General features: G+C 47.8%; 54 protein-coding genes and 1 riboswitch (2 of these 55 cut by a window edge). Of the genes, 34 read left to right on the forward strand and 20 right to left on the reverse strand.

Annotation, left to right across the window (positions count from 1 at the left end; all coding sequences use genetic code 11):
* Nucleotides 1-89, forward strand: partial view of a DUF1330 domain-containing protein gene (locus F9L33_RS06535; RefSeq protein WP_152141968.1) — the final stretch only. 193 nt of this gene lie to the left of the window's left edge; 89 of the gene's 282 nt are visible here — the last part of the coding sequence; its start codon lies beyond the left edge, outside the window; its stop codon occupies nucleotides 87-89.
* A 179-nt stretch (nucleotides 90-268) separates the two neighbouring features.
* On the opposite strand, the gene fdhF is transcribed toward F9L33_RS06535, so the two are convergent.
* The 3 genes from fdhF to F9L33_RS06550 all read right to left on the reverse strand — a co-directional run bounded on the left by fdhF (nucleotide 269) and on the right by F9L33_RS06550 (nucleotide 5,115).
* Nucleotides 269-3,046 carry a formate dehydrogenase subunit alpha gene (gene fdhF, locus F9L33_RS06540; RefSeq protein WP_152141969.1) on the reverse strand — a complete coding sequence of 926 codons (2,778 nt, stop codon included), beginning with the start codon at nucleotides 3,044-3,046 and terminating at the stop codon, nucleotides 269-271.
* 155 nt (nucleotides 3,047-3,201) lie between these two features.
* Nucleotides 3,202-4,482 (reverse strand): DUF3422 family protein, encoded by a 1,281-nt coding sequence (locus tag F9L33_RS06545; protein ID WP_152141970.1) that lies wholly within the window; start codon nucleotides 4,480-4,482, stop codon nucleotides 3,202-3,204.
* 102 nt (nucleotides 4,483-4,584) lie between these two features.
* Nucleotides 4,585-5,115 carry an Lrp/AsnC family transcriptional regulator gene (locus F9L33_RS06550; protein WP_152141971.1) on the reverse strand — a complete coding sequence of 177 codons (531 nt, stop codon included), beginning with the start codon at nucleotides 5,113-5,115 and terminating at the stop codon, nucleotides 4,585-4,587.
* Nucleotides 5,116-5,183: 68 nt separating this feature from the next.
* Between F9L33_RS06550 and F9L33_RS06555 the strand changes: the two genes are divergently transcribed.
* Nucleotides 5,184-5,570: a RidA family protein gene (locus tag F9L33_RS06555; RefSeq protein WP_152141972.1), complete on the forward strand. Its 387-nt coding sequence runs from the start codon at nucleotides 5,184-5,186 to the stop codon at nucleotides 5,568-5,570.
* A 10-nt stretch (nucleotides 5,571-5,580) separates the two neighbouring features.
* The gene (locus F9L33_RS06560) at nucleotides 5,581-6,207 is read left to right on the forward strand and encodes a LysE family translocator (protein WP_152141973.1); all 627 of its coding nucleotides are present in this window, start codon (nucleotides 5,581-5,583) and stop codon (nucleotides 6,205-6,207) included.
* Nucleotides 6,208-6,212: 5 nt separating this feature from the next.
* Here F9L33_RS06560 and F9L33_RS06565 read toward each other — a convergent pair whose 3' ends face one another.
* The 9 genes from F9L33_RS06565 to F9L33_RS06605 form a co-directional block, all read right to left on the reverse strand.
* Complete coding sequence (locus F9L33_RS06565) at nucleotides 6,213-7,451, reverse strand: DNA recombination protein RmuC (RefSeq protein WP_152141974.1); 1,239 nt, start codon at nucleotides 7,449-7,451, stop codon at nucleotides 6,213-6,215.
* Nucleotides 7,448-9,283, reverse strand: a complete 1,836-nt coding sequence (gene mutL / locus F9L33_RS06570) for a DNA mismatch repair endonuclease MutL (protein WP_152141975.1) — start codon at nucleotides 9,281-9,283, stop codon at nucleotides 7,448-7,450. The genes F9L33_RS06565 and mutL overlap by 4 nt, the downstream gene beginning before the upstream one ends.
* A gap of 48 nt (nucleotides 9,284-9,331) precedes the next feature.
* Nucleotides 9,332-10,642 (reverse strand): pitrilysin family protein, encoded by a 1,311-nt coding sequence (locus F9L33_RS06575; RefSeq protein ID WP_152141976.1) that lies wholly within the window; start codon nucleotides 10,640-10,642, stop codon nucleotides 9,332-9,334.
* A 3-nt stretch (nucleotides 10,643-10,645) separates the two neighbouring features.
* A complete protein-coding gene (locus F9L33_RS06580; protein ID WP_152141977.1) occupies nucleotides 10,646-11,977 on the reverse strand; it encodes a pitrilysin family protein in 1,332 nt (443 codons plus the stop codon).
* Between the two features lie 105 nt (nucleotides 11,978-12,082).
* Nucleotides 12,083-12,616 carry a DUF3035 domain-containing protein gene (locus tag F9L33_RS06585; RefSeq protein WP_152141978.1) on the reverse strand — a complete coding sequence of 178 codons (534 nt, stop codon included), beginning with the start codon at nucleotides 12,614-12,616 and terminating at the stop codon, nucleotides 12,083-12,085.
* Nucleotides 12,617-12,675: 59 nt separating this feature from the next.
* The gene (gene lspA / locus F9L33_RS06590; protein ID WP_152141979.1) at nucleotides 12,676-13,146 is read right to left on the reverse strand and encodes a signal peptidase II; all 471 of its coding nucleotides are present in this window, start codon (nucleotides 13,144-13,146) and stop codon (nucleotides 12,676-12,678) included.
* A gap of 11 nt (nucleotides 13,147-13,157) precedes the next feature.
* Nucleotides 13,158-14,747 carry a bifunctional phosphoribosylaminoimidazolecarboxamide formyltransferase/IMP cyclohydrolase gene (purH, locus tag F9L33_RS06595; RefSeq protein ID WP_152141980.1) on the reverse strand — a complete coding sequence of 530 codons (1,590 nt, stop codon included), beginning with the start codon at nucleotides 14,745-14,747 and terminating at the stop codon, nucleotides 13,158-13,160.
* A 64-nt stretch (nucleotides 14,748-14,811) separates the two neighbouring features.
* On the reverse strand, nucleotides 14,812-16,491 hold the full coding sequence (locus F9L33_RS06600; RefSeq protein ID WP_152141981.1) for a heparinase II/III family protein: 1,680 nt from the start codon (nucleotides 16,489-16,491) through the stop codon (nucleotides 14,812-14,814).
* 12 nt (nucleotides 16,492-16,503) lie between these two features.
* Nucleotides 16,504-17,799, reverse strand: coding sequence for an RsmB/NOP family class I SAM-dependent RNA methyltransferase (locus F9L33_RS06605; protein ID WP_152141982.1), 1,296 nt, complete (start codon nucleotides 17,797-17,799; stop codon nucleotides 16,504-16,506).
* A 133-nt stretch (nucleotides 17,800-17,932) separates the two neighbouring features.
* Here F9L33_RS06605 and F9L33_RS06610 point away from each other — a divergent pair, with 133 nt between their 5' ends.
* Both F9L33_RS06610 and F9L33_RS06615 read left to right on the forward strand, forming a co-directional pair.
* Nucleotides 17,933-18,121 carry a DUF1674 domain-containing protein gene (locus F9L33_RS06610; RefSeq protein WP_152141983.1) on the forward strand — a complete coding sequence of 63 codons (189 nt, stop codon included), beginning with the start codon at nucleotides 17,933-17,935 and terminating at the stop codon, nucleotides 18,119-18,121.
* 82 nt (nucleotides 18,122-18,203) lie between these two features.
* Complete coding sequence (locus F9L33_RS06615) at nucleotides 18,204-18,971, forward strand: hypothetical protein (protein ID WP_152141984.1); 768 nt, start codon at nucleotides 18,204-18,206, stop codon at nucleotides 18,969-18,971.
* On the opposite strand, the gene dapB is transcribed toward F9L33_RS06615, so the two are convergent.
* The gene (dapB, locus tag F9L33_RS06620; RefSeq protein ID WP_152141985.1) at nucleotides 18,968-19,777 is read right to left on the reverse strand and encodes a 4-hydroxy-tetrahydrodipicolinate reductase; all 810 of its coding nucleotides are present in this window, start codon (nucleotides 19,775-19,777) and stop codon (nucleotides 18,968-18,970) included. The genes F9L33_RS06615 and dapB overlap by 4 nt on opposite strands.
* Before the next feature lie 123 nt (nucleotides 19,778-19,900).
* On the opposite strand from dapB, the gene rbfA reads away from it, so the two are divergent.
* The 5 genes from rbfA to F9L33_RS06645 are packed head-to-tail and all read left to right on the forward strand — an operon-like array spanning nucleotide 19,901 to nucleotide 23,378.
* Entirely contained in the window at nucleotides 19,901-20,293 is a 393-nt protein-coding gene (gene rbfA, locus F9L33_RS06625; RefSeq protein ID WP_152141986.1) for a 30S ribosome-binding factor RbfA, read from the forward strand.
* 22 nt (nucleotides 20,294-20,315) lie between these two features.
* Nucleotides 20,316-21,092 carry a sulfotransferase family 2 domain-containing protein gene (locus tag F9L33_RS06630; RefSeq protein ID WP_152141987.1) on the forward strand — a complete coding sequence of 259 codons (777 nt, stop codon included), beginning with the start codon at nucleotides 20,316-20,318 and terminating at the stop codon, nucleotides 21,090-21,092.
* A gap of 9 nt (nucleotides 21,093-21,101) precedes the next feature.
* Nucleotides 21,102-22,016 (forward strand): tRNA pseudouridine(55) synthase TruB, encoded by a 915-nt coding sequence (gene truB / locus F9L33_RS06635; protein ID WP_152141988.1) that lies wholly within the window; start codon nucleotides 21,102-21,104, stop codon nucleotides 22,014-22,016.
* Entirely contained in the window at nucleotides 22,013-22,522 is a 510-nt protein-coding gene (locus F9L33_RS06640) for a DUF1643 domain-containing protein (RefSeq protein ID WP_152141989.1), read from the forward strand. The genes truB and F9L33_RS06640 overlap by 4 nt, the downstream gene beginning before the upstream one ends.
* Nucleotides 22,515-23,378, forward strand: coding sequence for a DMT family transporter (locus F9L33_RS06645; RefSeq protein ID WP_152141990.1), 864 nt, complete (start codon nucleotides 22,515-22,517; stop codon nucleotides 23,376-23,378). Before F9L33_RS06640 ends, F9L33_RS06645 begins: the two co-directional genes overlap by 8 nt.
* Nucleotides 23,379-23,402: 24 nt before the next feature.
* On the opposite strand, the gene F9L33_RS06650 is transcribed toward F9L33_RS06645, so the two are convergent.
* Nucleotides 23,403-23,927 (reverse strand): NADPH-dependent FMN reductase, encoded by a 525-nt coding sequence (locus F9L33_RS06650; RefSeq protein ID WP_152141991.1) that lies wholly within the window; start codon nucleotides 23,925-23,927, stop codon nucleotides 23,403-23,405.
* 101 nt (nucleotides 23,928-24,028) lie between these two features.
* Here F9L33_RS06650 and F9L33_RS06655 point away from each other — a divergent pair, with 101 nt between their 5' ends.
* The 4 genes from F9L33_RS06655 (at nucleotide 24,029) to pnp (ending at nucleotide 29,146) form a co-directional block, all read left to right on the forward strand.
* On the forward strand, nucleotides 24,029-24,883 hold the full coding sequence (locus F9L33_RS06655) for a LysR family transcriptional regulator (protein WP_152141992.1): 855 nt from the start codon (nucleotides 24,029-24,031) through the stop codon (nucleotides 24,881-24,883).
* Nucleotides 24,884-25,107: 224 nt separating this feature from the next.
* Nucleotides 25,108-26,394, forward strand: coding sequence for a DUF3179 domain-containing (seleno)protein (locus F9L33_RS06660; RefSeq protein ID WP_226804008.1), 1,287 nt, complete (start codon nucleotides 25,108-25,110; stop codon nucleotides 26,392-26,394).
* 168 nt (nucleotides 26,395-26,562) lie between these two features.
* Nucleotides 26,563-26,832 carry a 30S ribosomal protein S15 gene (rpsO, locus tag F9L33_RS06665; protein WP_152141994.1) on the forward strand — a complete coding sequence of 90 codons (270 nt, stop codon included), beginning with the start codon at nucleotides 26,563-26,565 and terminating at the stop codon, nucleotides 26,830-26,832.
* Nucleotides 26,833-27,016: 184 nt separating this feature from the next.
* Entirely contained in the window at nucleotides 27,017-29,146 is a 2,130-nt protein-coding gene (gene pnp, locus F9L33_RS06670; protein ID WP_152141995.1) for a polyribonucleotide nucleotidyltransferase, read from the forward strand.
* An 81-nt stretch (nucleotides 29,147-29,227) separates the two neighbouring features.
* Here pnp and bla read toward each other — a convergent pair whose 3' ends face one another.
* The gene (gene bla, locus F9L33_RS06675) at nucleotides 29,228-30,115 is read right to left on the reverse strand and encodes a class A beta-lactamase (RefSeq protein ID WP_152141996.1); all 888 of its coding nucleotides are present in this window, start codon (nucleotides 30,113-30,115) and stop codon (nucleotides 29,228-29,230) included.
* A gap of 347 nt (nucleotides 30,116-30,462) precedes the next feature.
* On the opposite strand from bla, the gene F9L33_RS06680 reads away from it, so the two are divergent.
* The 4 genes from F9L33_RS06680 to F9L33_RS06695 all read left to right on the forward strand — a co-directional run bounded on the left by F9L33_RS06680 (nucleotide 30,463) and on the right by F9L33_RS06695 (nucleotide 32,849).
* Nucleotides 30,463-30,726, forward strand: coding sequence for a hypothetical protein (locus tag F9L33_RS06680; protein ID WP_152141997.1), 264 nt, complete (start codon nucleotides 30,463-30,465; stop codon nucleotides 30,724-30,726).
* 103 nt (nucleotides 30,727-30,829) lie between these two features.
* A complete protein-coding gene (locus tag F9L33_RS06685; protein ID WP_226804010.1) occupies nucleotides 30,830-31,336 on the forward strand; it encodes a LuxR C-terminal-related transcriptional regulator in 507 nt (168 codons plus the stop codon).
* 286 nt (nucleotides 31,337-31,622) lie between these two features.
* On the forward strand, nucleotides 31,623-31,979 hold the full coding sequence (locus F9L33_RS06690) for a RidA family protein (protein ID WP_152141998.1): 357 nt from the start codon (nucleotides 31,623-31,625) through the stop codon (nucleotides 31,977-31,979).
* A 195-nt stretch (nucleotides 31,980-32,174) separates the two neighbouring features.
* Entirely contained in the window at nucleotides 32,175-32,849 is a 675-nt protein-coding gene (locus F9L33_RS06695) for an outer membrane protein (RefSeq protein ID WP_152141999.1), read from the forward strand.
* 158 nt (nucleotides 32,850-33,007) lie between these two features.
* Here the strand turns inward: F9L33_RS06695 and F9L33_RS06700 are convergent, their stop codons facing one another.
* Both F9L33_RS06700 and F9L33_RS06705 read right to left on the reverse strand, forming a co-directional pair.
* On the reverse strand, nucleotides 33,008-33,661 hold the full coding sequence (locus tag F9L33_RS06700) for a peroxiredoxin (protein WP_152142000.1): 654 nt from the start codon (nucleotides 33,659-33,661) through the stop codon (nucleotides 33,008-33,010).
* A gap of 75 nt (nucleotides 33,662-33,736) precedes the next feature.
* Nucleotides 33,737-34,483 carry a sulfite exporter TauE/SafE family protein gene (locus F9L33_RS06705; RefSeq protein WP_152142001.1) on the reverse strand — a complete coding sequence of 249 codons (747 nt, stop codon included), beginning with the start codon at nucleotides 34,481-34,483 and terminating at the stop codon, nucleotides 33,737-33,739.
* A 105-nt stretch (nucleotides 34,484-34,588) separates the two neighbouring features.
* Between F9L33_RS06705 and F9L33_RS06710 the strand changes: the two genes are divergently transcribed.
* Together F9L33_RS06710 and F9L33_RS06715 are read left to right on the forward strand one after the other, a co-directional pair.
* Nucleotides 34,589-36,022 (forward strand): aldehyde dehydrogenase family protein, encoded by a 1,434-nt coding sequence (locus tag F9L33_RS06710; RefSeq protein WP_152142002.1) that lies wholly within the window; start codon nucleotides 34,589-34,591, stop codon nucleotides 36,020-36,022.
* Between the two features lie 27 nt (nucleotides 36,023-36,049).
* Nucleotides 36,050-37,231, forward strand: coding sequence for a lytic murein transglycosylase (locus tag F9L33_RS06715; protein ID WP_152142003.1), 1,182 nt, complete (start codon nucleotides 36,050-36,052; stop codon nucleotides 37,229-37,231).
* On the opposite strand, the gene smc is transcribed toward F9L33_RS06715, so the two are convergent.
* Nucleotides 37,228-40,689, reverse strand: a complete 3,462-nt coding sequence (gene smc, locus F9L33_RS06720; protein WP_152142004.1) for a chromosome segregation protein SMC — start codon at nucleotides 40,687-40,689, stop codon at nucleotides 37,228-37,230. The genes F9L33_RS06715 and smc overlap by 4 nt on opposite strands.
* Nucleotides 40,690-40,908: 219 nt before the next feature.
* Nucleotides 40,909-41,131, forward strand: a riboswitch (cobalamin riboswitch).
* 236 nt (nucleotides 41,132-41,367) lie between these two features.
* On the opposite strand from smc, the gene cobW reads away from it, so the two are divergent.
* Genes cobW through F9L33_RS06750 form a run of 6 tightly spaced genes read left to right on the forward strand, consistent with a single transcriptional unit; the run spans nucleotide 41,368 to nucleotide 47,888 of the window.
* On the forward strand, nucleotides 41,368-42,462 hold the full coding sequence (gene cobW / locus F9L33_RS06725; protein WP_152142005.1) for a cobalamin biosynthesis protein CobW: 1,095 nt from the start codon (nucleotides 41,368-41,370) through the stop codon (nucleotides 42,460-42,462).
* Nucleotides 42,462-42,914, forward strand: a complete 453-nt coding sequence (locus tag F9L33_RS06730) for a GNAT family N-acetyltransferase (RefSeq protein ID WP_152142006.1) — start codon at nucleotides 42,462-42,464, stop codon at nucleotides 42,912-42,914. Before cobW ends, F9L33_RS06730 begins: the two co-directional genes overlap by 1 nt.
* Nucleotides 42,915-46,604 (forward strand): cobaltochelatase subunit CobN, encoded by a 3,690-nt coding sequence (gene cobN, locus F9L33_RS06735; RefSeq protein ID WP_152142007.1) that lies wholly within the window; start codon nucleotides 42,915-42,917, stop codon nucleotides 46,602-46,604.
* Nucleotides 46,601-46,993 carry a GFA family protein gene (locus F9L33_RS06740; RefSeq protein ID WP_226804011.1) on the forward strand — a complete coding sequence of 131 codons (393 nt, stop codon included), beginning with the start codon at nucleotides 46,601-46,603 and terminating at the stop codon, nucleotides 46,991-46,993. The genes cobN and F9L33_RS06740 overlap by 4 nt, the downstream gene beginning before the upstream one ends.
* A gap of 11 nt (nucleotides 46,994-47,004) precedes the next feature.
* Complete coding sequence (cobO, locus tag F9L33_RS06745) at nucleotides 47,005-47,613, forward strand: cob(I)yrinic acid a,c-diamide adenosyltransferase (RefSeq protein WP_152142009.1); 609 nt, start codon at nucleotides 47,005-47,007, stop codon at nucleotides 47,611-47,613.
* Nucleotides 47,610-47,888, forward strand: coding sequence for a DUF5665 domain-containing protein (locus F9L33_RS06750; protein WP_226804013.1), 279 nt, complete (start codon nucleotides 47,610-47,612; stop codon nucleotides 47,886-47,888). The genes cobO and F9L33_RS06750 overlap by 4 nt, the downstream gene beginning before the upstream one ends.
* Nucleotides 47,889-48,166: 278 nt before the next feature.
* On the opposite strand, the gene F9L33_RS06755 is transcribed toward F9L33_RS06750, so the two are convergent.
* On the reverse strand, nucleotides 48,167-49,255 hold the full coding sequence (locus F9L33_RS06755) for an FAD-binding oxidoreductase (protein ID WP_152142010.1): 1,089 nt from the start codon (nucleotides 49,253-49,255) through the stop codon (nucleotides 48,167-48,169).
* A 48-nt stretch (nucleotides 49,256-49,303) separates the two neighbouring features.
* Between F9L33_RS06755 and mnmD the strand changes: the two genes are divergently transcribed.
* Nucleotides 49,304-49,978, forward strand: coding sequence for a tRNA (5-methylaminomethyl-2-thiouridine)(34)-methyltransferase MnmD (gene mnmD / locus F9L33_RS06760; RefSeq protein WP_152142011.1), 675 nt, complete (start codon nucleotides 49,304-49,306; stop codon nucleotides 49,976-49,978).
* 12 nt (nucleotides 49,979-49,990) lie between these two features.
* Entirely contained in the window at nucleotides 49,991-50,872 is an 882-nt protein-coding gene (locus F9L33_RS06765; RefSeq protein WP_152142012.1) for a DMT family transporter, read from the forward strand.
* Here F9L33_RS06765 and F9L33_RS06770 read toward each other — a convergent pair.
* Nucleotides 50,858-52,810: a lytic transglycosylase domain-containing protein gene (locus tag F9L33_RS06770; RefSeq protein ID WP_152142013.1), complete on the reverse strand. Its 1,953-nt coding sequence runs from the start codon at nucleotides 52,808-52,810 to the stop codon at nucleotides 50,858-50,860. The two genes, F9L33_RS06765 and F9L33_RS06770, sit on opposite strands and share 15 nt — an antisense overlap.
* Nucleotides 52,811-52,961: 151 nt before the next feature.
* Between F9L33_RS06770 and dapA the strand changes: the two genes are divergently transcribed.
* The 6 genes from dapA to F9L33_RS06800 all read left to right on the forward strand — a co-directional run.
* Complete coding sequence (gene dapA, locus F9L33_RS06775) at nucleotides 52,962-53,834, forward strand: 4-hydroxy-tetrahydrodipicolinate synthase (protein WP_152142014.1); 873 nt, start codon at nucleotides 52,962-52,964, stop codon at nucleotides 53,832-53,834.
* 4 nt (nucleotides 53,835-53,838) lie between these two features.
* Entirely contained in the window at nucleotides 53,839-54,321 is a 483-nt protein-coding gene (gene smpB / locus F9L33_RS06780; protein ID WP_152142015.1) for an SsrA-binding protein SmpB, read from the forward strand.
* Between the two features lie 103 nt (nucleotides 54,322-54,424).
* The gene (locus F9L33_RS06785) at nucleotides 54,425-54,682 is read left to right on the forward strand and encodes a hypothetical protein (protein ID WP_152142016.1); all 258 of its coding nucleotides are present in this window, start codon (nucleotides 54,425-54,427) and stop codon (nucleotides 54,680-54,682) included.
* 121 nt (nucleotides 54,683-54,803) lie between these two features.
* Nucleotides 54,804-55,655, forward strand: a complete 852-nt coding sequence (gene sseA / locus F9L33_RS06790; protein ID WP_152142017.1) for a 3-mercaptopyruvate sulfurtransferase — start codon at nucleotides 54,804-54,806, stop codon at nucleotides 55,653-55,655.
* Nucleotides 55,656-55,673: 18 nt separating this feature from the next.
* The gene (locus F9L33_RS06795; protein WP_152142018.1) at nucleotides 55,674-56,855 is read left to right on the forward strand and encodes an amino acid aminotransferase; all 1,182 of its coding nucleotides are present in this window, start codon (nucleotides 55,674-55,676) and stop codon (nucleotides 56,853-56,855) included.
* A gap of 356 nt (nucleotides 56,856-57,211) precedes the next feature.
* Nucleotides 57,212-57,671: the 5' portion of a LacI family DNA-binding transcriptional regulator gene (locus F9L33_RS06800; protein ID WP_152142019.1), read on the forward strand. Its footprint extends 545 nt past the window's final position; the window shows 460 of its 1,005 coding nt (coding positions 1-460); the start codon lies at nucleotides 57,212-57,214; its stop codon lies off the right edge, out of view.

Genomic DNA, 57,671 nt, shown 5'->3' on the forward strand with positions numbered 1-57,671 from the left:
TCACAGCTTGGATGGAAGACCCATCACTTCAAGAAACTCATCGTTTACGTCGAAATTCAGGCGATTTATCCATGATGATAATAGGTTAGAAGAAGGGGCTTATCCGGATCTGGATGAAGCCGTAAATGACGCTGACGTCGTTGGGGGTGACCACATTAGTGACTTCATCATTGGGACTGGGATCAGAATAACATTTTAATTCTGATCACTTACTTTTATGAAATGTATAATTTGGCTGCATAAAATCTGCAGCCAAATATTCCAATACCTATTCCGCTGCGATCGCGTCTGATACTTTCTCTACCTTCACAGCCGAGAATTTAAACTCTGGGATTTTACCAAACGGATCAAGCGCAGAGTTTGTCAGAACATTCGCAGCTGCTTCCACATATGCAAACGGTAAAAATACCATATCTTCTGCAATTGCACGGTCCGCACGCGCCATCACGGTTATAGAGCCTCGTTTTGTCGTCAATCGGATCATGCCACCCGGCTCAACACCCAATGCGCGTAAGGTTTTCGGGTGCAATGAACAGTTCGCTTCTGGTTCAACCGCATCCAATACCGTTGAACGACGTGTCATCGATCCTGTGTGCCAATGCTCCAACTGGCGACCCGTAGTCAGGATCATTGGATATTCAGCATCTGGCACATCATCAGGTGCAATAATGCTAGCAGGTGTAAACTTCGCACGACCTTCTGGACGTGGGAAACCGTCGCCAAACACAATCGCCTGACCAGGGTCTTCTGGGGATAATGACGGATATGTCACCGCTTCATTTTCCAATCTATCCCATGTGATGTTATCCAATGACGCCATGTTCATCTTCATCTCAGCAAAGATTTGCGATGGATGTGTGTAATCCCAATCCAAGCCCAAACGTCGTGCCAATTCCGTTGTAATCGCCCAATCTTCACGCGCCTCACCCGGAGGTGTCACAGCTTGGCGGCCCATTTGAACCTGACGGTTTGTGTTTGTCACTGTGCCATTTTTCTCTGCGAATGCAGAAGCAGGCAAAATAACATCAGCATAGTTTGCTGTTTCCGTCACAAAGATATCTTGCACAACTAAATGCTCTAGTTTTGCAAGTGCATCACGCGCGTGTTCTACATCAGGGTCAGACATCGCAGGATTTTCACCAAGGATGTACATGCCTTTGATTTTATCATCATGAACAGCGTCCATGATTTCCACAACAGTCAGACCTTTTTCAGCGCCGAAATCAACATCACTGTTCCAAACTTCATTAAAGGCAGACCGCACACCATCGTCCGTAACTGTTTGGTAATCGGGTAAAAACATCGGGATCAAGCCCGCATCAGATGCACCTTGTACATTGTTTTGACCTCGCAATGGGTGCAAACCAGCACCTGGACGGCCGATTTGACCTGTCATCAAAGCTAACGAGATCAAGCAACGTGAATTATCTGTGCCGTGGATGTGTTGGGAAACACCCATCCCCCAGAAAATCATGCCCGCATTTGCATTGGCAAAGAGACGTGCAACTTCTTTCAGTTCTTCGGCTTCGATACCACAAAGTGGTGCCATTTTTTCGGGGCTGAAATCTTTTAAGTGTTTCTTCTGAGCTTCCCAATTTTCTGTGTAAGCTTCGATATATTGCTTATCATATAGTTCTTCTTCCACAATCGTATGCATGATCGCATTCAACATTGAAACGTCCGTACCTGGGCGGAACTTAAGACGGTGTGTCGCATGCTTACCCAAACCAACACCGCGTGGATCCATAACAATCAGCTTACCACCACGTTTGGTGAATTGCTTAAAGTATGTCGCCGCAACTGGATGGTTTTCAATTGGATTACACCCAATCGCAATCGCCACATCTGCGTTTTCAATTTCGTTAAATGTTGCAGTAACAGCACCAGAACCCACATTTTCCAACAACGCAGCAACGGATGATGCGTGACACAAACGGGTACAGTGATCTACGTTGTTATGCCCAAAACCTTGACGGATCAATTTTTGGAACAAATATGCTTCTTCGTTTGTACATTTCGCAGACCCGAAACCAGCAACAGATTTGCCGCCCTCAGTATCGCGCAGCTTTGCCAAACCACCAGCTGCAGCTTCCATTGCTTCTTCCCATGATGCTTCACGGAAGTGCGTCAATGGGTTACCTGGATCAACATTCAGACCTTTTGGCACGCCTTCTTTACGGATCAGCGGCTTCGTTACACGGTGTGAGTGGTCGATATAGTCAAAACCAAAACGACCTTTCACGCACAAACGGTTTTCGTTCGCAGGACCATCAATGCCATCGACCCATGCCACTTTATCGTCTTTGATTTTCAGGCTGATCTGACAGCCAACACCGCAGAACGGACAAACAGATTTCACTTCGCGGTCGAAATCTTTGCTATCGCCCACTTGGTTTTCATCAACAGCTTTCGCTGGCATCAACGCTCCTGTTGGACACGCTTGCACACATTCACCACAGGCCACACAGCTGGATGTTCCCATTGGGTCATCCATATCAAATACAATCTTTGCATCAGCACCCCGACCAGCCATACCGATCACATCGTTTACCTGTACTTCACGACAGGCGCGCACACACAAGTTACACTGAATACAAGCATCCAAATTCACAGACATCGCAACGTGACTGTCATCCAACAGTGGCACACGCGGTTGCTCAATTTGCGGAAAGCGACTTTCTGACACGCCTTGCATCTCCGCCATATCCCATAGATGTGAAGACTTATCATGCGCTTCTTCTTGGGCTGGCTGGTCTGCAACCAATAATTCCATAACCATCTTACGCGCTGTTTCTGCGCGATTAGATTCGCTTTTTACAACCATGCCTTCGGATGGTGTGCGGATACAGGACGCGGCCAATGTGCGTTCGCCATCGATTTCCACCATACAAGCGCGACAGTTCCCATCAGAGCGATACCCCTTTTTACCAGAATGGCACAGGTGCGGAATGGTCGTCCCTTCACGCTTCGCAACTTCCCAGATTGTTTCGTCTTTCTGAGCGGAAACTTCTTTTCCGTCTAATGTAAATTTGATGATATCAGACACGTGGCATGCTCCTATTGGCAAAGGCTAACGATATTTATGCAATTTATATGCGAAAACGCAATTCGGATTCCCGACGTAGCATAGCTCAAATGCGCCTTTAGGCCTAAAAACAGGGTTAAAAGCACATAATCGGAAACAAACGTTCTAAATCGGCATTACTCGTCTTTTGTTACATGCCGCTTAATTCGGCGGATCATACCCCAGACGATCAAAACTGTTGGAATGATCAATGCAGCCGTCAATTGCCACTTTTCAAAGTGGAATATTTTGGCAACGGGTATCAGCAGGTAAGTCGCTAAATTAACAGCATAATAACTGATCGCAACCACAGACAAACCTTCAACAGTTTCTTGTAAACGCAATTGTAACGACGCCCGTTCATCCATTTGATGCAGCAACGCCCGGTTCTGTTCGTTAGTACGCACAGTCACCCGTGTTGCCAACAAATCTGATGCACGCGCTGCACGCGCTGAAATATCCCGCAAACGGGCTTGCGCCGACTCACATGTCCGCATCGCAGGATCAAACCTGCGCATCATAAATTCAGTAAAAGTTTGACGACCTTGCAACCGTTCTTCGCGCAAAACCTGAATGCGCTGTGTAACAATCGCATTGTAAGCCTCTACCGCACTAAAACGATAAGAGCTTTGAGATTGCAAATATTCGATTTTTGCAGCTACGGACAATAACGCATCCAAACGATCTTGCGACGTCCCCTCACCTTCTGCAATGGCATGTACAGCACCTGTTAAACTTTTATTTAAAACCCCGACTTGCGCAAATATATCCCGTGCGACAGGTAAAGTTAGCATTGCTAATGACTTATATGTTTCAATTTCAAACAAACGTTGAACAATTCGCCCTAAACGATTCTCACCAACTTGCCCTATGGCCATAACAACAAGCTTGATATGCCCACTTTCATCCATAGTGAAATCACTAGCAACAACAGCTTCGCGGTTCAGAACATAATTTACTGCTAAACTTTCTGCAGAAAAGTGCTTGAAAAACTCTTTGGTAACATAACCTTCCGCTTCCTTTTGTCCAAAAGGACCCAAAATATCCAAAAAGCAGGATGTCAAAATTTGCCCATCAAATTTGTCCATCCACTCTTTAGGGAAATGATCATGTGGATTGCTCTGAAAAAGTTCTGATGTTTCGCGTTTGATAAACAATGTATATGACACAAACTCTGTGTGCCTTTCCCATTTCAATTCATATTCACCCAAACGGCTATAAAAGTGGCTCCCCTCAGGCTTTAAATCGCCATATCCCATCAACTTAAGCAGCTTACACAATATAGCTCTATCTTCATCAGGCGTGCCTTCAGACACAATAGCCCAATATGCAACAGATGCAGGTGCATTCACTTTTGGAAAAGGTCGCGCGTGTAGTTCGCGCGATAACATTTCACGTTGCGGATGATCTTGAAGCATTACGGGCCTTACCACTTAATTACGTTCTGCGGGCCAACTTGCCCAAAAAACGTATATATAAGCAAGGGACACGGTGACGCGACCCTTTAATTATGTCCAGAATCATTCAGGTGGCATCGGAATAGGTGGCCATTCTTGCGTTACTTCTGCCTGTATGGGACGTTCCAGATACGTGGACAAAACAACATAACTGCGTGTGCTACGCACGCCTGGCAACATATAAAGCTGCGCCAAAAACGCCTCCATCGCTTGCGCGTTTGCGCAACGCACTTTCATCATCACACAGGTATCTCCCGCAACAGAGTGGATTTCTTCTACCTCAGGGAATTTTTGCAAACGCATCATACGTTCACTTTTCCCCCAGCCCTCCGCATCAACTTGGACAAAGGCCAAAAATGGCTTCCCAATGGCTTCTCCATCAAGACAAGTGGTCGTTCCTTTTAACACGCCAGAAGCACGCAAACGTTTTACGCGTTCATGTACGGCAGGTGCGGACAATCCTGCAACCTGTCCGATTTCAGCATAAGTCAAACGCGCATCCGTCGTCAGCGCCCTTAATATTTTTCGGTCAAAAGCATCTAAAGGGCGGGCAGGCTTACCATTTGGCTGAACATCCTCTTTATCTTTATTCATTCTGCATTTTCCTTCTTTTAATCCAATAATAATCCGCATTTTATGAATTTAGCAAAAGGATATTCACTATGAAGATGGAAACGGTTAACCCGAAAAAAGGCGTGTACCCAGCAACGAAAGATTATGTTCATGCAATGAAAGTCACGGGTGCAGCAAGCATGTTGTTTATCAGTGGAACAATGGGATTGGACGAAACAGGCCTTGCGCCTAAGACCATAGATGAACAGCTGTCCCTTGTATGGTCAAACATCAGATGCATCTTAGCAAATGCAGAAATGAACACCGATAATATCGTAAGAACAACCAGCTATTTGCGTGATACCAAATATGCCAAGAAAAATGAAAATGCGCGCGTAGCGGCTCTTGAGGGTCGTCGCATTCCAACCACGACAATCGTCGCCGAAACTTTGACCCCAAAGTGGTTGATCGAAATCGAAGTCATCGCTGCAGTGTAAGGATATCATCATGAATTTTGACACATACCTATTATTCACAGTTACGACCGCCATTATCATCTTTTCACCAGGGCCAACCGCCATATTGGTTGCATCACAAGGCGCATCAAATGGTTTGGCACGCACGTTATTCAGTATTTTCGGTATAACGTTGGCGACCATCACTTATTTCATATTTTCCGCAACGGGCATTGCATCTGTAATTGTTGCCTCTCATCTCATGTTTTCAATCATCAAATGGATTGGCGTTGCTTATTTATTATATCTCGGCCTTACCGCGATATTCAGTAAATCTGGCGGCATAAGTGTAAATCGCAGCACAGTTCAGAAAAGCCGCAAAGTGCTTTTTTCACAAGGCTTTTTAGTGGAATTTTCCAACCCAAAAGCATTGTTGTATTTCGCGGCCATACTTCCGCAATTTCTGGATGTGACTAAAGCAATCTTTCCACAGGTATTAGCGATGGGTACCACAACCTTTATTCTGCAAATCATCATATATGGCGCATATTCTTATATGGGTGACCGATTGGTACGTGGCGGCGTTAAACACTGGATTATCAAAACCATCAACAAAACAGCAGGCGGTGCGCTTATCTTTGCTGGTGTAAAAATGGCCAGTGTTACAGCAAGTAACTGAATAAATTACGCGCCCGTTTTCGGGTTCAATTTGACCACATCAGCAGAGGCATCCGAAATTTCTTCAAAATCAAAGGCATCAAGCCGCTTTGCCCGCGTGCCTGCTTTGGTCGCAGATATCTTAATGTCTTCGATGTCTTTACTCGCTTGTGAAAAGTGACGGTCAAGATTTTCAACACGCCCACCAAGGCGCTCCACATCTTTAAACAACGCGCCCAGCTCTTTGCGAATAGCCCCCGCCTGTTCACGCATTCGCGCATCCTTCAACACAGCACGCATTGTGTTCAGCGTAGCCATACAAGTCGTTGGTGACACGATCCAAACACGTGCATCGAACCCTTCACGCACAACTTCTGGGAAATTCGCATGAAGTTCCGCATAAACAGCTTCGGATGGTAAGAACATCAAAGCACCATCTGCCGTTTCACCTTCGATAATATACTTCTCACTGATCGCTTTGATATGTGTGCGTATAGAGGATTTCATCAAACGCGCAGCAACAACTGCCTGTTCGTCTGTTTCTGCATTCCGCAACGCTTCATAAGCCTCCAACGGGAACTTTGAATCAATCACAATCGGACCAGGTGGGTTTGGCAGATGGATCAAACAATCCGCACGCTTGCCATTCGATAAAGTTGCTTGAAAACTATACGCCTCAGGTGTCAAAGCTTTCGATACGATATCGTTCAGCTGGATTTCACCAAACGCCCCACGTGTCTGTTTATTCGACAGGATATCTTGCAAACCCAGCACATCCCCAGACAGCTTTTCAATATTCGTCTGCGCCTTATCAATCGTCGCCAAACGTTCTTGCAATTGCGTCAGCGATTGCGTGGTTTTTTCAGATGACCCATGTAGGCTTTCTTTCATCCGTTCCTGCATTTCATGTAAGGATTGCGCCGATTTCAATGCGCTCGTATGTAGCGTATCATTCATATGTTGCTGTACTGTAGCTAAACGCTTCTCCATTGTCTGGATCATATTCACTTGCGCATTGGCCTGCGTATCTGAAACGCTTTGCAGGTTCCCCGCCAGTTGCTGTTGGTTGACGCCCAGCGTTTGAATATCTTCGTTCAACCGTCCGAATTGCATGGCAACTTGTTCCACCGCATTCTGCGATCGTCCCGCACGGCGCACGGATGTGATCAGCAAAACCACCACAAGCAACAGCACAGCAGTCGCTAAAATCACGCCCATTACCAGCGGATCATTCAATGCATAGCTTTGTCCATTAATTTCTATCATGTGCGCCCAAACAACCGTTCAATATCTGCCAATTTCAATTCTACATAGGTCGGGCGTCCATGGTTACATTGTCCCGAATGTGGTGTCGCTTCCATTTCGCGCAGCAATGCATTCATTTCTTCAGCGCGCATTTGGCGCCCTGAACGGATAGATCCATGACACGCCACACGGGATAGGATCGCTTCGATCTTATCCGCCACAACTTTTGTCGTCGTCTGATCCGTCAGTTCATCACAGATATCACGCACCAAGGCTTGTGCGTTCACCTCCCCCAAAATCGCAGGCGTCTCGCGCACACAGACTGCATTGCCGCCAAACTCCTCGATCACCAATCCGAACTTCGCCAACTCATCCAAAACATCGATCAAGACCAGCCGTTCATTTTCAGACAGATCAACAACCTCTGGCAACAACAACGCCTGCGATGCCACACCATTCTCTGCCATTTGATTTTTCAGTTTTTCATACACCAATCGCTCATGCGCAGCGTGTTGATCAACGATAACCAAACCATCTGGCGTTTGGGCGATAATATAATTCTCATGCAATTGTGCACGCGCTGCTCCAAGAGGTTTCTCGGCGGCATCTTCGACCTCAACCGTTTCAATAACAGGTTCCACACGCCCAGAGTATTCGGTTTGAACATCTGCAAACCCTGACTGCACAGGCGGCACCATCGTAGAGCGTGAACGTTGATCCATCTGATAAACAGGTGCTACAGGTCGAGCCTCTGCCTGAAAAGCCCCCAATGTGGCATCTGCCACTGTAGATGACGCCCGATGCCCCGCACTGGATAATGCATGGCGCAAACCAGACACAATCAAACTGCGCGCACCAGCAGGATCGCGGAAACGTACCTCTGCCTTAGCAGGATGCACATTCACATCTACCAATGTTGGATCACACTCGATGAACAGGGCAACAACAGGATGACGATCACGGCTTAGGTAATCTGAATAGGCGCCGCGTACAGCACCCAACAGCAACCGATCCTTCACAGGCCGCCCATTCACAAACAGATACTGTCCAATAGCAGCCCCGCGCGAATAGGTCGGCAACGATGCATAGCCATGCAACGATAATCCTTCGCGTTCGAAATCCAACGCTACAGAATTTTCCGCAAACTCTGTGCCAAGAATAGAGCGCAACCGCCCCAAAACAGCATCAAACAAATCGCCCGATTGCGCGTCCGAGCGGAACGTCACACGCCCCTGCCCGCCCCCAGACACATCACGCAATGTGAACCCAACATAGGGTTCCGACATCGCCAAACGTTTGATCACATCTGTGATCGCCTGTGCCTCGGCACGATCAGTCCGCAGAAATTTCAAACGCGCAGGGGTCGCGTGAAACAAATCGTTCAATTCAACCGTTGTGCCCTTTGATCGCGCCACAGGTTTTATCGGGCGAATATCCCCACCATTCACCGTGATCTCTGATGCATGATCCGTCTCGAACCCACGCGAAGAAATCGTCAAACGACCGACTGCACCCAAGGAAGGCAATGCCTCGCCGCGAAAACCAAAAGAACTGATGTTCAACAAATCTGTTCCATCAATTTTTGACGTCGCATGACGCGATAAAGCAAGGTGCAACTGATCCTCTGGAATACCAATTCCATCGTCAGAAACACGGATTAGCGTCTTGCCCCCATCCGCATAAGCAATATCAATACGCGTTGCGCCCGCATCCAAAGAATTCTCAACCAATTCTTTTACAGCAGAGCTTGGACGTTCCACCACTTCACCCGCTGCAATACGATTTGCAGCAGCATCATCCAATTGACGGATTTCGGGTCGATCGCCCTTTATATTGGGGGTATGCGTGTTCATACCACTATAGATAGCATGAACACTCGCGATTCGACAGTGGTCTTAGGGTTAATCAGTGTTAACCAAACCTTCAGGCTTACCAACCACAACAAAGCGCATCGCTTCTGGTTGTAACAGCTCTTTAGCCACACGGTTCACATCCTCTAACGTCACCGCATTGATCTTGTCATTGCGTGTTTTTGGATAATCAATCGGATAACCACTCATCTGCATTCCAACCAACAAATTTGCGATCCGTCCGTTGCCATCAAAACGTAACGGGTAAGCGCCCGTCAGATATTTCTTAGAAGCCTCCAACTCTTCAGCAGTCACGCCAAACTCGGCCATTTTACGCCATTCTTCTTTGATAACATCCAAAGCCGTTTTGATCCGGTCATTCGATGACGAAACGCCACCAGCATAAATGTTAGTATAATCAAAAGGCGCTAAATAAGAATAAACACCGTAAGTAAGGCCACGCTTTTCGCGCACCTCAGCTGTCAAACGAGATGATAGACCACCGCCGCCCAATGTGTGGTTTAACAAATAAGCCGCAAAGAAATCAGGATCATGACGATCCATGCCATCATGTGCCCAAATTGCCACTGCTTGTGGTGTATCAAAGTCTACAACAGTCACACCACCAGAAGCAGAAAATTCTGTTTTTTGTGGTAAAGCTTTTCCTGTTTCAGGCAGGTCACCCAACAATGCGTCGACCATAGGGCCAACCTCTTCAGCACGAATATCGCCAACGACACTAACAAATAAGCGATCTTTTGCGAAGATATTCTTATGAGCTTGGCGCATATCTTCTGCGGTCAAATTCGTCACTGTCTCCAAAGTTCCTTCTAACGATTGGCTATAAGGGTGGTTTGAATATGCAAGCGCCGCCATTGCCCGCGTTGCAATATCTTGCGGATCTGTTTGTTTCGATTTCACAATCGATACGACCTGATTTTGGACACGTGCAAAGGCTACATCGGAAAATGTTGGCTGCATTAAAGCTTGCTTAAGCAATGCCAAAGACTGATCTTGGTTCTCTTTTAAAACCCGTGCAGAAATAGACACACTGTCACGTGATGCATCAAAGCCAAATCCAGCAGCCAATTCTTCGGTAGCACGCGAAAATGCAGAGGCATCCATATCCCCAGAACCTTCTTCTAACAGCCCTGTCATCAAATATGTTGCGCCCATTTTATCAGCATCATCCAGTGATGCGCCACCTTTAAAGGCAACTTCAAGCGCAACAAAGGGGATACTGGGCTCATCCACTAACCAAACGGTGATACCACCTTTTGATGTGATTTCTTGGATGTTGGTTTCAGCAAAGGCAACCGCCGTACTTAAAGACCAAATGATAAATGTGAAAACAAATCGCATGTCTTATCCTTTCGTCTCTGGCAACAGCCAAGAAGAAACTGAATTGTTAATATTAAGAACTTTACGTGCTGCCGCCATAACATCTTCGGCTGTAACGGCTTGCAATACAGCAGGCCAGTCTTGCACATCTTGAATGGTTAAACCTGTTGTTAAAGCCGTTCCATACTCACGCGCTAAACCTGACAAACTATCGCGTGCATAAATCTGCGATGCCATAGCTTGGGTTTTCAAACGTTCCAAATGTGCGGCATCTACATCTGTTTCCAGAAACGTTTCGATGGCTTTATCCAAAGCAGCTTCTGCATCCTCGTTAGACGTTCCAGGAGCAGGCAAAATATACAGACCAAACGTTTCCATATCTAAAGCCGTTCCGTCATAAAAAGCAGAACTGTTGATTACAACTTTCTGTTTCAATTGTAATTCCTGACCCAAATAGGATGTCAGCCCTGAACCACCCAAAAGTTCCGCCAACATAACCAAGGCGGCTGCTTCTTTTTGATCTCCTGCTTTACGACTTTCCGCCAAATAGGTGCGTATAAACTGTGGCTGACGTACACGTGCATCTGTCAGTGTTGTCCTAAACGGCGCAATATGCGGTGGCTCTTGTGTGCGAACACGTTCTGGCAAATCCTTAGATGGCACCAATGGCCCGTAATGCTCAGTTGCTAACGCACGAACTTCTTCTGGTGTTGTATCCCCAGCGACGATCAAGATCGCATTGTTTGGCGCATAATACGTCCTATAGAACTCTAAAGCATCTTGTCGCGTTAACTGTTTAATTTCATGCATCCAACCGATCACAGGAATACCGTAACGATGGTTGTGAAACTGTAGTGCATTACGTTGTTCGTGTAATAATGAGTTCGGGTTATTCTCTGTACGAGAATTGCGTTCTTCGACAACAACATCGCGTTCAGGCAGAACTTCTTCCTCAGAAAGAATTAGATTTTGCATGCGATCGGCTTCAAGCCCCATCATCAATGACAAACGGTCTGCAGATACTCTTTGAAAATAAGCCGTATAATCATACGACGTAAATGCGTTTTCTTGGCCACCATTTGCGGCAACGATTTCAGAAAACTCGCCTGGCTTCAGCGTTTCCGTTCCTTTAAACAATAAATGTTCCAAGAAATGTGCAATGCCCGACTTCCCAGCCTTTTCATCTGCGGACCCGACACGATACCAAACCATATGGGTCACTACAGGTGCACGGTGATCTTCGATCACAACAACCTGCATACCGTTATCCAAATTAAAAGATGTTACGTTTTCTGCGTACAAAATAGACGGGATTAGAAACGTAATAAATGCAATAAAACCTGTGAGTATTTTCATATAAAAACCGCTGCCTTTTTAAAGTTTCTCAAAAATATACCTAGGATCAATTAAAACCCTAGGCAATAAAACATACGCATTTGTGATGATTAAGTATTAACTTGCTTACTCAACAATTCTTACAGAAGGCGTGCGAACACCTTGGCGACGTAAGCGATCCGTTTCTAGGACTGGGTCAAGTGATTCAGATTTGTACGTTTGCAACCGACCATCATGCCCGATCCAACGTTGGAAAAATCTAGGTTTTCTCTTCTTTGCAATGACTTTAGCATCTGCGTCGATTTGGTCGCGAATATTACCCGGTACGCCAGAACGCGAAGCCGCGGCAATCAAAGCTTGCTCATCGCTTGCGATTAATTCACTGTCTAAACGTTCAGGATTACCGCCCAATGCAGTGATTGCATCACGGTCTGGCTCAAGATCAACACGATTTTTAGAGCCCAATGTGGGTTCTGGTAGTGTGACCGTATCTTCTGGAATTTCCAACGGTTTAGTCGGAATGATGGAGAATTCATCTGGCCCAGCATCTCTAATTTTGAAATCACCATTTTTGTCAAAAATAGACTCACCACGCCCACATGCGGCTACCAAAAAGCCAAGAGCAAGCATAAAAATCAATTTAGTCGGACGAAAATTCATGTGCTGCACACACCCCAAGAAACTCTTTTCATGCTGTTTAACCTAGAATTATACCCGCGTCACGCCTTCTTTGGCAGCTTTTCGGAAAAGAATATGAAACCAAAGGCACCCGCAAAGACAAATATATCTGCAACGTTAAACACAGAAGGGTTTTGCCAGCCACAACACGACATGTTCAAAAAGTCGGCAACAGCCCCGTGAATGACACGATCAAGCGCATTTCCAAGCGCTCCACCGATCACGCAGCCAAAAAGAATAGCTGCAAACCACCCCGTAAATTGACGCGAATACCATAAAACACCAACAGAGATAGCCACAGCTAGGGTAATCAACCCCCAGCGCATAATTTCGGAATCATTTCCAAACAGACCGAAATTGATGCCATCATTCCAACCCATGCGGAAATTCAGCAAAGGTGGGATCACATCAATTTCACGGCCATCAACCAAACGCAGATAAAACACCACGTACCACTTCGTAAACTGATCAATCAGAAACGTTACAACTGCGATAAGTGCTGTTTTACTCATAACGATAGTCCTTAGTGTCTAAAGTGGCGCATGCCTGTGTAAACCATAGCCAAGCCAGCCTCATCCGCTGCTTTGATCACTTCTTCGTCACGCATAGAGCCACCTGGTTGAATAACAGCCGTTGCACCCGCTTCTGCAGCAGTTAGCAAACCGTCAGAGAATGGGAAGAACGCATCAGATGCCACAACAGAGCCTTTGGTCAATGGCTCAAACAAGCCCATAGCCTCTGCCATATCAATAGATTTACGTGCAGCAATACGTGTGCTGTCTACACGGCTCATTTGCCCTGCACCAACACCTACAGTCGCTTGGTCTTTTACATAAACAATCGCATTTGATTTCACGTGTTTTGCCACTTTCCATGCAAATAACATATCGCGCAACTCATCCTCAGATGGCGCACGTTTCGTGACAACTTTCAGATCGTCCAATCCGATAAAGCCATTGTCGCGGTCTTGGATCAAATACCCACCAGAAACTTGCTTCCAAACCTGCGCAGCCGTGCGAATATCAGGCAAACCACCTGTTTCCAACAAACGCAGGTTTTTCTTAGCTGCAAAAATCGCTTTCGCTTCATCACTGATGCTTGGTGCAATCACAACTTCTGTGAAAATCTCTACAATTTGTTCTGCCGTTGCTGCATCCAAAGTTTGGTTCAACGCAATGATACCGCCAAATGCGGATGTGCGATCACAATCAAACGCAGATTGATACGCATCCGCCAATGTTGCACCACGTGCCACACCACAAGGGTTCGCATGTTTGATGATCGCACAGGCTGGGCCTTCTGCTGGATCAAACTCTGCCACCAATTCAAACGCGGCATCCGTGTCATTAATGTTGTTGTAAGACAGTTCCTTGCCTTGTAACTGAACAGCCGTGGATACACCTTCACGTGTACTGCCATCGCGGTAAAAACTTGCTGTTTGATGTGGGTTCTCGCCATAACGCAATGTTTGCGCATGTGTTCCTGCAATCGCTTTGCGACGTGGTGCAGTTGATCCAATAGCACCCGCCATCCAAGTGGATACTGCAGCATCATAGGCACCTGTGCGCGCATACGCCGTTTGCGCCATCTTTTGACGGAACTCAAGGCTTGTACCACCACCAGTCACGGTCATTTCTTCTAACAATGCATCGTAATCTTCAACATCCACAACAGTCACAACAAAACCGTGGTTTTTTGCAGCGGCGCGGATCATTGCAGGACCGCCAATATCAATGTTCTCGATACAATCGTCATAGGCACCGCCAGCAGCAACAGTTGCTTCAAACGGGTATAAATTCACAACCAACAAATCGATCGCGCCAATGTCGTGTTCATCCATAGCTGCCAAGTGATCATCGTTGTCACGCAGCGCCAATAGGCCGCCATGCACCATTGGGTGCAACGTTTTCACACGGCCATCCATCATCTCAGGAAAATTCGTGATGTCCGATACATCTTTCACTGGCAAACCCGCATCGCGAATGGCTTTCGCCGTACCACCAGTAGACAACAACTCAACCCCAGCCTCGTTTAAAGAGCTGGCCAAATCGATCAGCCCCGTTTTATCAGATACAGAAAGCAATGCGCGGCGAATGGAAACTGGGCTGTTCATAAGATCGGTCCTTTGTATTGGCCGCCCCCCAAAGGCGACCCTAAATAGCTATCTTGGGTGCACACTATAAACGAGTCACAACCCAACTTACGGCGCCTTCATAGTTAACTGCGAAAGAAGTTACCACGATTTGTTTTGTCGCGCGTGGTTTCAAACGATCAGCTGAGAAATATGCACTGCCTTCCAGTGATATTTTCCCACCAGAGGCTTTGAATATCCAAACTTCCTCATTTGGCAGTTTCAATGATACCGCTGTTCCGCCCAAATCCAATTCTACATCCACATCTGCAGCTATACGGAACCGCGATATAAATGGAATAGTCTTTGTGACTTGATGTAATATCGCAGCATCAAAAACCGCTTCATCTTTTTTGTGAGCACAGAACAATCGATCCGTTCCAGACAAGCTACGCCCATTGGGCGACATCTCTAAACTGCGATTATAGGTCAAACCAAATTCTTGCTTATACCCGACATGCTGCCCAGACAACAAAGCTGCGCTTCCCATCTCACGTTCGGAACGGATTAACTTCACATCCGCAGCATCAAACATCGGTGCAACTTGCCTACGCTGCCGTATTGATGCTTCTGATGAAAACGGCTGGATGGAGGCAACATTAAATGCAGCCGCTGTTTTCGCAGCAGTGCGCCACCCCTGACTTAAATTTCGCCCAGCACCCGTACTTTTAAAGATACAACATTCACCGCTGGAAAACTCAAACGCCAATGCACAGTCGTACCGCGCATCACCAACAGGCGGCGGTGCCATATCTGCCACCAATACTGATGCCACCCTAGACATCCGCGAATAGCCCATGACATCGCCAAGCACAGATGTGCCACGCACCCCACCATCTTGCAGAATATTATCAATCCGTTCAGCGTCTGACGCTTCACCACCATGAAACTCAGCTAAACGACCGTCACCCATACGCAATGTACGGATCAGCGGCGCAATGCGCTCGATCGCAGTTAATAAAGCGCGATCAGGTGTCAGATCGGCCGTGGTGATCCCTTGATCCACCCAAACCAACAATGTGAAGATTTCCAACAGTTCTTCTGGATTGCGAGATGGAATATCACCATCCTCGCCAATATAAGCTTCACATTCCTTCGTCAGCCGCGCCAACGATGGTTTCAAATCCTTTGCGAATTCTTCCAATGCCAAAGCACTATAGACATAGCCAACCAAGGCTTGAAAACGCGGCAATCCTTCAGGTGCTGTATTCCATGTCTTTTTTAAAAATCGCGCATGATGTGAAATAGCGGCAAAATACTGTTTTGATTGCACAGCATCCGCGCCATTCAACAAAACAATAGCATGGTTCACCATTCGAATAATTCGCGCCCCAGCCATTTCTGGCGTCCATGCAAGGTTTTCACCATTCCCAAAACGCCCCAACCAATCATAGAACCACAGCTTTGCCGTATCTAAACAATCACGTGACCCATTCGCAGCCAAGTCATCGAGCCAGAAAAATCCATGTGCTTTGATCTGAAATTCTTCGTGGTCTTTCTCCACATCCCAGATCACATCATCGGGCTCTTTCACCAAACGGCCATCAATCAGGAAATTCCCAGCTGCCAATTGCAAGCCTTTGCTTGATGATCCAACACCGCGCGGCATTGGTTGTGAGATAAACGCTTTAGCTGCGCGCCCGCGCCGTGTGCTTTTGGCCAAGGCCTGTGTTTTCCGATCCAGATGATCAGATTTCAGAAATTCAAAAAGATCGAAAATCTTCATAACCACGTCAGATTACCCAGCTTGCTTCTTCAACCGCACAACAAAAAATCCATCCATGCCACCCTGTTCTGCCATGAAATGCGGTAGCGTGCGAATGCACCCATGCTTATTCAACCACTGCTCAGGAATACCCATATCGGCAGAGAGTATAGGATCAATTTCAGCGTCATCATTTTCACGCACGAACTTCGCCGCTTGATCTTCACCTTCTGGGCGCAACAGCGAACAAGTACTATAGACCATCACACCACCTGGTTTTAACCACCGCCATGCGCAATCCAGCATTTCGCGCTGCAAAACCACCAAGCTTTTAACTGCATCCTTATCTTTCAAATGCGGCAAATCTGGATGACGTCGGATTGTTCCCGTGGCCGAACAAGGCGCATCCAACAGGATCGCATCATATTCCACACCTGGTTTCCATGTCAGCACATCCGCATGCACAACCTTGGCCTTCAACCCAGTGCGTTCCAAGTTCTCACGCACACGGTTCAAACGGTATTTTGAAACATCCGCCGCCGTCACATCCGCACCAGCGGCTGCAAACTGCAATGTCTTACCCCCAGGGGCTGCACATAAATCCAGCACAGTTTTACCAGACACATCCCCCAGAGCTTTGGCTGGCAAACTGGCAGCCACATCTTGAACCCACCAAGCGCCTTCATCAAACCCAAACAAGCGCGAAACTTGTCCTGCCTGTTTCAGACGTAGTGACTTCTCACCAACCTGCTGCGCTTCCAGTTCATCCAACAAGCGCGGCATGTCGCCTGCATCTTTCAATGAAATATCCAATGGCGCATTCCAAACGTGCGCCTCTTCAATCTTCGCCGCAGATACTTCGCCATGATCACCCACTACCATTTTACGCAAATAATAAGGCATCTGATGCGTCGGATGTTCCTCCCAATGCTCGCGCCCTTCAGTGTTAATCTTGCGGCATACCGCATTGATCAAACCAGACAGAAACGAAGTATGTCGCGAAGCCTTTGCCATATTCACAGCACTATCAATCGCTGCATGTGGGCTGATCCCATCCACCAAAAGCTCTGTCGCACAAAGACGCAGAATATGGCGCCCATGCACAGGCGGTTCTTTCTTTAGGTAAAAGTCGATCAACATATCCAGCGGTTCAAGATGTTTAAGCGTGCTCAAAACCAAGCTCTGTGCACGTGCCCGTTCAGACCCCGATAGTTTCTTCATAATATCACTGGCCCCATCCGTCATTTCAGATAGGGGGCGTTTTTCCACCAAAACACCATTCAACATATCCATAGCCGCCATACGGGCGGACAAACCAGCTTTTGCCATTCAAAAGAGCCTTACGAGCAAGAAATTCAGTATCAAAAGGCTTATGCCTGAAAGATTGCCGCACAACCAGTCCATAAAATTGCCCTTCCCCCAAACTTGCGTTAAATAAGCATCACAAACGATAGGCTATCCCATGACCGCTACACCAACAGATAAAACAAAACGTATCGAAGACGCCGCAAAGCGTGCACTTGAAGAAGCGCAAAAACGCAAGGCAGAGAATCAAGGCCCGAATCTACAGACTGAGCTTGGCGGTCGTAATGGTCCAGAACCAACGCGTTTTGGCGATTGGGAGAAAAAAGGTATTACATCGGATTTTTAGAAAATTCGCGTGATAATTCCCTAATCTATTAATCTAATCACAGAACCCATCCGCTCTAATCGTCCCAAACAAGGGACCGATTATGAAACCGTTTATCTTTTTAGCAATCAGCACATGGTGGATCGTATTTTCGCCTGTGTCTGCACAAGCGCAATCCGAAAACTTTACATGGATGGTGTGGGAGCAGCGCAAAGTAGATCCAATACTTTGTAGGGATAAAAACCTCTGCGACCCGCAGCGCAAATACATCACACGTCTTATTGAGCAACCAACCGAACAAAAAGCCCGTGAGATGTTAGGCGCAATAGCACAATTGGCAAAACTCCGCGGGCAACCTGTCGAACATCCAGAAGCACCACGAATGTGCCGTCATACCGAGGCTGGTAAAATTCTAGGTTTCGATCCAGAGCTTTGGGATATGTCCGATAAGCTTGCAGCACTCAAAGATTTGGGTGGCGTCTATTTTTCCGTCCAAACCATGAAAGGCCCCAAATCATATAAAGGTCAATTTGGTCTAGACCTTCAAAAAAACATGGAAGCACGCTTCAAAAATGCAGGCCTGCCTGTTCTATCCGAAGATCAGATGGAACAAACTGCGGGCAAACCCCATCTGAACATCTACTTCTCAAACACCAATCCCAAAACGGGATGTACATACAGCGTATTTGCAAGCCTCACACAAACCATGCTGCTGACACGTAACCACACCACCAAGCTGAAAGTCGGCACATGGGGGTTTTCTGGCGGCCCATCTAAAGACCACCCAAACGGCACCGAATATGACGCCGTTATGCGTGTCGTTGATAGGTTCTTAGAGGATTACAAGCGGGCAAACACCTTGCGAAATTAAAGACCCAGCACATCCATCATGTCATATTCACCTGGTGCTTTACCTTGCCCCCATAAAGCAGCCTTTAAAGCACCACGTGCAAATATCTGACGATCCGTTGCCAAGTGACGCAAAACAATACGCTCACCATCTGCGGCAAAAATTACATCATGTTCGCCCACAACATCACCGCCACGGATAGCATGAAAACCAATGTCACCACGTTTACGCGCGCCAGTAATGCCATCACGCCCACGATCGGATACTTCTTTCAAGTCAACACCACGTCCTTCTGCGGCCGCTTCACCCAACATCAAAGCGGTGCCAGATGGCGCATCCACTTTATGCTTATGATGCCCTTCGATGATCTCAATATCAAAGTCTGCATCCAACGCCTCGGCAACTTTCTTAGTCAATTGCGTCAACAGGTTCACACCCAAGCTCATGTTGCCAGCACGCACAATTGCACAATGACGCGCCGCTGCATTCAGCTTTGCCAAATGCGTATCATCAAAACCAGTTGTCCCAATCACATGCACCGCGCGCGCCTGTGCCGCCAATTCCGCATGTGCCACAGTTGCATCTGGCGACGTAAAATCAATAATCGCCTGCGCTTTTGCAAACACTTCTAACGGATCATCAGACACCATCACGCCAGAGGCCGCACCGCCCATAGCAACGCCCAGATCCTGACCAACCCAATCGTGGCCAGTACGCTCTGTTACACCGCACAAAGCAGCCTTATCGCTTTCGTTCACAGCCTTAATCAACATCTGACCCATACGACCAGAGGCACCAACGATAGCAATTTGTGTCACATCAGACATAACAGAACTCCATAATTATTGCCCTTCCTTTACCCCGCATATTCACCAAAGGCAAAGGCTAGCTTGCACACACGCGCCAACTCTCTTAAATGAAGCATCACTTATAGATAGGTAGAATCTCTTATGGCCAGTGCAGAACCATCCCAAAGACAGCTTCGTGTCGGCGAAATGCTGCGCCGTTCCATATCCGAAATTTTAGCACGTGGCGAATTATACGATCCGGATTTGGCACATACGTCGATCACAGTGGGCGAAGTCCGCACATCATCCGATCTGCGTAATGCAACCGTCTTTGTGTACCCTTTGGGCGGTCAAAACTCTGATGTCATCGTCAAAGCCTTAAATCGTTCTGCAAGCGAGGTGCGCCGCTACTTAAACAAGGATATCAGCCTTAAATACTCTCCAAATATTAAGTTCGCATTGGACACAACATTCGACCAAATGGACGAAACCCGTAGATTGCTGAACCAAGACAGTGTTACACGTGATTTAGAGGATAACTCCTCAGACGATTAAGCATGCCAAAGGTTGATACAATATGATCTCAACAGATATCGCAGCGCTTCGCGCCATTTCAAAGCCTACACTCGACAGGCGATATGGCATCAGCCTTATGACAACGGATGAATATCCATTGTATTACCGCATGATCACCAAATGTGGCTGCACAACAGTAATCAATCTGATCTATTACCTGCATACGGGTCAACAACAACAAGACCCAAACGCTATTCACAAAAACGAAGACTTGGTTCCCAAGGCTGAATATGTGACGAACACTCAAATCAGAAACAGCCCCTACAGCTTTATAGTGATCCGAAACCCCATAAAACGGTTCATGTCATTATATTACGACAAACTATTATCACCAACTCAGCGCGGCAAACCAAACCGTATCGGGAAGTATTTTATCGAAAACGGGCTGGTTGACCCGAATGCCGGCCAAGATGTGGATAAGCATCGGGAGAATTGCATTAATTCAATCAAGTGGATCAACAAAAATCTAGCTGGTCAAACAGACCAAAAGAAAAACTTCCACTGGCGCCCACAAACAATGCGGCTAAAGCAAGTATACTCATTAAACTTCAACGTTCTAATGTTGGAGGATTTGAACTATCAGCTGATCAAAACACTCAGCCCACTTATCCCTCATATCGCAGAGGCGATCGAAGCCATCTCGGCAAAGAACGTATCACCTAAACCAGTACCCGCAGATGCCATCCTAGATGACACCCTACGACAACTCATTACTGATACCTATTCAGATGATACAAAAATATACAACGAAGTCGCCGCTTATTGGCGCGATCAATAAAGAAGCCATATGCAGCAGAAATCAAAGAAACGCGATCTAGACGGGTGGCTGATCATAGACAAAGTCGCTGGCATCACATCCACAAGCGTGGTCAATAAGTGTAAATGGTTATTCAAAGCCAAAAAGGCAGGTCATGCAGGCACGCTTGATCCGGACGCTACAGGATTACTTGCCGTGGCTTTTGGCGAAGCTACAAAAACCATACCCTACATTATGGACGGTATCAAAACCTATAAATTCGTTGCTACACTAGGCACTGCAACATCGACCGATGACGCAGAAGGTGATGTTATTAATACGTCCACCCTACGTCCAAGCGATGACGATATTCGCGCAGCCCTACCGAATTTTTGCGGATACATCCAACAAACGCCGCCTAAATTTTCAGCCGTGAAAATCGACGGTGAACGTGCCTATACAATCGCACGGCGCGGCGATGATATCGAATTGGCCAGCCGTGAACTGTATGTCGAACGCTTAGAGTTTGTGGAACGCCTGTCTGAGACCGAGGTTGAGCTGAGCCTCACTTGCGGCAAAGGTGGATATGTCCGATCAATCGCCCGTGATCTTGGCGAACATCTTGGATGTCTTGCCCACGTCAAATGGCTCCGCCGCATGGACACTGGTCCTTTTGATATCGACCAATGCACAACCATCGCACATCTGGAGAGTTTGGAAACCATGTCAGAACGCGAAACCATGCTGCTATCCACAGAAGCCGCATTAGAGCCCATCATGCGCATCGACATCAGCGACCAAGACGCCACCGACATCCAATTCGGCAAAAGCATCCTTGTCACACAGGCCCCTGATGACCCAGAAACACCCGTTTGGGTCAGTCATAACGGCAAAGCCCAAGCGATCGGTCATGTCTCAGATGGGACTTTCCAACCGAAACGCGTCATTCTACAACGTGACGCATGATCACAAAAACACATATCAAAGATGATGCCCCATCGATTGCCATCTATTCCGATTGCGAAAACTACCGCTACAGCCTGACCCGCACATGGGATGAGGCTGGCAAACGCGTTTTATTCGTCATGCTGAACCCATCCACAGCGACCGAAGTGCAAAACGACCCAACGGTCGAACGCTGTGAACGCCGCGCCCGTACTTTGGGCTACGGCGCATTTTGCGTCTGCAACATCTTCGCTTACCGCGCCACAGACCCCAAAGTCATGCGCGCGCAATCTGATCCAACAGGCCCAGCAAATGACGCCGCAATCATCGAAGCATCGGATTGGGCAGATGACATCGTGTGTGCGTGGGGCACCCACGGTGAACACTTGCAACGCGGCCCAGAAATGGAGCGTATCTTACGCGCCCAACCCAAACCCCTCACACACCTAGGGTTGTCAAAAGCAGGTCATCCAAAACATCCCCTTTACATTGGCTACAAAGTACAGCCTATGATGTGGGATGAATGATCAAACCAAAGGCTTTTTAATCACGATTATCGGCGTACTGTTTATCGTACCCGATAGCCTTTTCATCCGTTTGATCGAAGCGGATACATTAACCATAGCATTTTGGCGCAACAGCCTTTCTGGCATTGTTATGTGCATTGCTTATTTGATGATCGGCGGCTTAACACCTTTCAAACAAGCCATTAATGCTGGAAAACCCGCATGGCTTTACATGTTCTTTGTAGGGTTCACAGGCATACTTTTTGTCATGGCCATTCAAAACACCAGTGTCGCCAACACAGTGTTTATTTTGGCATCAATGCCAATCTTCGCAGCATTTTTCAGTTGGCTCGCTCTTGGTGAACGCATCAGCCAACGCATGATCTGGACGATTCTATTCGTAATCATTGGCATTGGGATCATTGCCAGCGGCTCAGGTCATAACGAAAATGCGCATATATTCGGTGATATCATTGCGCTAATCGCTGCCGCCAACTTTGCAATTGCCCTCACCGCTGCAAGGCGCGCAAAATCTGTATCGCTCGTTCCACTGGCCGCCATTGCCTATATTATTTCTGGTATCGCCGTTATCCCCTTCACAGATATCTTTGACTTTCCTGCCCATCAATGGTGGATCATCGGCCTTCACGGTGCCGTTTTCACAGCCATCAGCATGGCCTTCTTAACATTGGGACCACGCTATATCACCTCTGCCGAAGTCTCCCTTTTGATCCTTCTTGAAAGCGTCCTTGCCCCACTACTGGTTTGGTTCGTCATAGGTGAAGACCCTGGTGTTTGGACACTCATAGGTGGCGCAATCATCATCAGTGTTTTATTCATCTCGAACATAATTGTTCTGATGCGCAAGAAACCCTGATTATAATCACACCACCATTAAGAACTATGCCAATGTTGCAGCAGCAGCTTTTAACTCTGCATCCAAAGCGGCGTCCTTCATAACACCTTTCTCTGCATCAAATGCATCATAGAAACTCGGCACAGACACAGTCGCCTTAACCTCTGCCCCAAAATGCGGCATTGATCCTGCGGCAGCAGCCAAAACAGATTGTGCACCACCTGCACCCGGTGATGTTGCCAGCAAAACCATCGCTTTATCTGCGTAAACTTTGCCTTCCAAACGAGAGGCCCAGTCAAACGTGTTCTTATAAGCCGCCGAATAGCTGCCATTATGCTCTGCAAATGAAATTATCACAGCATCAACCGCGGCAATCTTATCTTTAAACGCCTGAGCCAAATCAGGAACACCAGCAGCCTCTTCACGATCGCTGCTATAAATAGGCATTTCAAAGTCATTCAGATCAATGACCTCCACATCTGCATTCGGAACAAGACCCGCTGCATATGTCACCAATTGTTTGTTTATCGATTTTGAGCTGCTGCTTGCAGCAAATGCTAGAATTTTCATGACTTTCCTCATCATTAATTTTCAAACAAACTTGCATGTCATAAAAATATACACAATATATTTAAAAATACATCAGATGTGCGTTTATGCAAAGGTAAACTATGGATCATTGGACAGAAATTAAAACCGCATACGAAGTCGTCCGTTTGGGCACTGTCAGTGCAGCCGCTGACGCTTTAAACGTACACCGCGCCACAGTCATTCGACATATTGACCTGCTAGAAGCAGAGCTCGGCACGAAATTGTTCCAACGACACGCACGTGGATACACTCCAACAGAGGCAGGCCAAGATTTATTGCGTGTCGCAAAAACCACGGATGAGCAATTCAACCAACTTGCCATGCGCACCAAGGGCAGCGCATCAGAATTATCTGGCGAGCTCGTCATCACATCACTGGAATCTATGGCTTCTATCTTGATGCCCGCCATCAATACGTTTCGCACAGAGTACCCAAACGTCATCATCCGCTACATCACCAGCGGCCGTGTGATAAAACTGGAATACGGCGAGGCACATATCGCCATTCGCGCAGGCCCAAAACCAACGGAATTGGACAACGTCGTTCAACCCTACATAACATCCGAGATGGGGTTATATGCATCCAAAGATTATATTGACCGCAAAGGCACAAACATCGACATAACCGACCACGATTTCATTGGCCCGCATGATACAAATGTTGGCGCGCCATTCTTTAAATGGCTTCTCGCTAACATCCCATCGGAACAAATCGTTTTACGCACCACAAACGAAAGCGTCGGCACAAAAGCCGTACTCTCTGGAATAGGTGTTGGCTTTATGGAGACCAACAGAGCCAAAAGAAACGGTTTGGTAGAAATCGTAGCCCCCAAAGAGGAATGGAGCGGACAAACATGGTTGGTCACACATGTGGACTTACACCGCACAGCCAAAGTTCAAGCTTTCTTAAACATCTTAAAACAGCGCAATATTTAAGAGCTTATCAATCCATGTGGATACAAACCTCGGTTAATGTTCACGGAATACTGATGTAGTGTGATTGGCAGCACAGCAAGTTTATAGCCTATGCATAGTGCAATTAAGCACATGAAAGGCTCTTTATGGTACTGGCAATTAACCTTAAATCCCGCATTTTTTTCATTGTATCACTGGCAATGCTTTCTCTATCATGGACCCAAACACTCAGGGCCCAAGAAACAGTGAAATTGCCCAACTATGTGATTGAGCAATATGGAACGCCCCCAGTAGTCCCAAAAGGCCCATTGCCAAAGGCACTGCGGTCAGCCGTAAAAGTAGCATTTATTGATAGTATGGCCCAATCAACTTGGGGAAGAGATCAAACATTAGCTTTGGCAGAAATTTCTGAATCAAAAGACCCTCGGATTGTTTGGCTTATCAGTGATTTGATGCGCTTCGCATCTAGTCCACAGCTAAACACAGTGCTGACGACTGCTGCTAATGATTTACTTGGTACAAACTTATCAGACCGAAATAGTTGGGGAACCGTTACCGATCACCTCATCGCTTGGGATATTCCAGAACCCCCAAATTACCTGCGTGTTAAACGTGCTATCTTCACAAGCGTTTTTCCTGGCTGGGACAAAATATTTGTAAAAGGTGACATTGATTGGAGATTGGTATCATGGGGCGGCGTTCTTATCGACAACCGCGCATACGATACAACAGATGAAGCCTGTAATTGCATTCCTGCGGCTGATAATCCTGAGGTAAGTAACGCAAAAGATGCCACATGGCTCAAAGACAGCGACATTGTTTTTGGCATTGAAGTGAACGGTGAATATCGCGCCTATCCTCGTCAAATTATGGAAGTTCGCGAAATGGTGAACGACACATTGGGGGGGCGTGATCTAGGAATTCCTTACTGTACTCTATGTGGTGCGGCACAGGCATATTTTACCGACCAACTGCCACGAGGCGTTAAACGACCAATATTGCGCACCTCTGGATTGCTAAGTCGATCCAACAAAGTGATGTACGATCTCAATACCTATTCTGTTTTTGATACGTTCTTAGGTCACGCGGTCACAGGACCACTTGCCAAAAAGAACATCAAACTTAAACAAGCGGCGGTCATCACAACAGATTGGGGAACTTGGAAGAAAGAACATCCAGAGACAACGGTGCTACTTGAAAGATACGCACTTGGTCGCGACCCAGATTTTCGCAATGGACGTGATGCCAATGGCCCAATATTTCCAATTGGTGATGTTGATCCACGTTTGCCAGTCCATGAAGATATCATTGGTATCGTTACAGCATCAGGCAAACCAGTGGCCTTTCAACGAAGCAAAGCATTTGTAGCTTTAAAAAAAGGCAAGGAAATCTCTTTTGAAAATATCCAACTAAAACTGGATGCTGGTGGTATAAAAGCGGTGGATGCAAACGGCTCAGATCTTGGTAGTCATCAGGCATTCTGGTTTGCGTGGTCTCAGTTCCACCCACAAACGGCGCTCTGGCCTCGGTGAAGTAACTTCTGATGCACTCAAGCAACAAATCAACCCCAACGCATATTTTGCTTCCATTCCTAACGATTCGGGCATAAAAGCCCCAAATCCGTGCAAATTCACGGACTCCATGGGCCCTGCTGGACGATATCCCGGCTTGCGCCATTAACTCTAACCAAGGAGACCCCGATGTCGATCACTGCAGAGCGTAAAGCTGAGCTAATTAAAGAGTATGCAACAAAACCTGGTGACACTGGTTCCCCAGAAGTTCAAGTTGCTATTCTTACTTCACGTATCTCTACACTTACAGAGCACTTTAAAACCAACAAAAAAGACAACCACTCACGTCGTGGTCTTTTGAAAATGGTTGCTCTACGTCGTAAGCTGCTAGATTACACAAAAGGCAAAGACGAGGCGCGTTACCAAGACCTTATCAAACGCCTAGGCATCCGCCGCTAATACTCAAACGCACTCCTTCGGGGGTGCGTTTGCATTTTGACTAAGGGGCCGTGATCCCCTGCAATGGTGCAAAATCACAAATGTCCGTTGATCGGCAGGCCTGCCCGCCCCACCGATCGGATGATATGAAACAAGGGCACGGTCGCATACCAACGGGTGGCACCGTTATGAAAGAAGAAACGTTATGTTTAACGAAGTAAAAAAATCCATAAAATGGGGTGAAGAAACCCTTACACTTGAAACAGGCAAAGTTGCACGTCAGGCTGACAGCACAGTGATCGCTACATACGGCGAAACTTCTGTTCTAGCTGCCGTTTGTTTTGCAAAATCAGAAAAAGAGGGCCAAGGCTTTTTCCCTCTGACAGTGAATTACCAAGAAAAATACTACGCTGCGGGTAAAATCCCGGGTGGTTTCTTTAAGCGTGAAGCACGCCCAACAGAAAAAGAAACACTGACAGCACGTCTAATCGACCGTCCAATCCGCCCGCTTTTCGTGGACGGTTTCAAACACGAAGTTCAAGTCACTTTGACAGTTCTATCACATGATCTGACAAACGACCCAGATATGGTTGCGATGATCGCAGCATCTGCTGCGCTTACACTATCAGGCGCACCATTCATGGGCCCAATCGGCAACTGTCGTGTTGGTTTTGAAGAAGGTCAATACGTTCTGAACCCAACAGTGGACGATATGCACGATCTGAAAAACAACCCAGATCAACGTCTGGATCTTGTTGTTGCAGGCACCAAAGACGCTGTGATGATGGTTGAATCAGAAGCATACGAGTTGACTGAGGAAGAAATGCTGGGTGCGATCAACTTTGCACACGAGCAAATTCAGCCAGTGATCGACATGATCATCGACATGGCAGAAGACGCAGCAAACGAGCCTTTCGATTACCAACCAGCAGATTACAGCGATCTTTATACAGCTGTTAAAAAAGCTGGCGAAAAAGGTATGCGCGCTGCTTACGGCAACACAGACAAACAAGAACGCACAGCCGCTGTTTCAGCAGCACGTGAAGCGATTGTTGAAGGCCTATCAGAAGATCAAGCCGCAGACACAAACTTGGGCACATGTTTGAAAAAACTAGAGTCCGAAGTTGTTCGTGGCGACATCGTGAAAACAGGCAAGCGTATTGATGGTCGTGACCTATCTACAGTACGCCCAATTGTATCTGAAACAGGTATCCTACCACGTACACACGGTTCTGCGTTGTTCACACGTGGCGAAACACAGGGCCTTGTTGTCACAACATTGGGCACTGGCGATGACGAGCAAATGATCGACGCATTGAACGGCACATACCGTTCGAACTTCTTACTACACTACAACTTCCCTCCATACTCTGTTGGTGAATGTGGTCGTATGATGGGCCCAGGCCGTCGTGAAATCGGTCACGGTAAATTGGCATGGCGCGCGTTGCAGGCAGTTCTGCCAGCAGCAACTGACTTCCCATACACAGTGCGCGTTGTTTCAGAAATCACTGAATCAAACGGCTCGTCTTCAATGGCATCCGTTTGTGGTGGTTCTTTGTCTATGATGGACGCAGGCGTTCCACTAAAAGCACCAGTTGCTGGTGTGGCTATGGGTCTGATCTTACAAGACAGCGGTGAATATGCTGTGCTTACTGACATCCTAGGTGATGAAGATCACTTGGGCGACATGGACTTTAAAGTGGCAGGTACTGAAAACGGTATCACATCACTGCAAATGGACATCAAAGTGACAGGCATCACAACAGAGATTATGGAAAAAGCTATGGCACAAGCCAAAGACGGCCGTATCCATATCCTGAATGAAATGGCAAACGCTTTGACAGAAGCTGGTTCTTTCTCTGAACACGCTCCACGTATTGAAACGATCAACATCAACCCAGAAAAAATCCGCGAAGTGATCGGTTCTGGTGGTAAAGTGATCCGTGAAATCGTGGAAACATCTGGTGCGAAAATCGACATCAACGACGACGGCGTAATCAAAATCGCATCTTCGAATGGCGAACAGATTGAAACAGCCCGCAAGATGATCATGGACATCGCAGCAGAACCAGAAGTAGGCACAATCTACACTGGTAAAGTTGTAAAAGTCATGGACTTCGGCGCATTCGTAAACTTCTTTGGCAAACGCGACGGACTTGTGCACGTATCCCAAATGGCGAACGAGCGCGTAAATCACCCGAACGATTTGGTTAAAGAAGGCCAAGACGTAAAAGTGAAATTGATGGGCTTCGATGACCGCGGCAAAGTTCGCTTGTCTATGAAAGTGGTTGATCAAGACACTGGCGAAGAAATCGCCGCTGAGAAAAAAGACTAATCTTTTAACTCAGTCAGAATTAAGAAAGGCCTCGCATTCGCGGGGCCTTTTTTATGTGCTATAATAAACTAGATATAGAGCTTACCTTGGCTCACGCGTCTGAATTTCCAATATCAGCGCACGACCAATATCAGAGACAATTTTATTTCGAAGCTGAAAGTCTGCGTCATTTTCAGTCAGATAAATTGCTGCAAGATATTGCCCGCCATCAGGAACCTGTAAGAAGGCAATAATACTACGCGAACCAAAGCCGCCAGCACCCGTTTTATCTCCAATAACCCAACCATCTGGCAAATGCGCTCTGATCAATGCATCAGCAACCTGATCATCAATCATCCATTGTGCCAGCTGTTTTGCAGAGGCAGGTTTTAACACGTCACCCAAAAGAAGTGTTTCAAGAGTGCTTAAAATAGCGCGTGGCGTTGTTGTATCACGCAAATCACCTGGTGTTCCTTCATTCAATTCAGTTTCCCATCGGTCAAGGCGAGTAGTGGCATCACCAATCTTGCGTAAAAAATCTGTTAATCCTTTAGGACCGCCCATCGTTTCCAAAAGCAAATTAGCTGCAGTATTATCGCTGATCGTTATTGTTGCTTCACATAAACTTCCCACACTCATCCCAACCTGAACATGTTCTTCAGTTACTGGCGAATAAGACACCAGATCATCTTCTTGAAAGTTCACAAGTCTGGAAATATCCTCTTGTTCTGCATCAACACGTGCAAGGACCGCACCGCAAAGAAGAGCCTTGAACGTACTGGACATTGGGAAGCGTTCATCTGCACGCATTGCGATTTCCCAATCAGAGGAAACATCCCTTAACAAAACACCAATACGTGCCCCCAGTTTTGCTTCCCAATTGCTAACGGTTTTCTGCACTCCTTGGGCAAAACCAGCTCCAGCAACAGATGTACTAATCCCTGCGATTATTATGAAATGATACAAAATTCTCTTCGATAATCCTACCATGACTACTCTCCAATTTCTTTGCTTTAATACCTGTGTAAATTTATCTCTTGAAACAAATATGCAATAGCATCGATGCATCATAAATGTTCCTTCAAAATTGCACTTAGATCACCAACTCTTAATTTTTCAAATAATAAAAGACGCATTTAAAAATAGCGTTGAAGGTTAGGCAAAATTTTGCGCATTAAATCGATAAAGCGCGGCGATATTAAGACAGCACAGCAAACATAACCCTTCGATCTAAATCCCCCAATTTAACCCATCGGCGAATATCGCGGCCCGAAATCAATTGCTATCTCGAACTCATCGAACGCAATCCCGTGTTCAGCATATTCGGAGTTACACACATGAGAAAAACAACAACAGCCCTAAGCGCCCTAGCAATCGCAGCTGCCCTAACACCAGCTCTAGCTGCCAGCGCCCCAGAGGTGACGGATCAAATCGTCGCGCAAATGAAAGAGCAAGGCTACACAAACATCACTGTAGAAACTTCGCTTCTGGGTCGCACAGAAATCGAAGGCGAAAAAGACGGTGAAGAACGTGAAGTGGTTCTTAATAAATCAGGTGAAATCCTACGGGACGAAGTTGAATTGGAAAGTGACGACGACTAGTGGTCAGTAATAAGGCTGCATAGATTCCCGTCTCGCGGCTATAGTATCCCTTTCCTTTTCGCGCCACCTTTGCCAAAAAGGTGGCGCAACTTTTTGAAGGTTTATGATGTTACCATCTGTCATACGATTTATCCTGATCATCCAAATCATCTGCGCGTTGGTGTTCATCTCTGAATTCATCGGGCAAGTGTTCGGCATCAAAGCATTAGACCTGCCATGGCAATGGCACGAATACATCGAAATATCCGCCGTCGCAGGTTTGCTGATCGGCATGGGCGTTACCATATATACCCTACGCGCCACATTACAGCGCAACCGCAAAATCGAAGATCAACTGTTGCTGGCCTCTGGTGAGTTCGAAGAATTATTAAAGTTGAAATTCAAAAAATGGTCTTTGACCAAAGCCGAAAAAGACGTGGCGCATCTGATCATCAAAGGCTTCACTACATCAGAGATTGCAGAGTTTCGTGGCAAAAGCGAAGGTACGATCAAAGCCCAAAGTGCCGCTGTTTATAAAAAGGCTGGTATGGGCGGGCGCACCCAGCTTTTGGTCTCTTTCGTCGAAGACATGGTTGATCATGGGCAAGAAAAAAATACACCTGTGACCTAAGATAAATTCATATAAAGATCACAGATATGACCATCACGCGCAGCTATGAAGCACGCATGGCAACAGATGCAATCCTTGTAGAAATCTGTATCATCGCCGCCATCAATTAACCTTTCGCGTATGGCAAACTGTCATACGTGCTGTGCACGTTCTGTGCACGTCGATCATACATCCTGTTTTGATGTGTTTTCGTATGGGTTAACACAAAGTTCGCCATACTGTTTTCTGGACATGGGATCACCGCTTGGGTAGCTAAGACACATACTCAAATCTCAGGAGATACCCCATGTCCATTACCCGTATGCATTCATCTGAACGCGCCACCCAAATCGTCATTCACAACAGCACGGTTTATCTGTCAGGTCAGGTTCCAAATGATGTCACCAAAGACATCCAAGAACAGACACAGGATTGTTTGGATAAGGTCGAGGGACGTTTGGTCGAAGCGGGATCAGACAAAGATCACATCCTATCTGCCACAATATTCCTGCGCGATATCGACCGTGACTTTGCCCCAATGAACGAGATTTGGAATGCTTGGGTTGCAGGCGGCGAAAAACCAGCACGCGCTTGTGTCCAAGCACATATGGCACGCGAGGCAATCTTGATTGAGATATGTATAGTCGCAGCTGTCAAAGACTAGACTTGTATATGAAGCGTAGATTTACTCATTGCCTGCGCTTCCTTTAACACACTGTTTTTAAACAATATATATTAAGTCACAATTCTTAACACTCCTGTGAAAATGTGTGATGGAATAAAACAAAGTTCCGCCGTGTTTTCTCAATATCCAGCTCACAGAATAGCTGGTTTTGAATTACACACTTAGGAAATAGAAATGAAATTTACGAAATCAATTGCTGCCATCGCAGCAGCATCCGCACTATCCACAACAGCAGCCTTTGCTGATGGTCACGCTGGCGGTCATGGATATTACATCCAAGGGTCACTTGGCTTTAACCAATTGCAAGATACAGACCAATCAGGTGCCCCAGGCACAGTCGCATCAGATTACGACGGTGGTTACAATATCAGCGTTGCGGTTGGTAAGAAAATCCCAGCATGGGGCGGCACACGTGCAGAGCTAGAACTTTCATACAGCGAAAACGATGCTGATACGATTGACTTCTCTGGCAACGGTGCAGGTAACGAGGCAAATGTTGCGGGCGACATCAACTCAACATCGATCCGTGCAAACTTGCTTTATGATTTCAAAACAGCTGGTAAAATCACACCATATGTAGGTGCAGGTGTTGGTGTGTCTTTCATCGATTCAAGCATAGCATACGGCGGCGCACCAGTACGTATCGATGATGATGACACAGTGCTTTCAGCACAATTGATTGCTGGTGCAGCTTATAAAATCTCTGACAACTTAGATCTAACATTGGATGCCCGTTATAGCCGTGCATTTGGCGTAGAATTCAGCCGCGTCAGCCCAGGTGGCACAGCGACTGTAGAAGATGATTTCGACAACCTAAGTGTAAACCTTGGTCTGCGTTTCGCATTCTAAGAACATACGAACCCCCAGAGCTGCCCTGGGATGATGTGGTCATTAATGCAAACTGAAGTAGCGTAATATGTGTAATGAGTATCCAACAGTTTGCCGGCGGTAAAAAATAAATCCACATCGACTGCGGGGTCGTCTTGCTGGCCCCGCAGTTAATATATTTAGCTTGGTAACGATGTCTTGCGTAGATACGGAAGGACCGTTTCAAATTCACCAAACTTCGCAGTTGCATCTTCATTGCTAACTGTTGGTGGAATAATCACATCTTGGCTTAATTCCCAGTTTGCAGGCGTCGCAACACCGTGTTTCGCAGTTGTTTGCAACGCATCCAAAGCCCGTAGGATTTCAGAGAAATTACGCCCAACTGTCATTGGATACGTCATCGACAGTTTCAACTGTTTATCTGGTCCAATGATGAACACAGAACGCACTGTTGCACTGTCCGCAGGTGTGCGGCCATCAGGCAAATACGCCTCTGCTGGTAACATATCAAAAGCTTTAGAAACCTCTAAACCTTCATCCGCAATGATTGGAAAACCCGCCGCAGCACCAGATACTTTTTCAATGTCCACTTTCCATTTCTTATGATCGGCAACACCGTCCACGGAAACACCCATCACTTTCGTGCCACGTTTTTCCCATTCGTCAGCAAGCTGTGCCACAGCGCCAAACTCTGTCGTGCAAACAGGTGTGAAATCCTTTGGATGGCTGAACAAAATCGCCCAGCTATCACCGATCCAATCGTGGAACTGATACGTTCCTTGATCTGTTTCAGCAGTGAAGTTCGGGACAACGTCATTGATACGTAAAGACATAATATTCTCCTATCTAAAATCGCAATTTACCCACAAGCTATGCTTGGCCTCACCAAAGGTCAATTCACTCGGCGCCTATGCGCCAAAGAGTCCACGCCGCATTAAGTTCAACCCTAAAAGAAGGAACAAAATCAAAAACGCCCGTGTAAACTGTGCCATGTTCATGCGTGCGCGTTGTTTTTCACCAAAATACATACCAGCAAATGTTGGTATCAGCATCAGGATACCAATAAGCGCAAGACGCGGTGTTAACTCACCAGATACGGTAAACCCTGCAACCAGAAAAAACGACTGCACTGCAAACATGACACCAAGTGTTTTTATCATAATATTATTATCAAGACGCAAAGACATCAGATACACCACCAAAGGTGGGCTCCAAATGGCTGTCAAACCACCGAGTATACCACTTGCGGCTCCTGAAATCAGTTGCGCGGGTGTGTTATATTTTTCATTCAGCACAGGCACAGAACCAAACAAGCTGGTGAGCGAGAAAACCACCATCGCCAACCCCACACAGGTTTGCAATATTCCCACAGAAACCTGGCCACCAATCAATGCCATAAAGAAAATCGCAATACATGCTGAAATGCAAAGCATCCAATGGCTCTTCAAAATAGGCCATACACTACCGCCAACCAAAGCCTGCCGCACATTGGTAACCATGATAGGAAAGACGATTATCGCAACAGCAACACGCGGTTCATATATGAATGTTAGAAACCCCACCAAAAGCGCTGGTAAGCCAATGCCAAGCGTCCCTTTCACAAAACCGCCTATGAAAAATAGACCGACGAGCAACGAAACTTCTAATATTGTCATAGCTATCTCTCGAATGAAAATGCACGCTAACGAATGGAACGCTTGCAATGGTGCATATTGGGTGTAACTGTCTAGAAAACCTCACACAAAGACAAGGTGTTTCACATGTTAGATAAACGCGATTTCTATATTAACGGTGCATGGGTTAAACCAGCTAAGGCAAACGATCTCAATGTCATCAATCCTGCCACAGAAGAGGCATGCGCAGTCATATCTTTGGGGGATCAATCCGATACGGATGCAACTGTTGCAGCAGCCAAAGCCGCTTTTGAACCTTGGGCCATGACACCCAAAGCAGAACGCTTGGATTATATCAAAGCCATCTTAGAAGAATACAAAAAGCGTAATGATGATATGGCCGAAGCCATCTCTATAGAAATGGGCGCACCCATCGATATGGCACGCGCTGCCCAAGCGGGTGCTGGCAGTTGGCACATACAAGGGTTCATCGACAGTTTCACAGAAATGGATTTCGAAGAAGCGCCATGGCCAAGCTCCCCTAATGAGCGCATCCTCCACGAACCAATTGGTGTATGTGCAATGATCACACCGTGGAATTGGCCAATGAACCAAGTCACGTTGAAAGTCATTCCAGCATTGGCAGTGGGTTGTACTGTGGTTCTAAAACCATCCGAAGAATCCCCATTATCCTCTATGGTCTTCGCTGAAATCATTGATGCGGTTGGCCTGCCAAAAGGCGTGTTCAACATGGTCAATGGCGACGGTGTAGGCGTTGGCAGTCAACTGTCCAGCCACGCTGATGTGGACATGGTCAGCTTTACAGGTTCCACACGTGCTGGACGCCTGATCACCAAAGCAGCCGCTGACACAATCAAACGTGTTACACTTGAATTGGGTGGCAAAGGTGCAAACATCATCTTTGCAGATGCAGACGAAAAAGCAGTTATTCGCGGCGCACGCCATTGCTTTGGCAACACAGGCCAATCCTGTAATGCTCCAACCCGCATGTTGGTTGAACGCAGCCGTTATGACGAAGCCGTTCAACAAGCCGCAGAAACAGCGGATGCAACACCCGTGAATGATCCATCTATGAATGGTCGCCACATCGGGCCTGTGGTCAACAAAGTACAATTCGATAAAATCCAAGGCTTAATCGAAACAGGCATATCCGAAGCCCGTCTTGTTGCAGGTGGCATTGGCCGCCCCGAAGGATTGAACCGTGGCTATTACGTCCGCCCAACTGTGTTTGCCGATGTAAACAATGAAATGACCATCGCACGTGAAGAGGTGTTTGGCCCAGTTCTGTCCATCATCCCGTTTGATACCGAAGAAGAAGCCGTTCGGATCGCCAATGACACAGTTTACGGCCTGACGAATTATGTCCAAACCCAAGATGCAGAAAAAGCATCCCGCGTGGCACGTCGTATGCGTTCTGGCATGGTGCGGATCAATGGTGAAGACAGCGCACACCCCTCACCCTTCGGCGGCTACAAACAATCTGGTAACGGACGCGAGGGCGGTGTTTGGGGATTGGAAGATTTCCTTGAAGTGAAGCACGTCACTGGGTTAAGCAGTTAATAATATCTGCAACCCTTTGAGGACAAAATGATTTCATTGCGTGTAATTTTATGTGCAGCGACATTCGCGGCTGCACCAGTCGCCTCTTTCGCGGCAACCTGTGGCGGTAACTTTAACAGTTGGATGTCAGCCCTGAAATCCGAAGCGGTTTCCAAAGGACACAGCAAATCCGACGTTAACAGGTTTTTCAAATCGGCACGCATTGATCCTAAAGTTATCAGGGCAGATCGCTCCCAAGGTGTTTTCCGCCTGACCTTCTCAGAATTTGCAGCACGCTCCATCAGTTCTGGCCGTATGAACAACGGCAAACGGAACATGGGGAAATACAAAAACACCTTCGCCAAAATTCAGAAAAAATATGGCGTGCAGCCCGCAGTGCTAACAGCGTTTTGGGCATTGGAAACCGATTACGGCGCTGTTCAGGGGAACTTTAACACGCTCAATGCTTTGATCACCCTATCGCATGATTGCCGCCGCCCAGAATTGTTCCGCCCGCAAATCTTCGCATTAATCGAACTGTGGAAGCGTGGCGATTTTAGCCCAACAAAAACCAAAGGTGCATGGGCTGGTGAGATCGGCATGGTGCAAATGCTGCCAGAGGATATTTTGCACCGTGGCGTCGACGGTGATGGCGATGGACGTGTACGTCTGAAAACCAGCGCCCCTGATGCCCTGCACACAGGGGGTCGCTTATTGAAAGATTTGGGATGGAACGCCAACCAACCCTGGCTGGTCGAAGTCACCGTTCCAAAAAATCTGGATTGGTCAGAAACAGGTTTAGACAAACAAAAACCTGTCTCTTATTGGGCCAGCAAAGGCGTGAAAGCACGCGGCGTAAAAATGCCATCTGGCAATCTAAAGGCATCCCTGATGCTGCCCCAAGGGCGCAAAGGTCCAGCGTTTTTGGCACTGCCCAATTTCTTCACCTATTTTGAATGGAACAAGTCTCTGGTCTACGTTTCAACCGCCGCCTATTTCGCAACACGCTTGAATGGCGCACCACCCTTTAACAAAGGCAAGCCAGATCCAGCACTAAGTGATGCAGGCATGAAGTCTTTGCAGAAAAAACTAAAAGCACGCGGGCATGATGTTGGCAAAGTGGATGGTATCTTGGGCGCTAAAACACGTGCTGCCGTGCAAAAAGAGCAAAAACGTTTGGGCTTTCCAGCGGATGCATGGCCAACGAAAGCGTTTGTTGCAAAACTTTAAACGTCCAACACCATTTCTTCGGCTTCTTGCAGATCAACTGAAACCAGTTGGCTGACACCCTGCTCTGCCATCGTCACACCGAACAAACGATCCATGCGTGCCATGGTTACGGCGTGGTGCGTGATGATCAGGAAGCGTGTGTCTGTGCGTTCCGTCATCTCATCCAACAGATCACAGAAACGCGTGACGTTCGCATCATCCAGCGGCGCATCCACCTCGTCCAGCACACAGATCGGCGATGGGTTCGCAAGGAACACCGCAAAGATCAAGGACAGCGCTGTCAACGTTTGCTCCCCACCTGACAGCAGTGAAAGTGTTGCCAGTTTCTTACCTGGTGGCTGACACATGATTTCCAAACCAGCCTCTAGCGGGTCATCACTTTCCACCAGCACCAAATTCGCTTCACCGCCACCAAATAGATGCTTAAACAAAATTGAGAAGTTTTTATTCACTTCATCAAACGCCGCCAACAAACGCTCGCGGCCTTCTTTGTTCAGGCTGGCAATTCCAGTACGTAACTTGCGAATAGCCGCTTCCAGATCAATCTTTTCTGCTGCCAGAGTATCATGTTCTTCTTTAACTTCTTTGGCATCTTCTTCGGCACGCAAGTTCACAGCGCCCAGCGCATCGCGTTGACGGCGCAAACGCATCACATCGTTTTCAACACGTTCTGCATTTGGCATCTTCTCTGGATCAATATCCAGCTGCTCTAACAGGTTCGCAGGACTAACTTCCAACTCTTCATGAATACGGTCAGCAGCTGTCGATACCTGAACACGCGCCGCATCTGAAACCGCATCGGCACGCGCACGGCTTTCACGCGCACCTGATGCCGCACGTTCCGCTTCACGTTCTTCATTTTCTGCATTGCGCAGTGCTGTTTCCGCTTCTGCCAATGTATCAGAGGCCGCTTTTAAACGTTCCTCAGCTTTGCCAATCGATTTGGAAAGCTCTTCGCGTTTCGCAAGAATTTCTTCAGGTGCTGCTGTTGCATCTTTCAACTCAGCTTCAGAACTTAACTTGCGCTCTTCCAGCTCAGCAATACGTTTGCCCGCTGTTTCTAAACGATAGCGCCAGCCGCTTGATTCCTTGGTGATCTCTTGCTGACGTTTCAAACGCGCTTCGCCTTCACGACGCGTTTCATCGAACATCGACCGTTTTGTCAGCATCGTCACACGTGCCGCTTCCACACCGATTTTCAGTGCTTCCACTTCTGCGCGTGCTGTATCCAGATCACCCAGATCGCGGATACCCAACTCTGCTTCTTTCAATGCAGTGCGCGCAGCCGTGGTCTCTTCTTCCAAACGTGAACGGGACAGTTGCAATGTTTCCAGCTTACCAGACAGCATATCGCGATCCGCTTCGGAACGGGACATCTGACGCGTAGCATCCGTTGCCTCATCATCCGCTGCTTTACGGTTACGACGCGCTTCGTGATCCGCCTCTGTCGCCGCCAGCAAAGCAGCATGTGCCGTATCAAACGCACAGCGTGCATCCGCAGCCTTCGCACCAGCCGTTTGATAGACATCTTTCAGTTCAGCCAAACGGTTTTCTTGTTGCAAACGCAATGCCGCCTCGGACGGTGCATCATCTGCACCCGCGCGGTATCCATCCCAGCGCCATAAATCACCTTCGACACTGACCAATCGTTGACCAGGTTTCAAATCAGTCTGCAACCGTGCGCCATCTGCACGGGAAACCAATCCGATTTGCCCCAAACGACGTGCCAAAACATCAGGCGCTGTTACATAAGCAGACAGTTTTTCAACACCTGCAGGCAATCCCGCATCCGATGCATAATCATCCAAACGCGCCCAACCAGAAACACCCTCTGGCCCCACAATCGGCGCTTTCAAATCATCTGCCAATGCAGCGCCCAAAGCTGCTTCATATCCAGATTTTGCACGCACATCATCAATCAACTGCGCACCTGTATCACGTGCACGCGCAATCACACGCTCCAGTGCTGCCACCTCTGCACCCAATGCATTTGCTTCACCTTCGGCTTCGGATAACGCGCCACGCACTTCGCTTTCAGCCGCTTGTGCATCCACGCGCTTGCGATCCATATCCGCCAACAGTTGTTCCGCACGCAAAGCCGTTTCATGCGCCACAGCATATTTCGTCTGTGCTGTTTTCAAACGCTCTTCGGCATCTTTCAACGCCTCTTCGGCAGAGGTTACAGATGAAACCGCAGCAGCACTTTGTTCTTCGCGTTTTTCAAAGACCTTTTGTGCGTCTTCCAACTTGCGGTGTGCAGATTGGTGGCGCGCTGACAGACGCGCAACATCTTCGGATTGTTTATCCAACCCAGATTCTTTTTCCTGCATAACAGCAGCAGCATCACGCGCTTCTTTGTTTGCAGCATCCACTTTTTCGTCATGTCCCAAAGAGGCTTTATCCAAAGCTTCTTTTTCCCACGTCAGACGGTCAATCGTTTCTGTCGCATCTTTGTTCAGGCCGTTTTCGCGGTCGATATCATGCCCCAGTTGCGCAATACGCGATTGCAACGTTTCAATGGTTTGGCGCGCACGATTTTCCTGATCGTTCAGCGTATCCCGCTCCACCATCAAACGTTGTACAATCGCACCTGCAATGGCTTCTTCTTCACGCAGTGGCGGCACTTTGCCTTCAAATTCTGTGCGTTGCTTCGCTGCCTTGCTAGCAGCAGTTTGTGCTTCACCAGCAATTTTTGTCGCTTCGGTCAAAGCTTGCTGTGCAGCCAATCGTGCCGCCTCAGCCTCTTTCCAGCGACCATACAACAACAGACCCTCAGCCTGACGCAAATCTGTGCCAATCTCACGGTACCGTGCAGCTTGGCGTGCTTGGCGAGCTAATGAGTTCAGCTGGCTTTCCAACTGTTCCAAAACATCATCCACACGCGATAGATTTGTTTCAGCCCCTTTCAGTTTCAACTCCGCTTCATGGCGACGTTGATACAGCCCAGAAATACCTGCGGCCTCTTCCAAAATGCGGCGGCGCGCTTTTGGTTTGGCGTTGATCAATTCAGAAATCTGACCCTGACGTACCAACGCAGGTGAATGTGCACCTGTGGAAGCATCGGCAAACAACATCTGCACATCGCGTGCGCGGGTCTCTTTACCATTGGCTTTATAGGCTGATCCAACATCGCGGGTGATCCGGCGGATCACCTCTAACATATCAGAATCATTAAACGTTGGTGGGGCGGTACGGTCCTCATTACCCATTAATAACGCTACTTCGGCGTAATTTCGTGCAGGCCGCGATGACGCGCCAGCAAAAATTACATCCTCCATACCGCCACCACGCATAGCCGTAGGACGATTTTCCCCCATTACCCAACGCAACGCTTCAAGCAGATTGGATTTACCGCAACCGTTTGGACCGACAACACCAGTTAAACCATCAGAAATCGTTAATTCTGTCGGATCCACAAAGCTTTTAAAGCCAGTTAGTCTGAGTTTGCTAAATTGCACGGTGCGTTTAAATCCCCTGATTCCGCTTGTTCTATAATCTGGTAGGGCAAACCCCACTGAGTCAACACTCAATACCCACTATGTTGCGTGTTTTTACAAGTTATCCACAACATATTGGTGCTTTATGGCCAATTCGCCGTATTTCACGGTCATTTTCGCCCGCTGCCGTTAACAGGCATCCGACAGTCGCAAATCTTCTTGACCCTATCCCCTTCTAGAGTCATTAAGGTCGGGCATGGTTCCCCACTAGGATGCGAAGCGTCTGGGGATCAAATGGGAATGTGGACGGGGATGACCAAATCAGGGCCCTAAGCCACGACCGCCCCCGCGACTGTGTGTGGTGAGCGACTGTCAATAACGTCACTGGTGAAAACACTGGGAAGGCAAGGCAGACCGCGATGATCCACAAGTCAGGACACCAGCCAAGCAACCGTGGCAACACGGACCAAGAAAACGGACGGGGTGTTCCGTGATGGTAAAGGGTAAAACCCTTCTATCGCATCATGAACCCTCCCAAATGAAATAATTAATTGGGGGATTCCTAATGAGAAAAATTTTCGCAACTTTGGCAACAACTGTTGCCCTTGGCCTTGGCTAAATCCACCCACTAAATAAATGCATTAACGGTCAGATTTCCCTAACCGTTCTCTTTTCACAACTCTACGGACACATAATTCAATGGCTCAAAAAATCCCTGCTACAGTTGTTACTGGCTTTCTAGGCGCTGGCAAAACCACACTGATCCGTCACATGCTGCAAAATGCCGAAGGCAAGCGCATTGCATTGATCATCAATGAATTCGGCGACCTTGGTGTGGATGGTGATATCCTTAAAGGGTGCGGTGACGAAACATGTACCGAAGATGATGTAATGGAACTGTCCAACGGCTGTATCTGTTGTACAGTTGCTGATGACTTTATCCCAACTATGGAAAAACTGCTAGAACGCGATCAAAAGCCTGATCACATTGTGATCGAAACTTCTGGTTTGGCTTTACCACAACCACTTGTGCGCGCGTTCAACTGGCCAGAGATCAAGACCAAAGTGACCGTTGATGGTGTTGTTACAGTGGTGGATGGTAAAGCCGTCACTGAGGGTCGTTTTGCCCATTCTGTTGAGGCTGTTGATGCACAACGGAAACTGGATGAGAACTTAGATCACGAAACACCATTATCTGAATTGTTCGAGGATCAGGTCGCTTGTGCCGACATGATCGTCGTGAACAAATCTGATTTACTGGGCGCCGATGAAGCCAAAGATTTGGTTGCTAAGTTAAAAGGCGAAAGCCGTGACGGTGTGCAGGTTGTGAAAGCCTCTATGGGGGCTTTGCCTGTGGACGTGTTGTTGGGTCAGGGCATTGGTGCCGAAGATGATCTGTCATCGCGCCACGAAGTGCACCACCATCATCACCACGATGACGAAGACCATCACGACGATCACCATGATGATGACCACGATCATGATCATCACCACCATCACGAGCACAGCCACGATGAATTCGAAAGCTTTGTGGTGGATCGCGGTGAAATCACAGATCCAAATGCATTTGCAGAACAAGTGGCCGATGTGATCCGCGCACATGATATTTTGCGCCTGAAAGGGTTCGCGGCTGTTGAAGGCAAACCAATGCGTTTGACTTTGCAAGCAGTTGGACCACGTGTGGACACATATTTCGACAAGCCATTTGGTTCTGATCCACGCAGCACGCGTTTGGTTGTGATTGGTCAAGCTGGTTTGGATGAAGTTGCCATCACAAAGGCATTGCAAGCCTAATGTCTATCTCGGTCGCCATAGAAAGCCCGATCACTCCGGAAGGTCGTGAATTGATCGCAGGCAGTGAAGATGCGCTGCGTGCGGTTTATACCGAGGATGAATGCTTCACCTTTACGGCCGAAGAATTATTGGATGATACGATCGCTTTTTATGTCGCTCGCAAGGATGATGCACCTGTGGGCTGTGTGGCTTTGGTGGATTACAAAACCTACGGCGAAATAAAGCGGCTTTATGTACCACATACGGCACGCGGCTTAGGTATTGCTAAAATCCTAATGGCGCATTTGGAAAATGAAGCGACAGCCAAAGGACATACATCTGTTAAATTAGAAACAGGTGATAAATTGGCAGCGGCAGTTTCTCTTTACAAAACTCTGGGCTATTCCGTTTGCGGAAAATTCGGCGACTACGAAGATCACCCTGCCAGCCTGTTCATGGAAAAGGCATTATAGATGCACCTGCTTGCAGCCACACCTGGCAGTATTGATGACGGCTCAGAACCCGTTGATTTAGGTCAAACTCCAGCAGATATCATTTTTATTTCTGCCGCAGATACCGAGCTTGCAGGGCTTTCAGAAGCCCGCGCAAATCTGGATAGTAACGTCGGCAGTTTACGCTTAGCAAGCATGATGCATTTACAGCATCCGATGTCTGTTGATTTGCACATTGAGGATTGCGCAGAAAAATCCAAAATTGTGATTGCCCGCGTGTTGGGTGGCACTGGATATTGGAAATATGGTTTAGAGCAATATGCCATGCGTTTGGGTGCAGCTGGTATTCCATTTGTGGCGCTACCTGGGGACGATAAACCAGATCAAGAACTGTGGGATTTATCCACGGTTTCGCGCGAAGACTGGGATGCGCTTTGGGCTTATATGGTCGAAGGTGGGCCGCAGAATAACGAAAATTTCCTGCGCTATGCTCAAGCGATGTTAGATGGCTCAGAAAAACCCGCTGCTGCAAGCCCATTGTTGCGTGCGGGTGTCTATTGGCCCGGCGCTGGGATAGCCGATATTGAAGCAGCACGTGAAGATTGGACGGAAGGTGCACCTGTGGTTCCGTTGGTGTTTTACCGTGCCTTGGTTCAAGGGGCTGGGTTACATCCGATCAACCGTTTGGTGAAAAGCCTGTTGAAACGCGGTTTAAATCCGATGCCGATCTTTGTGGCCTCTTTGAAAGATCCAGTCTCTGTTGCCACACTTGAGAACCTGTTCGAGGCTGCACCGCCATCAACGATTTTAAACTGCACCAGTTTTGCTGTGGGATCACCGCATCAAGATGAGCATGGTAAAGGGGCATCGAACCCCTTTACCATGCCAGCCGCACAAAATGCGCCTGTGTTTCAGGTTGTTCTATCGGCAGCTTCAGAAGCCTCTTGGGAAGAGGGTTTGAATGGGTTGTCAGCGCGAGACATCGCGATGAATGTTGCTTTGCCAGAAGTAGACGGACGCATTCTATCGCGCGCTGTTTCATTCAAGGGTGAAGCGTTTTTTGATGAAGCTACGGAATGTGCGATTGCCACATATCGTGCCCGTGGCGACCGTATTGAGTTTGTGGCAGAGCTTGCCAAAAATTGGGCTGAACTGCGTAAGACTGATATTGCGGATCGCAAGGTTGGCATTATCTTGGCAAACTATCCAAATAAGGATGGTCGACTTGCCAATGGTGTAGGGTTGGATACGCCTGCGGGTACTGTGAATGTATTACAGCATTTGGCAGCGTCTGGATATACGGTTAAAGACCTGCCAGCGGATAGCAAGGCATTGATGGATCGCATCACATCTGGCCCGACGAATTGGCTGACAGACCGGGCTGACCGCACAGGTGGTGAGCGTTTAACTTTGTCTGAGTATTTAGACGCTTATAAAAAGTTACCATTGGACGTGCGTGATAAGATCACTGACCAATGGGGCGCACCTGAGGATGATCCATTTTTTACAGAGGGTGCATTCGCTTTATCGATCTTTCCTTATGGCAATGCAGTTGTTGGTGTGCAGCCTGCGCGTGGTTATAATATTGATCCGAAAGAGACCTACCATTCGCCTGATTTAGTACCCCCGCATAACTATTTGGCGTTTTATTTCTGGATGCGTCACCACTTTAAAACCGATGCATTGATCCATATGGGCAAGCACGGGAATTTAGAGTGGTTACCCGGCAAAGCTTTGGCTTTGTCCGAGACATGTTTGCCCGAAGCCGTGTTTGGCCCAATGCCACATATTTATCCGTTTATCGTGAATGACCCTGGTGAAGGAACGCAGGCAAAACGCCGCGCACAGGCTGTGATTATTGACCATCTTACGCCGCCATTGAGCCGTGCTGAAACCTATGGGCCGTTAAAAGACTTAGAGGCTTTGGTGGATGAATATTATGAAGCGGCTGGCGTTGATCCACGCCGCTTGGATCATCTGCGCCGTGAGATATTAGCGCTGACATCTGCCACTGGTCTGAACGAAGATGCTGGCATGACGGGGGAAGATGAAGACGGAGATTTGGCAAAGCTGGATGAATATCTGTGCGAGCTAAAAGAAGCGCAAATTCGCGACGGCTTGCATATTTTTGGCGCCTCCCCTGAGGTGGGGTTAGAAGCGGATTTGGTGCAAGCTCTGGTGCGTGTCCCGCGTGGTACAGCACAAGGCGCAGATGCATCGTTGCAACGGGCTATTGCAGCTGATCTGGGGTTGGATTTTGATCCGCTGGATTGCGAAATGGCGAAGACTTGGGATTTGGCAAGACCTGACGCTTTGGCTGCTGTATCTGATGATCTCTGGCGCAGTTATGGGGATACGGTTGAGCGGATTGAATTGCTGTCTGGTGCTTTGATTACTGGACAAGATGCAGTTGGGGATGCTTCGCAAGCCGTATTGGATGGGATCGATGCGCATGTGCGGCCTATCGTACAGGATTGCGGACCATCAGAGATGAAGGGGCTCCTCACCGCCCTGAATGGGCAGTTCGTCGCCCCTGCGCCTTCTGGCGCGCCCACTCGCGGACGTTTGGATGTTTTACCTACGGGGAAAAATTTCTTTTCCGTTGATAGTCGTGCGGTACCCACACCAACTGCTTGGGCATTGGGGTGGAAATCTGCGAACCTGTTGATTGAACGTCACTTGCAGGATCACGGGGATTGGCCACGTTCAATGCTGTTAACCGCTTGGGGTACAGCGAATATGCGGACGGGTGGGGATGATATTGCACAAGCTCTGGCGTTGATGGGCGTGAAACCGAAATGGGATAGTGCGAACCGTCGTGTGACTGGGTTTGAAATCTTGCCCTTGTCCGTTTTGGATCGCCCGCGTGTGGATGTCACATTGCGGGTCTCTGGTTTTTTCCGCGATGCATTCCCGCAATTGATTGCACTTGTAGACTCCGCAGCCCGTGCAGTGATGGAACAAGATGAACCACATGATATGAACCCAGCTTTGGCAGCCGCAAGTAAAGGCGAGGAAAGCCACCGTGTGTTTGGATCAAAACCCGGGGCTTATGGCGCTGGTTTGCAAGCGATGATTGATGAGCGGTTGTGGAATGATCAGGCGGATCTGGGCGATGCTTATCTGGAATGGGGCAGCTATGCTTATGGGAAAAATGATCAGGGCACATCGGCACGTTCTGCTATGGAAGCGCAGCTATCCCGTGTGGATGCGATTGTGCAGAACCAAGACAACCGCGAGCATGATATCCTAGACAGCGATGATTACTATCAATTCGAGGGCGGTGCAGCGGCTGCTGTGAAATCGCTACAAGGCAAGGATCGCCCGATTTATCACAATGACCATTCCCGCCCTGAACGGCCTGTTATCCGCACACTTGATGATGAGATCGGGCGTGTCGTGCGCAGCCGTGTGGTGAACCCAAAGTGGATCGATGGTGTGAAGCGCCATGGCTATAAAGGGGCGTTTGAAATGGCCGCAACGCTGGATTATCTGTTTGCTTTTGCAGCGACCACAGGTGTTGTGAAAAACCACCACTTCGACCTGGTGCACAATGCATTCTTAGAAGATGATGATACGCGTGAGTTTATCGCAGAGCATAATCCAGCCGCCCTGCGTGAAATGGCGGAACGCTTGCAAGAAGCGATTGATCGTGGATTATGGGTGCCAAAGTCGAACTCGGCACGTGCGCGGTTAGAGGAATTATTATGAGCAAAGGGCATTGTCTATGTGGATCGGTTTCTTGGGAATACTCAGGACCTGAAACATGGGCGTGCTTTTGCCATTGCGATACATGTCGCCGCAATTGTGCAGCCCCTGTTGTGGCCTTTATCGGTGTGCGTTTGGATCATTTCAAATGGACGGGGCAAACGCCGAAATATTATGCCTCTTCCAAAGGGGTGAAACGCCATTTCTGTGATACGTGCGGCACGCCTATGGCATTTGAAGCCGAGCATTATGCAGGTGAAATTCACCTTTACGCAGCAAGCCTTGAAAACCCGCAGGAATTCAAACCCGAATTCCACGTCCATTACGAACATACATTAGACTGGTTGCATATGGCGGATGATCTGCCAAAATACCCTAACTCAAAGACCTAAAGGATACGCCAATGACCGAGGATACAGAACGCCACGCCGTGAAGATGGCCAAAAAGAAAGCCGCGCGTGATAAGATCATGGCGACCAAAACTGAACAGCGCGGTTTGATCATCGTGCATACAGGTAAGGGTAAGGGCAAATCTTCAGCAGCCTTCGGGATGATTTTCCGCCACATCGCGCATGGCATGAAATCTGCGGTCGTGCAATTCATCAAGGGCGGTATGTCCACAGGTGAACGTGATCTGATCCTGAAAAACCATTCTGACATTTGTTCGTTCCACACGATGGGCGAAGGATTTACGTGGGAAACACAGGACAAAACACGTGATACGGAAATGGCACAAGCGGCTTGGGAAAAGGCCAAAGAGCTGATCCGTGATGAAAGCAATTCTATGGTTCTGTTGGATGAGATTAACATCGCCATTCGCTATGACTATGTGGATATCAATGAGGTTGTGGAATTTCTGGCCACCGAAAAACCACATATGACCCATGTTGTTTTGACAGGCCGCAACGCCAAAGATGACCTGATTGAAATCGCTGATCTGGTGACGGAAATGGAACTGATCAAACACCCGTTCCGCTCAGGTATCAAAGCACAGATTGGTGTGGAATATTGAGCATTGAGGACTGGCAAGACGAGCTGAAAGAGCTGCGTGCCGAAGTGGCACGGCTGAATTCACATCGTTTTATCAGAATGCACAATTCGACCACGCGGCTTGTTTGGTTTAACTTCCTGCGTGGTTTGGCCTTTGGTCTTGGGTCTGTGATCGGGGCTACGGTTTTGGTTTCGCTTTTGGTTTTCTTTTTACGCGAGATCAATTTTATCCCGATTATTGGGGATTGGGCAGCGCAGGTTTTGGATGTTATTTCAGCAGATACAACGCCAAGATAACAAGCGTAGCACAACCACCTACGCCCCGCCGCTGATTTCAGTGGCAGGGTAAATCGTTTGTTTACTGTATGATGATTAAGATTGGCGGGCCCGCCGATGTGCGGTTATAGCCGGACAAGGGGTGGTGGCCCCCTGAAACTTGATCTTAACTGTTAAGCTCGGATGATTTTCGCATTTGATGCTGTCACACACCCTTTGAAAACCCGTGAACCACTTTTGCTAGCAGGGAAGTTATACTCCGCAAACTCTTTACGTTTTGTTAGAGGTGCGTACGCAACCTATTCCATCTGCCAATCAACGGTGAAATTGCGAGGTAGGTCAAAGGAACCACCACCCGCATAATCCGCAAGTACTTCACCGACTTTATGCGCGATGCCAAAGCCGACGGTATAGGCGCCCATGGCACTGTATACACCTTTTACCTCTGGTATGGGTCCCAACATTGGGTGACGGCGACGTGCTTTGGGACGTAGCCCTGCCCAACGCTGTAGGATGTGTGCCTCTTTTAAAGCAGGCATCAAATCATAGGCTTTGTCCAAAATCACATCCAGTTTGTCATCAATTTCAAACGGTTGCCCCCATGTTTTTTCAGATGTCGCCCCAATGGTCGTGACACCACCAATATGCGGAATGATATAAACACCGTTGGCATAGATTTGTGGGACATCGCCCATGTCATAGTCCAACAAAGCCGCCTGCCCTTTGACACCAACGCCTGTGTTGCACCCCAGATGGTAGTCCAACAAAGCAAAACCTTCGGTACCGCCTGCAATGATGATTGCATCAGCGCGAGCTTCGCCCCAAGCCCCGAAAACAGTGTGATCGTCAAAACCTGTGACACGGCGGTTTTCTATGATTTCCACGCCTAGGTTTTGGCACGCTTTTGCAAGCGATACGACCGCTTTAGCAGGGTATATGCGCGCTGTGATTTCATCGTGGACAACACCATATGGCGTGGTTGATGATGGCAACATTGGATGGCTTTCCAACACGTTCCATTTGTACTTACCTAGGAAAACTGTTTTAGCAATTTCGCGACGTTCTTCTGCCAGCTCACGGTCCCGTTCTGTGGTGATTGGAATAATGCGTCCGATACGCCCATAACCTGATTGCAGGCCAGATTTTACATCGACCTCAGCCCAGAAACGTTCGGCACTGTCCAATGCTTCGAACTGGAACTGTTTCTTCTCATTCCAACTGTCAGGCGCATGAGGAGCCATTGCGCCAACAATACCACCGCTGGCACCTTGTCCAACTGTACCTGCTTCGAATACTGCAACGGATTGTCCGCGTTTGGCACATGCATAGGCACAGGATAATCCCCATACGCCCGCGCCAATCACAATCACATCCCACTCTTTGGGCATTTAATATCACCTTTTAAAACATGCAGGCTTGCTTTACTCCAAAGCCATATGAGCGACCAGAGCAAAACCGCAAAACTTGAATGGCGTGATGGGGTGATCCCCATCGCAACCCAATTCGATGATCCATATTTCAGCCTAGATGATGGGTTGGCGGAAACCGAATTTGTATTTCTAGGTGGCAATGATTTGCCCGCGCGATTTGTGGATGGGTTTCATATAGCAGAATTGGGTTTTGGAACCGGTTTGAACCTGTTGGCTGCATGGCGCGCTTGGGTGCAATCGGAGCAAAAGGGACGGTTGCATTATACCAGTTTCGAAGCTTACCCGATGGATATAGCCGCCATGGCCAAGGCCACGTCTGTCTGGCCAGAATTATGTGGGTATTCAAAAGATATGATCGCGCATTTGATGAATGGGTCATTTCAAATTGAGACCCCTAATTTATCCGCAAAGATCATTATTGGGGATGCCCGTGAAACAGTCGCAAAATGGGATCATAAAGCGGATGCATGGTTTTTAGATGGGTTTAGCCCTGCGAAAAACCCAGAGCTTTGGGAAACGGGTTTGATGCAAACGGTCGCGGATCATACAGCCCCACAGGGAACCTTTGCCACATACACGGCTGCGGGACATGTCAGACAAAGCTTGGCAAGTGCAGGTTTTACAGTCACAAAGGTCAAAGGGTTTGGGCGCAAGCGCCATATGACCGTCGGTACTTTGTGAAAGATACAGGGAATGCCAGAGAACAACAGCCAACTTGGTATCACCTTAATGATATTCACAACGTTTGTATTTGCGATGCAAGACGGTATATCACGACATTTAGCAGGTGAATATAACGTCTATATGGTCGTGATGATCCGCTATTGGTTCTTTGCCGCATTTGTCATTGCATATGCAAAAATCAAACGGGGATCTGTGCGTAAAGTTGCGCGCACACAACAGCCTTTGTTGCAGATTGCACGTGGTTTGATCTTAGTGACTGAGATTTGCGTGATGGTTTTAGGGTTTGTTTATCTGGGCTTGATCGAAGCTCATGCGATTTTTACAGCATATCCTTTGATCATTGCAGCCCTATCAGGTGTTATCTTGGGCGAAACTGTTGGTTGGCGGCGGTGGTCTGCGATCTTGGTTGGCTTTATTGGCATCTTGGTGATCTTGCAGCCAGGGCTCAGGGTCTTTAGCCCCAATGCACTTTTCCCCCTTATCGCTGCCCTAATGTTTGCTCTTTATGGCTTATTAACGCGTTATGCCGCCCGTAAGGACAGTGCCGAAACCAGTTTCTTTTGGACAGGTGTTGTGGGGGCTATTGGCATGACATGCGTCGGGATCTTCTATTGGGAGCCTATGTCAGGCAGCGATTGGATTTGGATGATAGCGCTTTGCATCACAGGCGCCTTGGGCCACTTCACCCTGATTAAGTGTTATGAAGTGACCGAAGCCAGCACCGTACAACCCTTTGCCTACATGCAATTGGTTTTTGGCAGTGGTTTAGGGTTGTTAGTCTTTGATGAAACTTTGCGTTGGGGCACAGCCATAGGAGCTGGCATTGTGATCACCGCAGGTTTGTTCACACTTTGGCGCGAACATGTGGCCAAAAAATCAGCCGCGCGTTAGATCTTGGGTTAATTGCAACGGGGGCGTCGCGCCGTTCAAACGTGCACGGTATACATGCAAAGATTCCATAACGCGCATCACATAGTTTCGCGTTTCTCGGTACGGAATATGTTCAATCCAATCCACCTGATCAATTATGCTGTCCCGGGGATCGCCGTATTCTTCGATCCATTTTTCAGCGCGGTTTGGGCCAGCATTGTAACCCGCGAAGGCAAGAATATATGACCCCTCGAAGAGCTTTAACAAACCACCCAAATAAGCCGTTCCAAGTTGCGCATTATACCGCCAATCTGTTGTCAGCCTTTGTTTGGAATATTCCACACCAATATCTTCGGCCACATTTCGTGCAGTACCTGGCATAATTTGCATCAAGCCACGTGCACCTGCTGGGCTTATTGCCGTCGCATTCAGCTCACTTTCACGGCGCGCAATCGCCATAGCAATTTCTGGCTCCACGTCGACAGAGTAATTCGCCAAATCCGTCACTGGGAAATACGCTTTAGACAAAATCATACCGCGTTTTGCCCCCTCTTTCGCAACAGCAAGTGCCACATTCGGACGGTTCAACTCTAATGCAAGATCAGCCAACTGGCTTAACCCCACCGTGTCCAAGCTTTCTGCAACATGAGAAAAGAACCATCGCAAACGCGGTTGGTCATCAGCGTAATGTAGCAACAAACCAGCACGGATTGGGGCAGAGCTCAAAAATGTAGCCGTGCGCCAGTCCGGTACATTTTGCAGACCTGTTAAGGATGCATCTGGATCAAGACCCAGTTTTTCCGCAGCCAACTGACCGTAAAAGCTGGTTTGATATTTGGCGCCCTCCGTATAGGCGGCAGATGCTTTTTCATAATCGCCAAGCTGTTCATAGGTTCGGCCCAACCAATACCCCGAGCGGCCCAAACTAATTGGGCTTTTTACTGCAGAGTTAAAGGCTTTAAAATGCATCAACGCCTGTTGCGGTGCCTTCATTTTCGTTAGCGCAATATAACCAGACAGCCATTCAAGATCAGCAAAGTTAGATCCAGAGGACAATTCATGTTGACTGGCCAAGAAATACGCCAAATCTGTATCACCTGAACGCATGGCGCGCCGCGCAAACCCACGACGGCGGCTGGCCCATTCTTCAGGGCGACCCAATTTAGCAACTGATCCTGTATGACGCGCAAGGAATTCTTGGGCATCATCCCAACGTCCCTTTTTCACGCGCCATTGAAAGCGATCATAAGAAAGCCCCGGATCATTCATCAAACGTTCTGGAATGGCTTCGATATCCGCATCAACCGCTTTGCTGGCACGTTGCAAACTGATCCGCGCCTTTGCCAGTTTAATTTGATCTTGTGGAACACGATCCAACATCCGCTCTGCTTCGCGTGTACGGCCACGCCACAACAGGTTATCAAGACGTTGTTCATTATAGCGCGACAACACCCCTTTGAATTTTGCATATAGTGCGCGTTCTTCGTGTTCCTTTAACGACATTTGCGTCCATGCGCGGATTGCTTCGGTGCGCGCTTCGGATGCACGTCCCTGTGCGGAATACGCTTCAGCCAATCGCAATGACCCTGCCCCAGTTTGTGGCATCTGGATCGCAAAATATGCCCGCACATTTGCAGCATCTGCATTTGGTGGAATTGCCGCTTCGCCTTTGCGACGCAATCGTTTCAAACCAGGCCAATCAGAATTGACCTCCAGAAACGCCATATACTCTGACCAGTTGCCCTCGCCCTGACGCAAACGTTCCCATAAAACCAAATCTGAGCCGACGGAATCATTGATCTGGGCGGCGTAATGATCCGCAGTTACCCAATCTTCGTTACTAACGGCATTAAAAGCCGTTGAAAGCAGATCACCATTTTCCTCTTCGGTATTAGACCACGCCGTAATGGGTGCCCAAAAGGTCACACAAATCGTGATTATTCTGATCCAAAACGACATAGACAGGCTTTCATTCGAATTCTGTGGAGAAAATAGCCAACTTCCTCTTGTTTTCCTAGGATCTTCTTGGCAAAGGTCGGATTGTTCGTGCCAAATGGCACAAATGACGTTAAAGCAACACACTATGTATCATCTATCGGAGGTTAAACCCATGTTTAAAGGTTCATTCCCAGCTCTTATCACACCGTTTAAGAACGGTAAGGTGGACGATGATGCATTGAAGGCATTGGTTGAGTGGCATATCGACGAAGGCACACACGGTTTGGCACCCGTGGGCACGACTGGCGAAAGCCCGACCTTAAGCCATGCTGAGCACATGCAAGTGATCAAAACTGTGGTAGAGGCTGTAAATGGCCGTATCCCAGTGATTGCTGGTGCTGGTTCAAACAACACAGCTGAAGCCTTAGAATTCGCACAGTTTGCAAAAGACGTAGGCGCCGATGCGGCATTGGTTGTGACACCATATTATAACAAACCAACAGCACGCGGTTTAGTTGCGCATTACACAGCTTTGAATGAAGTTGGCATTCCAATCATTATCTACAATATCCCGTCACGCTCTGTGATCGATATGTTGCCAGAGACAATGGGTGAATTGGCTAAACTGGAAAACATCGTTGGCGTGAAAGACGCAACAGGTGATTTGGCGCGTGTTTGTCATCAACGTGCATCTTGTGGTGCTGACTTTGTTCAGCTGTCTGGTGAAGATGCAACAGCGCATGGATTTAATGCCCAAGGCGGCGTTGGCATGATTTCTGTAACAGCAAATGTTGCGCCAAAGCTTTGCGCAGAGATGCAAGAAGCCACATTGGCAGGTGACTTTGCAAAAGCGTTGGAACTGCAAGATAAACTGATGCCATTGCACAATGCGATCTTTACAGAACCAGGTTTGGTTGGCGCAAAATACGGCGTTGCCAAATTGGGTCGTGCATCTGATGAGGTGCGTTTACCACTGACAACATTATCAGATGAAACCAAAGCAAAGATGGATGCAGCCATGCGTAATGCAGGGCTGATCAACTAGGGCTATGGCCGCAAAGAAAAAGAAACCTACGGACAACAACAAACTGATCGCTGAAAATCGGCGGGCTCGGTATGACTATGCCATCGAGGACACGATTGAATGCGGTATGGTTTTGATGGGATCCGAGGTGAAATCCCTTCGCGGTGGTGGTGCGAATATCACGGAAAGCTATGCGGATGTTGAAGATGGTGAATTGATGCTGATCAACAGCTCTGTTGCATTGTATTCTCAAGCCCGCAACTTTGGACACGAAGAACGTCGTCGTCGTAAATTACTGGTGTCAAAACGCGAGTTGTCGAAGTTATGGCAAGCGATCGGGCGCCAAGGTATGACACTTGTGCCCTTGAAGATGTACTTCAACGAAAAAGGCCGTGTGAAGCTTTTGCTGGGTGTCGCTAAGGGTAAAAAGAACGCTGATAAACGCGATACGGAAAAGAAACGTGATTGGCAGCGCCAAAAATCCCGTTTGATGCGCGATCACGGCTAACAATCCCATTTTTCAAGTTTTCTTGCAAAATTTGCGGGTTTTTCTATGGTAAAGCCACAGATTACAGTCCCGTGATCTGAAAAAAATATAAAGGGGACTAAAAATGGAAGCTTTGATTATACAAGCCGTTTCTGGTGCAATTGGCGGCAATCTCGCTGGTGCAGCTTTAAAGAACCTCAATATGGGCGTGTTATTAAATTCTGTAGCTGGCATTGTTGGTGGTGGCGTAGGTGGTAATATTTTAAGTGCAGTCGCAGGCGGTGGTATGGACGGCATCGTTGGCCAAATCGCAGGCGGTGGTGTTGGTGGTGCAGTCGTGCTGGCAATCGTAGGCGCTGTTAAAAATATGATGAATAAATAAAGGCTGTCATAGCCTGAAATTTTAAACGCGCATGCCTAATCCCATGCGCGTTTCTTTTTGTCCACTTGCATCCCCTTCGCGACAGGTTTAGGTGGAGACGAACGACAAAGAGGCTGGGATCATGATTCATTCAGATCCGAAAATTTTAGTTACAACCGATTGGTTGGCGCAGAACCTGTCAGACCCAAACATTCGGGTGTTAGACGGCTCTTGGCATTTACCCACTGAAAACCGCGACCCGTTTGCAGAGTTCCAAGCAGAGCATATTCATGATGCGCAGTTTTTCGATATTGATGCGATCAGCGATACCTCATCTGACTTGCCACACATGATCCCATCAACGGATCAATTCGCGCAACAAGTTGCAGCTTTGGGTATTTCGAATGACAGTCAGATCGTTGTCTATGATACCGAAGGTCTGTTTTCAGCTGCGCGCGTTTGGTGGCTGTTCCGTTATTTCGGCCATATGGATATTGCCGTTTTAGATGGCGGTCTGAAAAAGTGGAAAACCGAAGAACGCGAGACAACAGATCAGACCGTTGCGGCCCCTGCTGCAAATATGTCTGCCACTGCGACCCCGACAATGGAGCGCAAAGCCGCAGAAGTTTTAAGTGCCAGCAAAACACTAAGTGCACAAATCTTGGATGCCCGCGCCCCTGCCCGTTTCAAAGGTGAGGTTGCCGAACCACGCGCAGGGTTGCGTTCGGGTCATATGCCAAATGCCATCAATGTGTTTTTTAAGTCACTTTTGAATGACGATGGCACACTGAAATCAATTGACGAATTGCACACGATATTCAAAGCGCAAAGCGTCGACCTAAACAAACCGATCATCACCTCTTGTGGCTCAGGCGTGACAGCCTCTGTCATCATGCTGGCTTTACAGATGGTCGGACACACAGATAACGCACTCTATGATGGCTCTTGGTCAGAATGGGGTGGGCTTCATGATTATCCCGTTGAACAGGGCTAAGGCCCAAAAGGAAATACAATGTTAAACAATCTTAAACCACGTCCAGCTGATAAAATTCTTGTGCTGTCTACTCTGTTCCGTGCAGACGATCGCGCAGAAAAAATCGACCTTGGTGTTGGCGTTTACAAAAACGCCGAAGGCCACACACCGATTATGCGCGCTGTGAAAAGTGCTGAAAAGCAATTGTGGAATGAAGAAGATACAAAAACATACACAAGCCTGCCTGGTGACGCTGGCTTTCACCAAGCTATGGCAGACATGGTTTTGGCTGATAGCGTTGACCGTGACCGCATTTCATTTTGCGCGACACCAGGTGGCACAGGTGCCATTCACAATGTTTTGGAAACAATCCAAGCGGCACACCCAGACACAACTGTTTGGTTAAGCAACCCATCATGGGGCAACCACCAATCTATGTTGAACCACTTGGGTATGAAATCAGTTTCTTATGATTACTTTGATGCAGAAGCTTGTGCTGTGGATTACCCAGCAATGCTTGCCAGCCTTCAAGGTGTAAAAGAGGGCGATGTCGTGTTGTTACATGGCTGCTGCCACAACCCAACAGGTGCAAACATCAACAATACACAATGGGAAGAGGTTGCTGAATTGCTTTTGGCAAAAGGCGCTATCCCATTCGTAGACATCGCATACCAAGGGTTCGGCAACGGTTTGGAAGAAGATGCATTTGGCACACGTTTGCTGGCGTCTAAATTCCCAGAAATGATGATCGCAGCCAGCTGTTCTAAGAACTTCGGTATCTACCGCGAACGCACAGGTATCGTGATGGCCATTTCTGCGGATGCGGAAACTGCAAAAGTGACACAACAAACATTGTCACACATGAACCGTCAAAACTTTAGCTTTCCACCAGATCACGGTGCACGTCTTGTGACAATGGTTCTAACCGATCCTGAGTTGCGCGCAGAATGGGCCGCAGAGCTGGAAGAAGTGCGCACAGGTATGTTGGCATTACGCCAACAATTGGCTGATGCATTGAAAGCAGAAACTGGTTCTGATCGTTTTGGTTTCATCGCAGATCACCGCGGAATGTTCTCGCGTCTGGGTTTGACCGAAGAACAAGTGATTAAATTGCGTGAAGACAATGCAATTTATATGGTGGGCGACAGCCGCATCAATATCGCTGGTTTAACGCAGAAAAACGTACCTATTATTGCAAAAGCTGTGGCTGCAGTTCTCTAAATATAGGGGCTGATCACACTCTTTTCTCAACATTTTGCGCAATTGTTACAAAAAAACGTTTGGAAATTTCGCAAAGTCGTTGCATGATTCACTTATCGGCAACAGCCGGTCAAAGTAAACAATCGAAAGGAGGTGCCAATGATTATTGGGAAACAGGAGCAGCTGGTGAAGGATACGTGCGAGGTGACGACCTAGGGGGCAGCCCCTCTACTAGACATCTGGCTTCAAGATTTTCTAATCTTGCTTGGCCACCTCTAAATCTCGAGACGAGCCCGCATTCCTTGGTGCGGGCTCTTTCAATTGAAGAATACTAACTTAGTCTTTATATCGGTTGCTAATGGAATAAGGACTAAGTCATGGCACGTCGCCCAACACTTAAAGATGTTGCACAAATTGCCCGTGTCAGTGAAATGACAGCATCACGCGTTTTACGTGGCAAAGGAGAGGCATCCGCCTATACATGCGACCGTGTCCGCGATGCTGCGAAAACCTTGGGATATGTGCCCAATCAGATTGCAGGGTCTTTATCCTCTAACCGCGTGAATTTGGTGGGCGTGATTGTACCATCGGTCAGTAGTTCGGTTTTTTCAGAAGTTTTAACAGGCATCATCAACGTTTTAAAAGAAACGCAATTACAGCCTGTTTTTGGTGTGACTGGTTATGACTTAGACACTGAAGAGACGGTTATTCGCCAAATGCTATCATGGCAGCCAAGTGGTGTTATTCTGGCTGGATTAGAGCACACAGAAACCGCTCGTCGTATGTTGCAAAACGCTGGCATTCCAATTGCCGAGATCATGGATACGGATGGTGATC

The sequence above is a fragment of the Amylibacter sp. SFDW26 genome (assembly GCF_009184395.1).
Taxonomy (GTDB): domain Bacteria; phylum Pseudomonadota; class Alphaproteobacteria; order Rhodobacterales; family Rhodobacteraceae; genus Amylibacter.

What these genes read in the sequence shown, in the direction of transcription:
- cobW (WP_152142005.1), top strand. Translation starts at nt 41,368, where the DNA reads ATGGCTCAAAAAATCCCTGCTACAGTTGTTACTGGCTTTCTAGGCGCT.
- F9L33_RS06615 (WP_152141984.1), top strand. Translation starts at nt 18,204, where the DNA reads ATGAAACCGTTTATCTTTTTAGCAATCAGCACATGGTGGATCGTATTT.
- F9L33_RS06630 (WP_152141987.1), top strand. Translation starts at nt 20,316, where the DNA reads ATGATCTCAACAGATATCGCAGCGCTTCGCGCCATTTCAAAGCCTACA.
- F9L33_RS06795 (WP_152142018.1), top strand. Translation starts at nt 55,674, where the DNA reads ATGTTAAACAATCTTAAACCACGTCCAGCTGATAAAATTCTTGTGCTG.
- F9L33_RS06645 (WP_152141990.1), top strand. Translation starts at nt 22,515, where the DNA reads ATGAATGATCAAACCAAAGGCTTTTTAATCACGATTATCGGCGTACTG.
- dapB (WP_152141985.1), bottom strand. Translation starts at nt 19,777, where the DNA reads ATGTCTGATGTGACACAAATTGCTATCGTTGGTGCCTCTGGTCGTATG.
- lspA (WP_152141979.1), bottom strand. Translation starts at nt 13,146, where the DNA reads ATGAGTAAAACAGCACTTATCGCAGTTGTAACGTTTCTGATTGATCAG.
- F9L33_RS06545 (WP_152141970.1), bottom strand. Translation starts at nt 4,482, where the DNA reads ATGCTTCAAGATCATCCGCAACGTGAAATGTTATCGCGCGAACTACAC.
- F9L33_RS06655 (WP_152141992.1), top strand. Translation starts at nt 24,029, where the DNA reads ATGGATCATTGGACAGAAATTAAAACCGCATACGAAGTCGTCCGTTTG.
- purH (WP_152141980.1), bottom strand. Translation starts at nt 14,747, where the DNA reads ATGAACAGCCCAGTTTCCATTCGCCGCGCATTGCTTTCTGTATCTGAT.
- F9L33_RS06705 (WP_152142001.1), bottom strand. Translation starts at nt 34,483, where the DNA reads ATGACAATATTAGAAGTTTCGTTGCTCGTCGGTCTATTTTTCATAGGC.
- dapA (WP_152142014.1), top strand. Translation starts at nt 52,962, where the DNA reads ATGTTTAAAGGTTCATTCCCAGCTCTTATCACACCGTTTAAGAACGGT.
- pnp (WP_152141995.1), top strand. Translation starts at nt 27,017, where the DNA reads ATGTTTAACGAAGTAAAAAAATCCATAAAATGGGGTGAAGAAACCCTT.
- F9L33_RS06585 (WP_152141978.1), bottom strand. Translation starts at nt 12,616, where the DNA reads ATGAATTTTCGTCCGACTAAATTGATTTTTATGCTTGCTCTTGGCTTT.
- F9L33_RS06650 (WP_152141991.1), bottom strand. Translation starts at nt 23,927, where the DNA reads ATGAAAATTCTAGCATTTGCTGCAAGCAGCAGCTCAAAATCGATAAAC.
- sseA (WP_152142017.1), top strand. Translation starts at nt 54,804, where the DNA reads ATGATTCATTCAGATCCGAAAATTTTAGTTACAACCGATTGGTTGGCG.
- mnmD (WP_152142011.1), top strand. Translation starts at nt 49,304, where the DNA reads ATGAGCGACCAGAGCAAAACCGCAAAACTTGAATGGCGTGATGGGGTG.
- F9L33_RS06600 (WP_152141981.1), bottom strand. Translation starts at nt 16,491, where the DNA reads ATGAAGATTTTCGATCTTTTTGAATTTCTGAAATCTGATCATCTGGAT.
- F9L33_RS06785 (WP_152142016.1), top strand. Translation starts at nt 54,425, where the DNA reads ATGGAAGCTTTGATTATACAAGCCGTTTCTGGTGCAATTGGCGGCAAT.
- F9L33_RS06555 (WP_152141972.1), top strand. Translation starts at nt 5,184, where the DNA reads ATGAAGATGGAAACGGTTAACCCGAAAAAAGGCGTGTACCCAGCAACG.
- smpB (WP_152142015.1), top strand. Translation starts at nt 53,839, where the DNA reads ATGGCCGCAAAGAAAAAGAAACCTACGGACAACAACAAACTGATCGCT.
- F9L33_RS06550 (WP_152141971.1), bottom strand. Translation starts at nt 5,115, where the DNA reads ATGAATAAAGATAAAGAGGATGTTCAGCCAAATGGTAAGCCTGCCCGC.
- rbfA (WP_152141986.1), top strand. Translation starts at nt 19,901, where the DNA reads ATGGCCAGTGCAGAACCATCCCAAAGACAGCTTCGTGTCGGCGAAATG.
- F9L33_RS06575 (WP_152141976.1), bottom strand. Translation starts at nt 10,642, where the DNA reads ATGCGATTTGTTTTCACATTTATCATTTGGTCTTTAAGTACGGCGGTT.
- F9L33_RS06680 (WP_152141997.1), top strand. Translation starts at nt 30,463, where the DNA reads ATGAGAAAAACAACAACAGCCCTAAGCGCCCTAGCAATCGCAGCTGCC.
- cobN (WP_152142007.1), top strand. Translation starts at nt 42,915, where the DNA reads ATGCACCTGCTTGCAGCCACACCTGGCAGTATTGATGACGGCTCAGAA.
- F9L33_RS06700 (WP_152142000.1), bottom strand. Translation starts at nt 33,661, where the DNA reads ATGTCTTTACGTATCAATGACGTTGTCCCGAACTTCACTGCTGAAACA.
- F9L33_RS06640 (WP_152141989.1), top strand. Translation starts at nt 22,013, where the DNA reads ATGATCACAAAAACACATATCAAAGATGATGCCCCATCGATTGCCATC.
- F9L33_RS06770 (WP_152142013.1), bottom strand. Translation starts at nt 52,810, where the DNA reads ATGTCGTTTTGGATCAGAATAATCACGATTTGTGTGACCTTTTGGGCA.
- F9L33_RS06605 (WP_152141982.1), bottom strand. Translation starts at nt 17,799, where the DNA reads ATGGCAAAAGCTGGTTTGTCCGCCCGTATGGCGGCTATGGATATGTTG.
- F9L33_RS06765 (WP_152142012.1), top strand. Translation starts at nt 49,991, where the DNA reads ATGCCAGAGAACAACAGCCAACTTGGTATCACCTTAATGATATTCACA.
- F9L33_RS06740 (WP_226804011.1), top strand. Translation starts at nt 46,601, where the DNA reads ATGAGCAAAGGGCATTGTCTATGTGGATCGGTTTCTTGGGAATACTCA.
- cobO (WP_152142009.1), top strand. Translation starts at nt 47,005, where the DNA reads ATGACCGAGGATACAGAACGCCACGCCGTGAAGATGGCCAAAAAGAAA.
- bla (WP_152141996.1), bottom strand. Translation starts at nt 30,115, where the DNA reads ATGGTAGGATTATCGAAGAGAATTTTGTATCATTTCATAATAATCGCA.
- F9L33_RS06610 (WP_152141983.1), top strand. Translation starts at nt 17,933, where the DNA reads ATGACCGCTACACCAACAGATAAAACAAAACGTATCGAAGACGCCGCA.
- mutL (WP_152141975.1), bottom strand. Translation starts at nt 9,283, where the DNA reads ATGAACACGCATACCCCCAATATAAAGGGCGATCGACCCGAAATCCGT.
- F9L33_RS06715 (WP_152142003.1), top strand. Translation starts at nt 36,050, where the DNA reads ATGATTTCATTGCGTGTAATTTTATGTGCAGCGACATTCGCGGCTGCA.
- F9L33_RS06690 (WP_152141998.1), top strand. Translation starts at nt 31,623, where the DNA reads ATGTCCATTACCCGTATGCATTCATCTGAACGCGCCACCCAAATCGTC.
- F9L33_RS06695 (WP_152141999.1), top strand. Translation starts at nt 32,175, where the DNA reads ATGAAATTTACGAAATCAATTGCTGCCATCGCAGCAGCATCCGCACTA.
- F9L33_RS06730 (WP_152142006.1), top strand. Translation starts at nt 42,462, where the DNA reads ATGTCTATCTCGGTCGCCATAGAAAGCCCGATCACTCCGGAAGGTCGT.
- F9L33_RS06560 (WP_152141973.1), top strand. Translation starts at nt 5,581, where the DNA reads ATGAATTTTGACACATACCTATTATTCACAGTTACGACCGCCATTATC.
- F9L33_RS06580 (WP_152141977.1), bottom strand. Translation starts at nt 11,977, where the DNA reads ATGAAAATACTCACAGGTTTTATTGCATTTATTACGTTTCTAATCCCG.
- rpsO (WP_152141994.1), top strand. Translation starts at nt 26,563, where the DNA reads ATGTCGATCACTGCAGAGCGTAAAGCTGAGCTAATTAAAGAGTATGCA.
- F9L33_RS06710 (WP_152142002.1), top strand. Translation starts at nt 34,589, where the DNA reads ATGTTAGATAAACGCGATTTCTATATTAACGGTGCATGGGTTAAACCA.
- F9L33_RS06755 (WP_152142010.1), bottom strand. Translation starts at nt 49,255, where the DNA reads ATGCCCAAAGAGTGGGATGTGATTGTGATTGGCGCGGGCGTATGGGGA.
- truB (WP_152141988.1), top strand. Translation starts at nt 21,102, where the DNA reads ATGCAGCAGAAATCAAAGAAACGCGATCTAGACGGGTGGCTGATCATA.
- F9L33_RS06685 (WP_226804010.1), top strand. Translation starts at nt 30,830, where the DNA reads ATGATGTTACCATCTGTCATACGATTTATCCTGATCATCCAAATCATC.
- F9L33_RS06565 (WP_152141974.1), bottom strand. Translation starts at nt 7,451, where the DNA reads ATGATAGAAATTAATGGACAAAGCTATGCATTGAATGATCCGCTGGTA.